Below are 57,671 nucleotides of genomic sequence, written 5' to 3'. Positions count from 1 at the left end.
ATTTGCCGTTGCTCCTAGAAGTATTAACCGAATATTATTCGAACTACGTGAGAGCAACGTTATCACTATTAATGGTGAACAAATTCAGATACTTGATGTACCTCGTTTACAGCAGTATGCAGAACACTAATTAGTCAAAAACTCAGTGCCATTATTTCTTTTTAATGGCCACTTTAATCCAGGTAAATATTATGAACCTTATGCAACCTCATATCCGGCTCAGCCGGGAGATGACGCACGCCCGTTATGCCTTATTACCGGGGGATCCTAAGCGTGTTGAACACGTTGCTCAATTCTTAGAGCGCGTGGAAGACTTTGGTATGCATCGTGAATATAGGGCCTTACGCGGTTGGTTCAAAGGGATTGAAGTATTAGTTCTGTCTACGGGAATGGGCGGGCCTTCAACAGCTATTGCGGTTGAAGAGCTGAATCAAATTGGCGTCACTAATTTGATTCGTATTGGCAGTTGCGGAGCGATGCAAAGCCATATTCACCTGGGGGATTTAGTGATAGTTACTGCAGCCGTTCGTGATGAGGGAACCACTAAGGCTTATATTACCAGTAGCTACCCAGCCTGCGCAGATATGGGACTGACGCACCATCTGGCAAAGCAAGCCAGACAACTCGAGTTCGTCAGTCACTGCGGCTATATCAGAAGTCACGACAGTTTTTATACTGATAAAGAAAACGAAATCAACCAGTACTGGTCCGCAAAAGGCATTCTCGCGGCTGATATGGAAACAGCCGCACTGATGGTTGTCGGGTCGCTACGCAATATGCGTGTTGCATCAGTACTTAATGTTGTTGTTGAGCATGAAGGGAATTTAGAACAAGGCATCAATGATTATCAGCAGCAGGAAGAGTCCAGCCTGCAAGGTGAGTCTGATGAAATCTTACTGGCACTCGAAGCGTTATATCAGGACAGTCTGGAGACCCGGTCATGATGAGTTTTTTTAGTATTGAAAATATAATGGTGACGATTCCGATTGGTGAGGGAGGCTATGCACTTTCCTGGCTGGAAGCGGTAGTTACCTTGACCGGGCTATTATGTATCTGGTTTGCCAGTAAAGAAAAAATCATTAATTATCTGTTTGGCTTAATTACCGTCACGCTGGCATCGGCTATCTTTTTCCAAATACAGCTCTATGCCAGTCTGCTATTACAAATCTTCTTCTTCGCGGCAAATATCTACGGCTGGTACGCCTGGAGTCGCCAGAATGCATCCCATGAAATGGCTCTGAAAATTCGCTGGCTACCACGTAGGAAAGCTCTCTCTCTGGTATTAGTCTGCATGTTTGCTATTGCATTCCTGACCCTGTTTATTGATCCGGTATTTGCCCGACTAACCCGTATTGCGGTCGATATTATGCAAGGAATGGGAATGGCGGTGAAGATGCCGCAACTGGAGCCCGATGCTTTCCCATTATGGGACTCTACAATGGTAGTCTTATCGATTGCCGCCATGGTTCTGATGACCCGGAAATATGTAGAAAACTGGCTGCTATGGGTCGCTATCGATATTATCAGTATCGTACTTTTTACTCTTACAGGCGTCTATGCTTTAGCGCTGGAATATTTACTGCTGACTGCGATTGCGGTGATGGGATCGATGGCCTGGATGGCGAGCGCTAAACTGAATGGTTCAAAGCCACTGAATTAAACATTCGTTGTTTACACTGACATGCTATTTAACGGTCTGGGGGAATAATCCAGACCGTTTTTTAATGGTGCTTATGTGTTAATAGCAGGAAAACCATGGCGTTTTGCCATCAGCACGACGACCAGGCTTATCACCAGCAGCGCGAGCAGGGCGGGTGAAAAGCCGCCAACGCCGAGGTTATTCATGACCAGAGCGCCAACAACACCACCGCCAGCAATCGCAATATTCCAGACGGTAACTAACATTGACTGAGCAATATCGGCACTATCCCCCGCAGCTCTGGCGAGAGCCGTCTGGAATAAGGTGGCGGCACCACCAAAAGCCAGTCCCCAGATGACGGAAGCGATATAAATAACGACGGGTAGCTGGTTTGCGAACGGTAACAAAAGTGCCGCCAGAGCGAACAGCAGGGTACAGACCAGTGTCAGTTTTCGCAGATGGCGGTCTATTAGTAATCCGACCAGCCAGATACTGGGAAACGAGGACAGTCCAAACAGGAGTAGTATCAGATCTGTTCTTTCAGCCATATTCACGCTGGCGAGGAAGGGAACGATATAGGTATAGAGAATATTGTGTGCCAGCACAAACGTCAGTACCACCAGCAGAACCGGGCGTATTCCTGCCAGGGTGAATACTTGAGCAATAGAGTAAGTTTTGTGGGTACTGACCCCGGAAAAGTCAGGCAGTCTATAGTGAACCCAGAACATAAGCAGTATTGCCAGCGCGCTCATAATGGCAAAGCAATAACGCCAGTCCAGATACTGACTCAGAAAAGTCCCTGCCGGAACACCGAGTGATAATGCCAGCGGCGCGCCTATCATCGCTATAGCAATCGCCCGGCCTTTTTGCTGTTCGGGAACCATACGGGCTGCATAACCGGCAACCAGTGCCCACAATAATCCAGCAGAAATTCCCGCCAGAAAACGGGCCACCATTGTCAGGGAATAACTTGTTGATACGGTGGTGACGCTATTGGCAATAACAAAGCCAGCCAGAGCTGTCAGCAGTAGGGGACGGCGACGCAGATTCTGGGTGGTGGCCGTTAAGGGAATCGCGGCTACCAGAGAGCCAATCGCATAGATGGTTATGGTCTGGCCTATCCAGGCCTCTGAAACTTTGAGGCTTTGCGACATTTGTGCCAATAGTCCTGCAGGTAAAGCTTCGGTCAGAATGGTAATAAAGCCCGTCAGAGCGAGGGCTAGCAGAGATAATACGGGCATAGGCGGTGAGGCTGAAGGTATCATAGTGTGACTCAGTAGTAATCAATCATGAGGCTATGATAGAAAGAGATGATTCAGAGAAAAAGTGAGCTATAGTTCCTGTCATAGCGGATATATATGTCCGTAATTGCGAGGCATAATGGAAAGTTTGAACAGTTTTATGGTCTTTGTGCAGGTTGCAGAGTTGCGTAGTTTTGTTGCTGCTGGCCGTACTCTGGGAATATCCGCTTCAGCTGTGGGCAAAAGCATTGCCAGGCTCGAAGAAAAATTGGGTGTCAGACTGTTTCATCGTAGTACCCGCAGTATTACGTTAACCGCAGAAGGGGGGTTATTTCTTGCGCGTAGTCGACGTATTTTAGCGGAAATTGAAGCGGCTGAGCAGGAGTTATCTCAGGCGAGTGAGGCTCCACGCGGACGCCTGCGAATCAGTCTGCCACTCGTCAGTTCCCTGGTTCTACGGATATTAGGTGAGTTTATGAAAACCTACCCTGAGATAGAGCTGGATCTCGATTTTACCGACCGAATGGTCGATGTTATTGAAGAAGGCTTTGATGCAGTGGTGAGGACGGGTGAGCTTAATGACTCTCGTCTGACGGCCCGTAAACTGGGCACATATCGTTCGCTGTTAGTCGCTTCGCCTGCCTACCTGAGTCAGTATGGGCGACCCACAGTACCACATGATTTATTACAACACCGTTGCCTCCATTATCGCTTTGCTCATAGTGGAAAGCTTGAGCCTTGGTGTTTAAATCTTCCCTCAGATGAAACTGAACTTCAGTTACCTGTATCGATGGTCTGCAATAATATAGAAACGCGGGTTTGCTTTTCATTACAAGGTCTTGGGGTGGCTAACCTACCAGATTTTTCTATTCGTGAATTGCTGGCGACGGGCGAGTTACAGTCAGTGCTGGACGACTATGTGACTCGTGAGGGAACCTTTTATATATTATGGCCAGCCAGTAAGCATCCTTCGCCAAAGGTCCGGGTACTGGTTGATTTTTTGTGTGCTCGTATGTTTACTTCCGCATCCTAAAATTAGTAGTTAGGGGATACTGGCATAATTAATAACGGATATAGCTTCCGCCTGCTATGCCTTTATTCTCTGAGGTCAATGTGTTCAAGGGATGTAAATAATTTAACCTGAGAGAACAATTGAAATACTTTATTTAATGCTCTATATATTCGTAGTGGATTGATTTTTTATTTCTGTTTAAAACTTTTTTTGGTAGAAGTCTTTTGTCTGTTTATATATATATAAATAGGTGGTCTTAAATGCTGGAAGGTATATAGAGTTAATATATCCTTCCTGTGATGTATAGATAAATGACAAGGATATCTCTATGACTATTCGTCTTGATTTTGGCAGTTATAATAACTATAGCGTAAGTGATTCACGTATTTCTAAGATAATGGAAGGGGACCGGAAAAGCGCCACGCAAATGAGTTTGTGGGAGCGGTTTAAGGATTTATTCAGAGCAGACAAAAAATGTAATGCCTATAACGAGCTATTCAATATGACTCATGATGGTGAAGGATATGATAAGTTAGATACCTTTAACAAACTAAAAAAATGTGCTAAACCCGAATGTCAGGACCTCTTCAAAAAAGAACTTTTTTGCAACGATATGGTGTTTTGTATTGGTAACGAGCGTATTGGTCAGACGAGCATTCAAAAACTGATTAACGTTTCTGAGCAAACGCCTCTGCCAGCTATGTCTATGTCTGAGCAGCGTTTGTTTTTGGATATGCTGGAAACCTTAAGAGAAAAAGAGTCACAGAATTTAGGTGGCAGGCCAAGCGGTATAAGAAATAGTACTTCCTATGAGCATTGCTACGATCTATTAAATTTATATCGCCCGCAAGAGGCGATTGATGATGCTGGTACCGAGTGGCGAATGGCCGGCTCATTAACAACGGATGAAGAGAATTTACTCAAATGTTTGAATGCAGGAAGCATGGTATCATATAGCCAGTTTTCCTTTATGGGTTATCAAAAAACAGCGACAGGTGTTGAATTTTCAATGGTGAATCCATTAATTAGTTTTTTAAGCGGGACATATATAAGAAATATCAGTGATGGTTTTTCATTTACAGAAATGAACTCTGATTTTTTAAACGTCTTAAGAGAAGGTTATGATGACTATTATAATAACAAAGATAAAATTGATACCATTCTGCAGAAAATATATGACCAGCATGATGGAAAGTTGAATATTTCATATCTTGGTCAAAATAGAAACAGGCTGGTCTCCCCTGTTGACATTGAATACCAGTATGTAATGCAAGATGATGGTTTTTCTGATGGATTAAATAAATCATTTGATGGCATTTTTAATAAATGGACCGATCCTAACCTTCATTTGTCTGAAGGACTATGGCATGCAATAAATGATACTGTTTTCTAATAATTCTACTGACTACTGACTACTGACTACTGACTACTGACTACTGATTAAAATACCATATTTCATCTTTTTTAATTAAAAGACATGTTTTTTTGTATGTAATATATTAATTGTGATGCATGTTATAAAAAACAAAAATGGTAAGGAAGCCTGAATGGATATTAAACTGAGTTTTGACCGTTATAATGATTTTTATTTAGATGACTCACATCTTGCTCATATGGTAAACGGAGATGAAAAAAACGCTTTGAAAATAAGTGTCTGGCAAAAGATTAAAGACTATTTTAGGGCAGATAAACAGAAGGATGCCCATCAGACACTATATAACCTTATTCACGGTGCAGAGGGTAGCGATAAGCTCAATGCATTTAATCAGTTAAAAAGCTTTGCCAGCCCGGAATATCAAGACTTTTTTAAGAAAGAAATTCATTGTAATGATGTATTGTTTCTGATTAAGAATGAAACGATAGGTCAGAGCAGTCTGCAGAGTCTTATGAATATTTCTGAGCAGACTCAGTTACATACTATGCAGGAATCTGAGCAGAAGCTATTCCTGGAAATGCTTGATACTTTGAAAGAAAAAGAATCACAGTACAGTGACTCTTACTCTGGTTTTATCAGGTTAAAAATGTCTGATGAACATTGCTATGAGCTGTTAGATTTATATCGTCCACAAGAAGAAGTTGATTTCCCTGGCATTGAGTTAGTGGATATAGGCTTTCTGACCCCTGAAGAACAGAAATCACTCGGATTTTTAAATAGCAGGGGAGGAGTAAGATTACATAATCAATTTTCTACTATGGGTTATCAAAATACGGCATCAGGTGTTGAGTTCTCTATGCTTCATCCATCAATTAATTATTTGTTAGAGGTATATTCAAAATCCCATAGTAATGGAGAGCCAAGTACGGAATCAAATTCCACGCAACTAAATGATTTAAATGATACTTATCAGCGGTACTGCTTTAATAAAAATGAAACAGACCAGGTGTTAAATAAAATTTATGAAGCCCATGGTGGAACACTGAATATTTCTTTTTATGGGCGTAGTGATAATCGTATGGTGATTTCTCCCCATACTGAAAGAGAGTATTTATTTCAGTCTACTCATAGCCTGCAAGATCTTTCTAATTCCCTGGATGCCATTTTTCATAAGTGGACGACTATGGATAAAATAGCGTCTTAAAAACGATGAAAGGTTCCACGTTATTGATGTCAGACAATCATAGAGTGTATCTCAGCTCATTGATTGTCTGGCTTTTATGGCTATTGGCGGCTCGAGTTATTGCGGAAATCTGTAGTCTTCATCATCAATAATACGCAGTGGATCAATATCACTTTCTTTTTTGATCACTAAGCCTTTTTCTGAACGCACACAGACGCCTCCATAATGTCCTCCAACGGTAAAGGCACACAGCTGAATATAGCGCTCTCCTACTTCAGGCAGGCACCATAGCTGCTGGTAAATATTTTTCTGTGTATCAAATTTACCTGAAGTTTCATCCAGCACCTGGTCATCATGATTAATCAGGCCGATATTGCTGCCACAGCGCCCGGCAATTGGCTTAACAGCATAGCCTGTCTGCTCCAGTTCTTCATTCAGAGCAAAATCAGCATCCAGCAAATAGCGATGGTGTGGGAACAAAGACCATAGTACGGGTAAAATGGCTTTATTACTTGGGATCACTGTCCACAGAGGTTCGAAAACCATGACTTCCGGACGAAGCAGAACATCTATCAGTCGTACGCTATCTTCAGGATGCCCGGTACGGATAGGCACACCAGCATATTCTGCTTCACTTTCTTCCCGAAGCTGATCAAAAGCAGTTTCCCATGCCCAGGTTTTCCAGACGCAATCGACAGGACGCTTATCGCCATCGACTAATTGTCCGGTTGTATCCCAGCGCAGTTCTTCCAGTCCATGAATAATTTTGCTTTCAAAGCCTGCTTGGGTCAGTGCCCGCTGCATAAATTGGGCGTGATAACTCTCCTCTGCATCATTATCCTGGAGTATATGTACAAAGGAACGAGCATCACTGTGTTTCCAGGTACTTGCCAGTAAATCTAATAAATACTTACCTGGATCTTTACCGGGAATATGACCCGCCTGTTTTGCCCATTCACCTAATATCAGCCCTGTTTCGGTATGGCATGAAGCAGAATCTGCATTGTATTCATAAACTTTTAAGCCGCGCTCATCCATGCAGAAATCAATACGGCCGGTAATCATGTGATGGCGACGACGCTGCCATGACAGGCGTAGTCGAGGCCACAGTGCCTCAGGAATATCAAACAACGCCAGTAAGCTATCATCTTTCATCACTTTATCTGTGGCGTGTAAGTACATCAGATGCATTTCATTGGTTGCGTGGATAAGTTCTTGCTCAGCACTGCGCGAAATAGTCAGATAACGGTAAGGATCTTCATTAAATGTGCAGCCCCCATTCGCTGTTATATATGTTTGTTCCAGAGTATCCTGAGTATTGAGCCAGGTACCGTCAAACTGGCCCTGACGGGGGATCTGTATTTCATGGATGGCGAGATAGTGCGCAGGTACTTCTGGTTGAGGTAAGCTATAGCGAGTATCGGCAGTCTGAATCATCCAGCCCAGCAGTTCGGTATCCTGAAAGGTATCCTGAATAAAGTATTTGCCATCTAACTGTTGTAATGGCAGTTCTCTGGTCCACTGTTGCCCTTTCGGGAGCGGATGATGAATGACATTTTGTTCAGCAATACGCACTCTATCATCAAGGACTTGGGTGATAATGGCGACGTGTCCGGTTTCAATAAATTCACCGCCCTCCTGCCAGATAAGCAGAGCTCCCTTTTGAGGGGGACGTTCACTGCCATTCGCAAATGCCTGGAGAGGTAACAGATTATCGTTCACAACCTGTCGCAAATACCGCAGGGAAAAAATTTCATAGGCCATTCTGACATCCGTCAGAATCGTACCGTAATTGAGATAGAGAAAGCGGCGTGCGAATTCAACGCACTGCCACTTGTAACCCATATATTCTTTGTCCAGATAGTGGCGGAATGAAGAGTCATCCAGCCGGTCTGCATTTTCCAGAGAGTCATAATCAGAAGAGTAAATGGCTACACCGCCTGGAGCATAACCTAACAATGTACCGAAGGGAGCATGTTGTACTGTACTTTTCTCACTCATAGCAGAAGCCTTACGCAAATATGACTGTCACTGTAACAGTGGAGATAAAAATTCATCTTAAAATCACTAGCCTTTTCCTGTCGATAACTAACTGATAAGAGAAGGTTAATGGAGGAGTCGTCGAGTGTTGGTATTTAACACCTGACCGTTAAGAGAATAGCATGTTAGCCCGAATAGCTATTTGATCGGCTCGATATCTGATACATCATGGAGCTAACTTATTGATGTGATGCAATTATTTTTTCACTCAACGAGGCTTCATTATCGGATATATTTTGCTGAATTCAGCTGTCTGTTCTGGCTGGCAACAATACTTCAATGGGTATTATTCTCATTACATAGTCTCATTTGTCCTATACTAAAGGATGAATTCGATACTGATAACTTGTTCTGTCAATCCGAGGTATGCGAGATAACATTATGGAATTAAAGGATTATTACGCCATCATGGGTGTGGAACGGACGGATAGTCTGAAGACAATCAAGACTGCCTACCGCCGTCTGGCACGCAAATATCACCCTGATGTCAGTAAAGAAGGGGACGCAGAAGATCGTTTCAAAGAAGTTGCTGAAGCCTGGGAAGTGCTCAGTGATGAACAGCGTCGTGCCGAATATGATGAGCAATGGAAACATCGTAACGATCCGCGTTTTGGCCAGCAGCGTCACCAAAGCCAGGGCTACCATAGCCAGGATGATTTCGGAGATATTTTTTCCTCTATGTTTGGCCGCAGAGGAGCACAGCAGCAGCAACGTACCCGCGGGCATGATTTTGAAATCGAAGTTGCTGTTTTCCTTGAAGATACACTTGAAGCCCATAAGCGTCCTGTCAGCTTTAAATTACCTGTTCATGATATGTTTGGGCGTGTGGTTCAGGAAACGCCAAAAACCCTCAATGTTACGATCCCGGCCGGTGTCGTTGACGGACAACGAATTCGTCTTAAAGGCCAGGGCACTGCGGGGACGAATGGAGGACCTAACGGCGATTTATGGATGATAATCCGTGTCGCTCCGCATCCACTGTTCAATATTCTCGGTCATGACCTGGAAATTGTTCTGCCGCTTGCTCCATGGGAAGCCGCTCTGGGGGCAAAGGTCACTATTCCAACGCTGAAAGACAGTATTCGGTTAACGATACCTGCTGGCAGCCAGGCCGGGCAGCGTTTACGTATTCCGGGCAAGGGATTAGTGAATAAGGAGAAGACTGGCGATTTATATGTTGTGATTAAAATAGTTATGCCGCCTAAGCCAGACGAAAAGACAGCAGAATACTGGCAGAAACTGGCTGAAGCGCACTCATCCTATGATCCACGTGAAAAATGGGGCAAAGCATAATGACTGAGATGACCGTGACGACCCACACCGTAAGTGAATTTTGTTTCTCCACCGGAGTGTCGGAAGAGGACCTGTTGGAGATTGTCGGGCTGGGCGTTGTTGAGCCTCAGCTTACACAAACCGAGCATTGGATCTTTGCTGAAAATGATGTTGTCATTGTACATCGCGCAGCCTGCCTGCGTCGCGAACTGGCTCTGGACTGGTCAGGGATTGCAATAGTGCTTACTTTGCTTGAAAACAACCGTTGTTTACGTAGTGAAAATATTCAACTAGAGCAGCGGCTGGCAAAATTTATCTCAAGTGAGCTGAATTAAGTCTTTTGTGTTGCTCTGTTCGGGCAGTCTGCTGACATTCAGTCTTGCAGACTGCTTTGCCCGGCCGGAGCCTCGTTCGGATATTAAATAGTTTCACCCATAAAAATCTGATAATCGAGAGAGACTGTTTTTGTTGAGAAGTAGGGGGCGGCTATTTTTTTTAACAGCAGTTCCGCGGCAGTGTAACCAATATCATAACGAGGAGTAATCACACTCGCCATTGACGGATACATTTCACGACTGATATCCAACCCATGAAACCCGGCTACTGCAATGCGTTCTGGCACCGGGATTTTTTTACGCAGACACCAGACTAACGCGCCAAGCGCTAAGTCATCATTAGTACAAAAAACGGCATCGAGATCGGGGTAAAGCGTTAACGCATTCTCCATCATTTCCGCACCTAGTTTCTGTGAAGAGACGACCTTCGGGTTAACACGACGCGCTTCAGCCCCTCTTTCACCCATAGCACGGCAATACCCCTGATAACGCGCTTCATCACGTTTGTCATCCCGCGAACCAAAATAGACAATCCGTGTGCGCCCCTTATCAAATAGGGTACGGGTCATATCGTACCCGGCTTTATTATTATTAAACCCTACTTGCATATCCAGGCAACTGCCTTCCGAGTCCATCACTTCTACAATAGGAATACGTGCGGCTCGCAAATATTTTTCAGCCCGCAGAGTATGATTTTTTTCTGTGAGTAAAATGCCATCAATATTGTAAGAAAGTAGATTGATAATCTGCTCTTCTTCGACCAATTTATCGTAATTAAAATTAGCAGTAAGTATTTGATAATTACCTACTTTAGTAGCGGCTTCAATGCCACTTAAAAGGTCAGCAAAAATTTGGTTTTTAAATGAGGGGATTAACACACCTAGAGTATAACTCTTGGCGTTCAGTAACATTTCGGGAGTGCGATTAGGAATGTAATTAATTTCTTCGATGATTTTTGCGATTTTTTCCCCTGTTTCCGGGGCGACTCGCTCAGGTGTTCGCAGATAACGGCTGACGGTCATTTTAGTCACACCGGCCAGCGTGGCGATATCCTGCAACGATATGCGGTGAGATCTCATAGTTATCCTTTGAATAAGAAGCCGTTAGTTTTTGGTCTGAACATATAGTTGAGTCATGATTGTACCGGATTACCTTAAGGCTGCGTAACCCGGCTATCTTGATTGATAAACCCTTATACCGCTACGCGCATTCCACCATCAACGAAGAGTAGATGTCCGTTAACAAAGTTAGAGGCTTTAGCCGAAAGAAAAACGGCAGCGCCAATCAACTCTTCAGGATCTCCCCAGCGTGCAGCTGGAGTCCGTTTACATAGCCAATTTGTGAAGGCTTCATCATCTGCTAGTGCTTGGGTCATTTCCGTTTTAAAGTAACCAGGGGCAATACCATTCACCTGAATATTGTAACGAGCTAGCTCAACACACATCCCTTTAGTGAGCATAGCGACAGCACCCTTTGATGCAGCATAAGGTGTGATAGTGTCGCGTCCGAGCTCGCTTTGCATTGAGCCAATGTTAATAATTTTTCCTTGCATACGACCCGCCATATTACGGGCAACCGCCTGAGCAACAAGGAAGACGGCGGTCTGGTTAACGGAAATGATTTCATTCCATTCCTGTTCCGGGAACTCAAGGAATGGATGACGACGCTGGATCCCGGCATTATTCACCAGAATATCAATCGGACCAATATTCTGTTCGATATGCTCAATCGCCTGATTAACTTCAGCTGACTGGGTGACATTAAAAGCAACAGCATGGGCTTTAAAACCCTGCTTTCTCAGTTCTGTTGCTGCACATTCAGCTCCTTCCTGGGTGGTGGCATTAATAATCACTTCAGCACCCGCTTGTGCTAATCCTTGTGCTATTAGAAAGCCTATTCCCCGGGCTGAGCCGGTTACGAGGGCGCGTTTGTTATCGAGAGAAAAAAGCGTTGTCATTATGGGTCCTCAGAGGTAATTAATACGCAGGCAATTTTTCTCAGAGTATAAAAGCGGGAATTTACTAACAAATATGCGATCTTAATCACTAAAAAAGATGTTACTAAACTCATGTTACGCATAACGTGAGCAAGATTGTTTTTTACAGGGTATAAAACGATCAGATGTGTTCTTATCTATCCCCTTGTTATCGCTAGTATGATTTATTTTTTCTAAAAAATAGAAAAGATAAAGCGACAGAAACTATCATTATGAATTGTTTTTGGTACTAAATGGGTTTTTCAGACATATACATAACTGAGATGTCTGGTTCCTCTTAAACTGATCGGGTATTAAAAAATAACCTGTAATCTGGCGAATCACTCCAGAGCAGTAAGTGAAGTGATACAGAATTATAGAATTCATTTCTTAGGAATGGTGTGAGTTGTTATTTTTCTGCTAAAAATTTAAGAAAATGACTTATAATAAATTCCACACAAAGAGTAAGCCTATTGAATGTGTGATTATTGATAAATATAAACGATGGTTTTTTAACTGAAAAAAGCATCATATGTTAAATTGGTTGGGTAATATCACTTTGTTATCATGTTTTGTTGGTTATTTATGCTTTATGTTAATGTTTTTTTGGTTTTTTAGTTTTTTTATGACGTTTGATTGTTTTGATGTGATTTTGAATGATAAATTTAACGCCATTGAGAAAATGATTTTTAATAACTTAAGATTCTGATTGGCTTTTTACCATTTATAATGGAATGATATGCACGTTTTAATTGATTTACTCATCACTATTTAAAGTCATTGGCACTCTAATAAATAATTTCAGCAATTGAGTAATAAGTAGAAATTCACATTACTCTTTGCTGGACGATTATCATGAGAAAAAGATAAGTGTTTATTACGAGCAGTCTTGGTTCGCAGCAGCACCCTTGGTGAGATTGAACCAGGCTGTCTTTCATCAATCACATTCAGGTAACTTAAATAATGATGAGCATTGATTAATTATTTTGTTTGTAACAACATTTTTTGAAAGTTGATACGATTCTCACAACCGAGTTTTTTCATAAGATTGCGTTTATGGCAATACATAGTTTTATTTGCAATGTTCAATTTTTTTGCTATCTGATCATGACTAAATCCGTTGCGTAATAAAGTGACTATCTCTGTTTCTCGTTTTGTCAGATTTGTGTTTGAGCGATAGATACCTTTTTCGTCTTTCATCATGAAGTAGCTAAGAATATCTTTAAGGCTGCATCTTTTATCTAATACTGGAACTTTGATGAATTTATTGGCATATAAGGATGATAAATCATTAGAAGCGAAACCAATAACCTCTTTATCTCTGCTGGCGATGTCTTGCATATCATTTTCAGATATGTCATCGAGATCTATGATAGTAAAGAAATCATTAACGAGTTCATTACTTAATAAATATTTCAGGCCGAGACTAAAAAAACTGTCATTCGAAATAACGGGGTTGTTGATATTCATAATTGTACTTTTCCATTTTGGAATTAAATTTAAGGCGATAGCATACTTATTACCCATAATGTAGAGGGATAATCTTTGATTTATTGGAACTGTTGTTTTAACTATCGTAGATGTTCTTAATAAGCTCCTGAGTAATGTTTAAGTTATCAAAATATCACTGTCTCGGTTAGCAATGGCTAAGCGACTCCATCATTACTGAACAAGGTCTGATACTGTTTAACCAGTCAACCTTCAGTTACCGTCACTTCTGACACATAGCAGCTGTGGCTCATTTATGTGTCGCAAGCTTTACAGGTATTTCTTAATGACGAACAAATTATATTGAATCAACGTTTTTTTGGCTATTTGTATTGGTTATAACGTAAAAGACAGATTTAAATTCTGATTTATAAACATTTACAATCAATTTACAGGTTTTAGTTCTAACTATTTTGGTTTTAAAATTTTTTATTTTAACTTGATATTGAGTATACTAGGCCTGTCTAGCTACTGGTTCAGCAGCTTCACGCAAGGATCACTGAGTGCATTACATTATTGATAAGACTCTTCGATTTAATTCGGATAACCATACCCTCGAGCAGACTAATGAGCCGCATGCGGTCGTTACTTTGACGATAACAATGTCTCGCCTTTTGTTGTTTTTAATTGAAAAACATGGGGAAAACGTAACTAAAGACGATATTCTCAGCCAGGTCTGGGAAGCTCATGGGCTACGCGCTTCCACAAATAGTCTTAATAAATATATCTCCGATCTGCGTCAGATGTTCAGAACTCTGGGCTTGAACGATGAGATCATTGTGACGATTCCCAGAGTGGGATTCTCTGTGCCTGCGGCCATTATCTCAGCGGCGAATAACTCGGAACCTGAGGGTGATTTAGCTGTGGCTGAGAAAACGGTGGAAGAATCGGGTGACAGTGTGTCTACCTATCAATATATTTTATTGTTTGTAGCCATTTTATTTTTATCCGGACTGCTTTTTTATGTATTTCATTCTGAAAACAATGATGAAGATAGCTTTGTAACATTTCAACAGACCTATCCTATCGGTATGATTGATAATTGCCCGGTTGTTGCGTTAAAGCCAATTGCGGAGAATTTGAAATCTCGAAACATGGATATCACCAGACATATTTTGGGAAAACTTGGCATTAGTTGTGAAGAGGAAAGTCTTTATTATGTCCGTTTTTCTGATGATGTGATTTATCATCAGCCGGGTCGAGTCTTCCTTGCCGATTGCTCTATTAGAGACAGAACGGTAGGTACCTTATCTTCTTGCTTTAACTATTATGGTACCGATTATGCAACGAATAATTAAAAATAAAAAAATAGTATTATTGATTAGTTGTATGATGATCTTGATATCAATTCTTTTACTCTCAATTCCAGAAAGGGAAGTCAGGGGAGGCGTTTATTTTCACTGTTCAACATCATTTCGACTGACACATGATAATCCTCAATTTAATGCCGGGCTGAATATATTTTTACAGTTACAAAAAAATGGCAGTGGCCTTATTGACCTGACAGGTAAAGTTGACACTGCGGCCGGGAGTTTTGATGTAGCCAGAATCTATCATTTTAACTACGAAAAGCAGGGAGACTCGGTTTATCATCTCGCGGATATAACTACCTCACTGCGTAGTTCTGAGACTGTTGATGATACTTTGATGAACAATTTGTTTTTTAGTACCACCCCTAAAGAAGGGCGTTATCTGCGCATGACTAAAATGGAAAATAGTTATGTTATTGATAATCTCCACTCGCCTATTTTTATCTGTATCGTTAATTGAATGTAAAAAATCGCAGACTGCTCTTCATTTCGGCCTGAAAGAGTCTTCTGCGATACTCAGCTCTTCGGTTTTAATCAGCATAATATTTGTCTATACCCGTTATCCGTCTATATGTATATTCTCTACTGAAAGAACCATCCTGAAAGCTTCTATAATAGCAATGGCATTATGTGCCAGATAAGATAATAATTAGCTGTACCAGTCAGTCATTACGAGTGAACGCTATTTTTAAAATCAATGCCATAAGGAGTTCTGCCTGATGTCAAACACTGCTGCCAGTCATCCCCATAGCCATGAACATGATGAACCTTGTTTGTGCCACAGCAAGGCTTTTCAGCGCATTAATACTGTCCTGACTCGGGAAGCGGTCAAGGCACCGCAAATCAGTTCTGCTGCGGTTAAAACCGCCATTCCTGGTGCGATATCAGCAAAAGGCCAGAACACTGAAGCAACGCGTGCGGTTAAAGTCTTTATTAATGTGCGCGTGTTTGATGGCGTCTCCGACAAACTCAGAGATGGCTTACAAGTTATTGTTGATGGTAATAAAATTAGCGCTCTGTTACCTGCTGAAACCACACTACCTGAAGATGCCGAAATCATTGACGGGCAGGGTGGAGTATTAATGCCTGGCCTCATTGATGCCCACTGGCATGCCATCATGGCGCGTCCATCAATGATGACGGCGATGACTGCTGACTTTAACTATATTCAGGCCCTGGCGATTGCTGAAGCACAGTCGACTTTATTGCGTGGATTCACCACAGTCAGAGATATGGGCGGCCCGGTATTTGGCTTGAAACGTGCCATAGATGAACAAGTTGCCGTCGGGCCAAGAATTTATCCTTCAGGTGCTTTTATTTCACAAACTGGCGGTCACGGTGACTTCCGTCTTCTGCACGAAATTCCACGCCCTGCGGGGGCGCTCAGTTATATCGAACAGATTGGTATGACCGCGCTGGCAGATGGTGCAGACAATGTCTTGCTGAAAGCCCGTGAACAGTTGATGAAAGGGGCCTCGCAAATTAAATATATGGCGGGTGGCGGTGTAGCATCTATGTACGACGGAATTGATGTTACCGAAGGCTCAGTCGCCGAAATCCGAGCGGCGGTGACGGCTGCGGAAAACTGGGGCACCTATGTGACTGTTCATGCTTATACACCTCACGCGGTACAAATGGCGATTGAAGGGGGAGTGAAGTGTATTGAGCATGGACAAATGCTGGATGAAGAAACGGTCAAAATTATCGCCGATAAATCTCTGTGGTGGTGTTTACAGCCATTCCTGAATGATGAAGATGCAGTTCCGATGGCGACACCTGCTTCACTGGCCAAACAGCGGGTTATGTCAGATGGTACCGATAAGGCTTATCAACTGGCGAAAAAATATAAGATTAAAACTGCCTGGGGAACAGATACTCTGTTTAATGAGCATCTTGCGACGCGACAGGGAGCGCAGCTGGCGAAACTTAAACGCTGGTACTCACCGCTGGAGATCCTGAAAATGGCGACCAGTGTGAATGCTGAACTTTGTGCTATGTCTGGTCCGCGTAACCCCTATCCCGGTCAACTGGGAGTGATTGCAGAGGGCGCATTTGCTGATATGATTATTGTCGCTGGCGATCCTTTAGAAAATATAGATTTAATTGCCCAACCAGAAGAATCTTTCAAACTGATTATGAAAGAAGGGGCTATTTTTAAATATACCCTGTGATACTCAGTCGCAGACTAAAAATCACAGATATTATTCAGGGAGTTGAAATAATGGAACATAAGATGATGGCATTTCTGAGTCGGTGTTATTCAACACTGACCAGAAATTCGTTGCGTCATCACCCGTTAATCCTGGTGACTATCAGTACATTAGTACTGACAGGATGTGTGCAGGTCGGGGCTCCTGCCTTTACACTCCTTGGATCATTTATCCCTTACTGGATGGTATGTGCGGCAATAGGTCTGGTGGTAGCCATTATCGTACGGGTGATATTTATTAAAACCGGTATTGATGACGTGCTACCCCTGCGTTTGCTGGTTTATCTTTGTCTGATGCTTACGGTGTCATTCATCTCGGCTTTGCTCTTCTTTATGGGCTAAAAAATGGACAATACTCATTCATCAGGGTCGAAATCTAAAATAGCTATCGCTATTGGAGTCATCATCGTTCTCGCCGCTATTATCTCGGGGTGGTACATCCTGAAAGAAAGTTCGCACAATCCGATGTCGGAGGATGCGGTTATCGGCAGTAACGTTGTAAGAGTAAGTAGTGAAGTTCCTGGACGTATAGAGTCCATTCATGTGATGGAAAACAGCCGGGTCAAAAAAGGCGATCTGTTATTTACTATTGACCCTTATGTTTACCGGCTTCAAGTCGAACAGGCTCGTGCCGATTTGAAAATAGCTGAAGCGGCTATGGATACGCAGCATCGCACCGTTATTGCAGAGCAGTCTAATTCGGGTATTACCAACGACCAGATAACCGCTGCTCGAACTAACTTGCAACTGGCGACCCAGACCCTGGCTCGTCTGAAACCGCTTGAAGCAAAAGGCTATGTGACTAAGCAACAGGTTGATGATGCTACCACTATCAAACGTAATGCTGAGGTGATGCTACAGCAAGCGTTAAAGCAGTCGGTAGCTGCTGAAGCGCTGGTCAGTAATACAGACAGTACTCAGGCGCTGGTCAGTGCCCGTCGTGCTGCGCTAGCGATAGCAGAAAGAATGCTGGCTCATACTGAGGTTCGTGCTCCCCATGATGGGCTAGTCGTCGGACTCAGAACCTCTTCGGGTGAGTTTGTGATACCCGATCAGGTAATCTTCACCTTGATTGATACCCAGCAATGGCATGCAGCGGCCTATTACCGGGAAACCGACCTTGGGAATATCAAGATTGGTAACTGTGCCACTGTTTATGTCCTGGCCGATCGCAGCAGAACCATGAAAGGTCGAGTACAGGGTATTGGCTGGGGAGTGATGTCAGATGAGCAACTGAATATTCCTCGTAGTTTACCTTATGTACCTAAATCATTGAATTGGGTGCGTGTGGAGCAACGTTTCCCGGTAAGGATTTTGCTGGATAATCCGCCGCCTGACTTAATGAGAGTCGGGGCAACAGCCGTTACTATTGTGCGAAATGACAATGATTGCTGATAATCTTGGCCACTCTATGTTTCGCCAGGTCAAAGCAGATCTGCGCTATTTTCCTGGCCGCTTTGCAATGGCATGGCGCATCGGTGCCTTAACGGCACTGATGAGCTTTGTCGCAATGTTTTACGGCATTCCAGAGTCTGCTATCAGCTGTTATCTGATTCTGTTCATCATGAAACCAGATGCGGTGACAAGTATGATAATGGCGGTGGCTATTATCATACTTGTCACCATTGTGGTGGGTTTAATTATTCTTGTTCTGCCGATGACCCTGGAATATGGTCCTCTGCGCATGGCAATATTAATCTCCAGCTCCTTTTTCTTTTTATGGCTTGGCTCAGCCAGCCAGTTAGGAGAAGTTGGGAGTATTATCGCACTGGTTATCGCCTTTATTATGGGACTCATTGGTTTTGCTCCCACCGGTGAAATAGCCACCCGGGCTATACTCTATGCCTGGCTGATGACAGCTTCACCCATGTTACTGCTACTTATCTTTAATTATTTGTTTGGCCGTTCACCGGCGATGCTGGTTTATGAAAGCCTGACCGAACGTTTGAAGATTGCGGCAGCGGCGCTACGTGATCCGGATGTTACCCAGATAAGACAAGTACGCTTACAGCTCCTGGATGACCAAAGTGATTTGGCACAACGTGCAGGGTTTGTGAAGGCGTTTCATCTTGGACGAGGCGCTGAAAACAAATGGCTGCCGGCGGCTGTCGTCAACAGCTATCGGGTCTTAATGGCAGTCTCTGAACTAGCCGAAACCTTACCTGAAGCGACACGTCTGAAAATGGCCGACTGGTGTAGCAATGCTGCCCAACAACTGGCGCTTAAACGTATACCTGATTTACCTGAATGGTCGTCTCAGGAAGTGGATAATGAGGTTGCTAATGCCTTGACTGCGCTGGCTACACTCGACGATAAGCCTCTGCCTGCTGGTGTAAAGACGCCTTTCTTCGCCCCCGATGCACTGACCAATCCGGTTCACCGTTATTTTGCTTTAAAAACCACGCTGGCAAGTGTGATCTGTTATCTCACTTACACTTTACTGGACTGGCAAAGCATCCATACGGCTATGATAACCTGCTATGTTGCTGTGCTCGGTACCACCGGAGAAACAGTGCATAAACTGGTGTTGCGTATTACCGGATGCCTGATTGGTGCCACTATGGGCATGTTATCGCTGATTTTTATTGTTCCGGGGATGGATGATATTGGTCAGTTGATGATTTTAGTCTTTATCGCACTGCTTCTTTCAGCCTGGATTTCAACAGGGAATGAACGTATTGCTTACGCCGGAATTCAGGTAGGACTGGCTTTTCTGCTGACTGTATTACATGGGTTTGCACCCAGCGATGATTTAGATGTTGCGACCGGACGTATCCTCGGTGTCCTGCTGGGGAATGTGGTTATTTATGTTATTTTCACCCACCTGTGGCCAGTCGGTATTGTTGATTCAGTGCGTTCCAGCATTCGTAATAACTTAAAAGATTTATCAATTCTTTCTGAATTACCGCAGCAGGCCAGAATGCAGGTGACCTTGCAGGCGGCTCGTATCGAACAGTCGATTGCAAAAACGATAGAGTCACTCCGGTTAGTTCCTTTTGAACCTAAACACTTACGTCCTTCAACCGAGGAATATCAACGGTTGACGAAAATATTGCTGGAAATAGACGTAGCTTGTCGAGTGCTATTCTTACCGATGGCAAGAGATGCAGCCGATAAAGAAAGGCTAAAAGCTTTGTGTAGCAGTCAGTCGGTCTCACCAGAACAAACCGATAAAACTGAAGTGACTGATGCTGAATTTCCGCCTGAACCTGTGGCTGCACAAGATGCCCTGAGACGTAGTTTAACCAGACTTGAGGGACTTCTAAAATGAAGGGGCCCATGGTGCATATGGATAAAAAAATAGCCACAAAGATGCTTCTGGCAATCACCATTGCTTCACTACTCAGTGCTTGTGTGACTGACTCAGTAAAACGTGCGCCAGCATCGCCTTCAACGCCATGGCAGCCTTCAGGGCAAACAAGCCAGGCAGTGACTGATTCGTTTTCAGTACCTGAAAACAGACAGATTCTGGATACACCGCTCGTGCCAAAAATTGAGCAAAACCATGCTTACTCGCTGCCAGAGCTGATTAATATTGCTCAGTTAGAAAATCCGGATACGCGAATAGCCTGGCAGCAAGCGCGTCAGGCTGCTTTAGCTGTGGGTTTGAGTGAGACACTATTTTTGCCGATGATTTCAGCCAATGTGATAGGTGGGTATCAGCACACGCGTACACCGCTACCGGCGAATATTCTCGGGCAGAAAAACCTGGAAACCAACTCTCATGCCGTGATCCCGGCGCTGGTACTCCAGTGGCTGGTGTTTGATTTTGGTCAGCGCAGAGCGTTAGTCAACGCTGCAGAGCATGTCTCATTTGCGGCCAATATTGGCTTCAACGGCATACATCAAAAAATTATTTATGATGTGACGCGGACTTACTATCAATATGGTGCTGCTCAGGCACGCTACAAAAAAACTGAAGAAATGCTGCAGAACAGTAAAAAAATTCTCGCAGCCGCCGAAGCAAAAAGGCAGCAAGGGGTTGGCACTTCACTGGAAGTCGCCCAGGTTACACAGCTGGTAGCCCAGGCTGAGCTTAACCGTGTCGTTGCCCAGGGCATGCAGCGGGATGCTAAACAGGCATTACTTGCCTCGACCGGCTTGCCCGCTAATTCCAAACTCGACGTCGATGCTCCTGAATATAAAGCGCCATCATTGAAGGTGATTCAGCCGAGTCAGAAGATGATAGAGCAAGCACTTGCTCGTCGTCCGGACGTGCTGGCCAGCTATGCTCTGGCTCAGGCCGCTAAAGAAGGGATCACCGCCGCAGAAGCCAGCTATATGCCGAAAATTGTTATGGCCGGTGGGCTGGCTCACGCGCGTACCAGTTTTGATATTCAGGGACTCCCCAGCATCGGACCGCAAACCTCAGCATCAAATATTCTGCTAGGTATCAGCCTGCCTTTATATGACGGTGGAATGCGTGCGATACGGGTACAGGAAGCGCAGTCTCGTGCAGCCAGTGCTCACGAAACCTTTGAGAAAACCCGGGAGATGGCGGCTCGCGAGATCGTAGTTTCTGGTGATGTGCTGGAATCAGCAATCGCCTCTAATACCGCTTCAGTAAACCTGGTTAAAACGGCTTTGATCACCTATGACGCGGCTTTTGATGCCTATAAGCATGGCGTGGGTACTATCACGGTCGCCAATGAAGCGGCGAATAACTTGCTGCTGGCGCAGCAGCTTGAGATAGATGCCCGCACATCGGTGCTGGTTGCCGTCGCTAACCTGGCGTTTGTGATGGGAGAGATGACTCAGAGCGTTCGTTAAAAAATACCTGGCTGAATGCTGCTTGCTGAAACACATCGTTCAGCCAGGTTATCATCTGTTACTTCTAACTTATTGATAAACTAATATTTCCCGCATTACTTTGAGACCATCTCACCCCTGAGCATCGGCGATTTTCCCTGCCCGCTATGCCGGGCATAAATATTAAAACATAAACAAATCAATAAAAATGAAACGATGTTTTATATTTAATTGAAATAATATTTTAAAACTCATATCATCCAACTATATTGATCGCGATTTGTTATTTTCTTGTTAAGGAAATAGAGCGATACACGGTTTTTTTTACCTTATAGATAAGGCCTTAAACAGAGGCCCAACAAAGGAAACTCTTATGATTCTGGATTCATTTTCTTTAGCGGGTAAGGTCGCAGTGGTTTCAGGCTGTAATACGGGGTTAGGCCAGGATATGGCTATTGGACTGGCAGAGGCGGGGTGCGATATTGTCGGTCTGAATCGATCGGAACCGACAGAAACCATCGAGCGAGTGACTGCTCTGGGCCGCCGTTTTCTGAGCCTGAAAGCCGATCTGGGCAGTATCGATGGTATTCCGGAGTTACTGGATACCGCGGTCGCAGAATTTGGACATATCGATATTCTGGTGAACAATGCCGGGCTTATCCGCCGCCAGGATGCGCTTGAATTCAGTGAGCAAGACTGGGATGACGTGATGAATGTTAATATCAAATCCGTCTTTTTTATGTCTCAGGCCGCGGCAAAACATTTTATTGCCCAAGGGACGGGCGGAAAAATTATTAATATCGCTTCTATGCTCTCTTTCCAGGGCGGTGTTCGTGTTCCTTCTTATACGGCGTCTAAGAGTGCCGTGATGGGCGTTACGCGTTTGCTGGCAAATGAGTGGGCTAAACACGGTATCAATGTGAACGCGATTGCTCCGGGCTATATTGCTACCAATAATACTCAGCAACTGCGCGACGATGAGCAGCGTAGTGGCGAAATTCTCGATCGTATCCCGGCCGGACGCTGGGGAAAACCATCAGACTTTAAAGGGCCGGTGGTCTTTCTCGCTTCTGCGGCTTCAGACTATGTTAATGGTTATACCGTGGCGGTTGACGGTGGCTGGTTGTCTCGCTAAGACCGCTGTATCCCTGGATGAAAAAAACTCTTGTGATAATCGAGTCAAGATAATTGCAGACCGGAAAATGCTTTGCTAGCCTCTTCATTTTGATAGAAACCGCGTCACAATAAAGGTGGATATGATGAAAACAATTGGACTGTTAGGCGGTATGAGCTGGGAATCAACAATTCCGTATTATCGCCTCATCAATCAAGGGATTAATAACCATTTAGGTGGACTGCACTCTGCTAAGATTTTACTGCATAGCGTTGATTTCTATGAAATAGAGGCTTGTCAGGCCGCGGGTACATGGGATAAAGCGGGTGAGATACTGGCGGATGCGGCCTCAGGGCTGGAAAAAGCTGGGGCTGATGGCATTATGCTCTGTACTAATACCATGCATAAAGTCGTGCCACAGATTGAAGCTCGTTGCTCACTACCTATTCTGCATATTGCCGATGCAACTGGTCAGGTGATTCGTAATGCCGGATTAAGGCAAATTGCGTTACTGGGGACCCGCTACACCATGGAACAGGATTTCTATCGCGGGCGACTAAAAGACTCATTTGGTATTACCTCGCTTATTCCCGATGAAACTCAGCGAATGAAAATTAATCAGGTTATTTTTGATGAACTTTGCCATGGGGTTATTCATCCGGCATCAAAACGTTATTACCAGCAAATTATCAATGAATTACAAGAGCTAGGGGCCGAGGGTGTTATTTTCGGTTGTACTGAAATAGGCATGTTGCTTGATCAGAATGACTGTTCAATACCGGTTTTTGATACCACAGCCATTCATGCTCAGGCAGCGGTTGACTTTATGCTGAGCAAGTAGTTATCCCGGCCATCGGTTTCCCCAGCAATACGACTTGTGTTATAAACCTGTGAATGAGATCACGTTTTAGCTACATTTTGCCACCGGCTATGCAGGGCTGCAGAATGGCTAAGCAAAACATGCAGACCTTAATCCAGGCGGGCAGGCATAAGACTACCGCTTTTTCGTTGACTGAAATTGGGGGCGTTTTATGCCTGTTTCTTTACTGGCGCTGGCAATCAGCGCCTTTGCCATTGGTACCACTGAGTTTGTGATTATGGGCTTATTGCCCGAAGTGGCCGAAAGCCTGACGATTTCGATTCCGACAGCCGGCTGGTTAATCAGTGGATACGCATTGGGGGTAGCGATTGGTGCTCCAATTATGGCGTTACTCACCGCACGCCTCCCGCGTAAGTTGTCATTATCGCTACTGATGATTATTTTTATTGTCGGTAATGCATTATGTGCAATTGCCCTGAATTACGAGTTCCTGATGCTGGCACGGATTATTACCGCGCTTTGTCATGGTGCCTTCTTTGGTATTGGTGCTGTGGTTGCCGCAAGCCTGGTGCCGGAGGGGCGTAAAGCTTCAGCCGTGGCGTTGATGTTTACCGGCCTGACGCTAGCTAATGTGCTAGGTGTACCTTTAGGTACGGCGTTTGGTCAGCTTTATGGCTGGCGAGCGACTTTCTGGGGCGTTTCTGTCATCGGTATTCTGGCTTTTATCTGCCTGATTATCAGCCTGCCGACACAAAAAAATGCTGAAGCCACCGACATTAAAGCGGAAGTCAAAGCGCTGGCTAATGGCAAGTTATGGCTATCTCTGAGCATGACGGTCTTTTTTGCCGCGGCGATGTTCGCCTTATTTAGCTACATCGCACCAATGCTATTAGACATTACCGGTATCACACCTGAAGGCGTGAGCTGGACACTGTTTCTGATTGGTGGCGGTCTGACTATCGGTAATATTCTCGGCGGCCGGCTGGCTGACTGGCGGGTTTCATTCAGTTTGTTACTGAGCTTTAGCCTGATAGCGCTATTTTCACTGCTGTTCCGCTGGACCAGCCATGATACCTGGCTTGCTGAAATCACGTTATTTTTATGGGCTATCGCAACTTTTGCCACTGTACCAGCCTTACAAATTAATGTGCTGGCTCACGGTAAAAATGCACCTAACCTGGTCTCTACCTTGAATATTGCTGCCTTTAACGTTGGCAATGCGCTTGGGGCTTGGGTAGGCGGCGTGGTTATTGGTGGCGGTTTTGGCCTCACGGTCGTGCCTGTCGCCGCAGCCGGCCTGGCGGTCATCGGTTTGATTATCTGCCTGATTACCTTTAAGGGTGCAACGCCTCAGAGGCAGCTAGTTACCGAGTCGTAAATTAGTTATTTAGCAGAGCATTAAGTGAGTCACTATATTGATGGCTGTGCCGCTGCAAATGCTCACTAAATGCGTTAACCAGGGCTGAGGTGGGGCGGTGTAAGGGACGAATTAAGCTTACCGTGAAAGGAACTGATTCACTGAACCGCTTTACCACCAGCCCCTGTCCCTGATAGTCCAGCGCCGTCAGTGGATTTACGATTGATATCCCCACACCCGCTTTGACCATGGCACATACAGAGGCGGCGCTGTGGGTTTCAACCACCATACGTCGTTTAATATTAAATTCCTGAAATAACGCGTCCAGTAACTGACGGTAGCTGTCCGTTGGCGACAGGCTAATATAATTTTCGCCAGTAAAATCCTGCGGTGTCAGTACCTTTTTCGTCGCTAATCTATGCCCGGCAGGAAGGACGCAGACTTCGTTGAGGGTCAGCAACGTCAGGCGTTCTGTTCCTGCCGGAGTCAGACTATTTTCCGTTAAGCCTAAATCATGACGCTGGGCCGAAAGCCATTCTTCAAGCAACGGCGACTCCTGGGGAATAATATTCAGACTCAGGTCGGGATAACGCGCCAGAAAAGGTTGCAGTAAACGAGGCAAAAAAGACTGAGAAAACACCGGTAAACAGGCAACAGAAAGTTCGCCCTGACGAAACTCACGCAGGCTTTCAGCGGCATTCAAAATACGGTCGAGACCGTACCAGGAACGCTGTACCTCTTCAAATAACCGCAATCCTTGCACCGTGGGGTGTAAACGCCCGCGGCTTCGCTCAAATAGCTGTAAATCTATGAGTTTTTCAAACCGAGCCAGCTCCCGGCTAATGGTTGGCTGGGAGGTATGCAGCAAGGCCGCTGCCTCGGTCAAATTACCCGCAGTGATGACGGCCCGAAATATTTCAATATGACGTAGCGTGATGGCTGGCATAGTTGTCTCCTTTTTCCCATATCATATTTGAATAGACTGGCGAGAAAACGATATTTTTTATCTGATATGAATTATGGCGTAATACTGAAAATAATTATTTGTCGGAGTTCACTATGCCTCGCCTGTTAACGGATACCACAACTGCACTGAATACCCAGAATTTACTGGCCCTGGCGACCGAATATGGCTGCCCGATCTGGGCTTATGATGCGGATATTATCCGTCATCAAATTGAGCAGTTACGTCAGTTTGATGTGATTCGTTTTGCGCAGAAAGCCTGCTCGAATATTCATATCCTTAAACTGATGCGTGAGCAGGGCGTCAAAGTCGACTCTGTTTCTCAGGGGGAAATCGAACGCGCTCTGGCCGCAGGCTATCAGCCGTCAGAAAATCCGGACGATATCGTTTTTACTGCTGATGTGATTGACGATGCAACGCTTGCGCTGGTTGCCGAGCATAAAATTGCCGTGAATATTGGTTCTGTCGATATGCTGCATCAGCTTGGCGCGGCATCGCCGGGTCACCGTGTCTGGTTGCGTATTAACCCAGGTTTTGGTCATGGTCATAGTCAGAAAACCAATACGGGTGGAGAGAACAGCAAGCACGGCATCTGGCATACTGACCTGCCGCAGGCTTTAGAAGTGATGCAGCGTTACCAGTTGCAGTTAGTCGGTATGCATATGCATATCGGTTCCGGGGTTGATTATGGTCATCTGGAGCAGGTCTGTGGGGCGATGGTAAGCCAGGTCATTGATTTTGGTCAGGATCTGGAGGCTATCTCTGCGGGCGGTGGTCTATCTATTCCTTACCACATTGGTGATGAAACTATTGATACCCAACACTATTTTGGCCTGTGGAATGCCGCTCGGGAAGTGATTGCCTCTCATTTGGGCCACCCGGTCAAACTGGAAATTGAACCAGGACGCTTCCTGGTCGCCGAAGCAGGTGTGCTGGTCGCTCAGGTTCGCGCAGTCAAAGAGATGGGGTCACGTCACTTTGTGCTGATTGACGCCGGATTTAATGACTTAATGCGTCCGTCAATGTATGGCAGCTATCACCATATTTCCGCTCTGCCACATGACGGTCGCTCACTGGAATCTACAGGACTTGTGGAAACCGTGGTGGCGGGCCCGCTCTGTGAATCAGGCGATGTATTTACCCAGCAAGAAGGCGGTAAAGTAGAAACGCGTCTGCTACCTGCGGTTGAAGTGGGTGATTACTTAGTGCTGCATGATACCGGGGCTTATGGTGCGTCGATGTCTTCTAACTACAATACCCGTCCATTACTGCCTGAAGTCTTGTTTGATAACGGTCAGGCACGCTTGATTCGTCGTCGTCAGACTATTGCCGAGCTCCTGGCGCTAGAGATTCTGTAATCTGACTGAATAACCGCTACACTTCAGCTATCTGACTGGTGAAGATGTCTTTGCCAGTCGCTATTTGAGGTCTCTATGCAGATTATCCCGTTATATCAGGCTCCACATCACGCTAAACAAGTCACTGACTGGATATGGCAGGAGTTTGGTAGTTCCGATAGCCGGGATTTTTTTGCCTCTGTTATTAACTCCAGCCAGCAAGAAGGCGCACTTCCTTTGACGTTTATTGCTGTGGAGGGGGAAAGATTGCTCGGCACTGTGGGGTTATGGCGCTGCGATCTGATTAGCCGTCAGGATCTCTGGCCCTGGCTGGCGGCGCTCTATATTGACGAAAGTCAGCGGGGTAAAGGCCTGGGTGGGAAACTACAAAGTCATGTTATTCACTATGCGCGTGAATGTGGTTTTGAAACGCTCTACCTCTATTCCGCCTGTAAAGACTATTACGAGCGGTTTGGCTGGCATTATATCGGCGATGGGCTGGATTATCCGGCGACTAGCGTCCATCTCTACCAACGGCCAACTAACGTTTTTGCCGATTGTTCATCAGTACCGAGTGGCGACGTACCAGGGTTGGCGTAAACATATGGGTCACTTCCGGCAGTGGCGTATTTTCGGCTAACGCCAGTGCCAGTTCAGCGGCCTGTGTTGCCATATTGACTATCGGATATCGGACGGTGGTCAGGCGCGGACGTGTATAACGAGAAATCAAGATATCATCAAAACCTATCAGCGAAATCGCATTCGGCACATCCTGACCATTATCACTTAATACACCCATGGCACCGGCAGCCATCGAATCGTTATAACAGGCTATCGCGGTGAAATTTTTGCCGTGGCTTAACAGTTCGGTCATCGCCTGTTCACCGCCACTCTCATCCGGCTCACCAAAGGTTATCAACCGCTCATCGGCAACGATATTATGCTCATGCAGAGCATCAAGGTATCCCTGCAATCGTTCTTCGGCATCAGAAATTTTATGATTAGAACAGAGATAACCTATCTGGCTATGCCCCTGCTGAATGAGATGACGTGTGGCAAGCCAGGCGCCATAACGATTATCAAGCGCGATACAACGCTGTTCAAATCCAGGCAGGATACGGTTAATCAACACCATACCAGGTATTTGTTCCATTAAGGGAATAAGCCGGGAGTCAGGCGTTTTCTTGGCATGAACCACCAGAGCCGCACAGCGATGGCGCATCAGTTGTTCAATCGCCTGAGTCTCTTTTTTTTCATTATGATAACCATTGCCAATCAGCAAGAAATTACCGCTGTGATAGGAGACCTGCTCTACCGCTTTCACCATTGCGCCAAAAAAGGGATCTGAGACATCACCGACCACCAGACCAATCGTTTTGGTATTTTGCTGGGCCAGGGCGCGGGCGTTAGCGTTGGGATGATAGTTCAAGGACTTCATCGCATTATTAACAGCCTCACGTGAAGCGGCACTGGCTTTCGGTGAGTGATTAATCACGCGGGAAACCGTGGCGACCGAGACTCCGGCGAGCTGTGCTACATCCTTAATTGTCGCCATGAATGACCTTTTTACCCGTGATATGTTTCATGAGGCTCAGTGTTGCGGAAATTGCCACTTACTTCAAGGAACTCCCCCCCATGCTGCTTGATAATTCACAGTATTAAGATGAAAAATAAAAGTTAGTTCAATAATTAGTCGTCTATTGTTCGTTTTTTAGCTTCTCGTCAAGAATATATTGCAGGGCAAACCTTTGCTTACATTTTGCAGTCTGCTGTTGCTATTTACCCATAGATGAAGTGAGCACCCCGCTGCTACAGTTTAAATCCCAGAGGTATTGATTGGTGAGAATTCTTGATACTCAGCTGAGTACAGTTCATTTGCACCAGCCTGCGCAGATGCGCAGGCTTTTTTTTGCCTGAATTCTTAATCGTTCCGGGTCTACTACTCTTCTCTCATTTCTGCCTGACCTGCGCTGCCGCTCCCAATGTGCCACCTATCCCACTAACGGGACCCGAGTGATAATATTCTTCTTATTTTTATGTACCCCTTTTTCGGGGGCGTAAAAACTGGTGTACTCTGTGGAATGAATGCTGTTACTGCTTAGAGCCTATCCCATTAGGCTATTTTATTTGCCATTTTGGCCCTGGGCCTGCTCAAAATTCTCACGGACGAAGTGTACGCTCCGGTTTTTCCGCGCTGTCCGTGCCCAAACTGACTGCAACAATGTACGCCTAATGGGATAGGCTCTTAATGATAATAAAGGGAGTCTTCATGTTCTTTACGTTTTTGCGCACTGTATTTCGTGTACTTTTTCGGGTACGCCTTTATGGCGACACGCAAAGTCTTAAACAGTCACGCGTACTGATTGTACCGAACCATGTTTCATTTATTGATGGCATTCTGCTGGCACTCTTTTTACCGGTACGTCCGGTCTTTGCGGTGTACTCCTCGATTACTGAAAAGTGGTATATGCGTTGGTTAAAATCGATTATCGATTTTGTCCCACTCGATCCGACTCGCCCTCTGGCTATCAAACATTTGGTACGCCTGGTAGAGCAAGGCCGCCCGGTGGTTATTTTCCCTGAAGGTCGTATTTCGGTGAGTGGCTCACTGATGAAAATCTATGATGGGGCTGGTTTTGTTGCCGCTAAATCAAAAGCCGTCGTTGTTCCCATCAGAATTGACGGCGCTGAACTGACCTTTTTTAGTCGCCTGAAAGGGCTGGTTAAACAGCGTCTTTTCCCAAAAATCACTTTGCATATTTTACCTCCGACCTCGCTTGAGATGCCTGTGGCAAGACGTCCTCGTGACAGGCGAAAAATTGCCGGAGAAATGCTGCATCAGATAATGATGGAAGCGCGTATGGCGGTACGGCCGCGGGAAACATTATTTGAGGCACTGCTGGCGGCAAAATATCGTTATGGTGCGGGCAAACACTGTATTGAGGATATTAATTTCAAACCCGATAGCTACCGCTCTTTGCTGAAAAAGATCCTGTCTGTCGGACGAATTCTGGATAAATACAGCGCACCCGGGGAAAGTATCGGGCTGATGCTTCCAAACGCCGCTATCAGCGCGGCGGTTATTTTTGGGGCTTCACTGCGCGGCCGTGTCCCAGCGATGATGAACTATAGCGCTGGTGTTAAAGGCCTGACGAGTGCGATTACTGCGGCACAAATTAAGACCGTGTTTACCTCACGGCAGTTTCTCGATAAGGGTAAGTTGTGGCACTTGCCTGAACAATTAACCCAGGTTCGCTGGATTTTCTTGGAAGATTTAAAATCTACCGTAACCACGGGTGATAAGCTCTGGATCCTGGCTCATCTGTTAGTGCCACGGCTGGCACAAGTCAAACAGCAGCCGGAACAAGCCGCTATTATTCTGTTTACCTCGGGCTCCGAAGGTCATCCGAAAGGCGTGGTGCATAGCCATAAAAGTATCCTGGCGAATGTCGAACAAATTCGTACCATTGCAGATTTTACCGCTGACGACCGTTTTATGTCCGCTTTACCTCTGTTCCATTCATTTGGCCTGACTGTCGGGCTATTTACTCCACTGTTTACCGGAGCACAAGTTTTCCTTTATCCGAGTCCGCTGCACTATCGTGTGGTGCCTGAGCTGATTTATGACCGAAACTGTACCGTGATGTTTGGTACCTCGACTTTCCTTGGTCACTACGCTCGCTTTGCCAGTCCGTATGATTTCTACCGTATTCGCTATGTCGTCGCCGGAGCCGAGAAATTACAGGAAAGTACTCGCCAGCTGTGGCAGGAAAAATTCGGCTTACGCGTTCTTGAGGGATACGGGGTGACGGAATGTGCGCCAGTAGTTTCTATTAATGTGCCAATGGCATGCAAAACGGGAACTGTTGGCCGCATTCTTCCGGCGATGGATGCCCGTTTGATGGCGGTGCCCGGTATTGAAGAGGGTGGACGACTGCAGCTAAAAGGGCCGAACATTATGAACGGCTATCTTAGGTTCGAAAATCCAGGAATACTGGAAGTCCCCGTTGCGGAAAATGCAGATGGAGAGTTAGAAAACGGCTGGTATGACACCGGGGATATCGTCACTTTTGATTCACAAGGCTACTGTATTATTCAGGGGCGCGCCAAGCGTTTTGCGAAAATTGCAGGTGAGATGGTGTCACTGGAAATGGTTGAACAGATGGCAATAGGTGTATCACCTGAAAAACTCCATGCTACAGTAGTGCGTCAGGATGCGGCAAAAGGGGAGGCTTTGGTGCTCTTTACCAGCGATGCTGAGTTAAAACGCGATAGTTTACTGAGTTATGCCCGGGAGCATGGTATTCCTGAGCTTGCCGTGCCGCGCGATATTCGCTTTTTGAAACAGCTCCCGGTATTAGGCAGTGGTAAACCTGATTTTATGACCCTGAAAGCACAACTTGATGAGGCAGAGAAGGCAAATGGCTGAATCGACAGTTAAGGATACTTCGCTTTGTTCTCGCGGCATGATGGCGGTAACGGGGGCACAGTTTCTCTCGGCATTTGGTGATAATGCGCTACTTTTTGTTACCCTGGCGGTGCTGAAGCAACAATTTTATCCTGACTGGAGTCAGCCGATATTACAGATGGTATTTGTCGGAGCCTATATTGTATTTGCTCCGTTTGTTGGTCAAGTTGCTGACAGTTTCTCTAAAGGACGAGTAATGATGATGGCTAACAGCCTGAAATTACTCGGCGCAGCCTGCATCTGTTTTGGTCTTGACCCCTTTATTGGCTACACTCTGGTTGGCGTAGGTGCAGCCACTTATTCCCCTGCGAAATACGGTATTCTCGGTGAGCTGACGACCGGTCCTAATCTGGTGAAAGCAAATGGACTGATGGAAGCTTCGACGATTGTCGCGATTCTTTTAGGATCTGTCGCAGGCGGTATCCTGGCGGATTTAAATCTGTTCGCGGCTTTACTGGTTTGTGTCGTGGTTTACGCCGCGGCGGTGGTCGCCAATCTGTTTATTCCTAAACTTGCCCCGGCACGTCCCGGTGAGTCCTGGCATTTTCTTGCTATGTTCCGCCATTTTGTCGGAGCCTGTCGTACGTTGTGGCAGAACCCTGAAACACGTCTTACCCTTGTCGGAACCAGTATGTTCTGGGGTGCGGGCGTGACTCTGCGCTTTTTACTGGTGCTGTGGGTACCTGTCGCGCTCGGTATTACCGATAACGCTACGCCGACCTATCTTAACGCCATGGTTGCCGTTGGCATTGTAGTGGGTGCCGGCCTTGCGGCAAAACTCGTGACGCTTAAGAGCGTTGCTCGCTGTATGCCTGCGGGTATCCTGCTTGGAATTGGCGTTCTTTTCTTTGCAATACAGCAGTCATTACTTCCCGCTTATCTGCTACTGACCTTGATTGGGGTATGTGGTGGATTCTTTGTCGTGCCACTTAATGCACTGTTGCAAGAAAAAGGGAAAGAAACCGTCGGAGCTGGCCATGCTATTGCCGTTCAGAACCTGGGGGAAAATACCGCCATGTTACTGATGCTGGGGCTCTATTCACTGGCAGTGAAAGTCGGTTTACCGGTGGTTGGCATCGGCGTTGGCTTTGGTTCTATCTTTGCAATCGCTATTACGGTGTTATGGATCTGGCAGCATAATCAGAAAAAACGCGCGCTCCACTTATGATAGCCTTACAGACTACCCGCTAAACGGGTAGTCTGTTTGCTAAAATTCAAGGTGCGGGATAGGTATACACCCGGTGTACCGCTTCAAGTTCTTTCAGCACATCCTCACTCAATTCAAGATGCAAACTGCCAATATTGCTTTTCAGTTGCTCAAGCGTGGTTGCTCCCAGCAGGGTACTGGCAACAAAGGGTTGGCGACGAACAAAAGCAAGCGCCATTTGCGCCGGATCAAGATTATGGCGTCTGGCGATATCAACATAAGCGGCGACTGCTTTTTGTGATTGTTCACCATTGTAACGGGTGAAGCGACTGAATAATGTGTGGCGTGCGCCAGCGGGCTGGGCACCATTAAGATACTTACCGCTGAGTGTTCCAAATGCCAGACAAGAATAGGCCAGTAGCTCGACACCTTCATGCTGAGTTATTTCAGATAATCCCACTTCAAAGCTTCTGTTCAGCAAACTGTATGGATTCTGGATGGTGACAATGCGTGGTAAATCGTGTTTTTCTGCCAGTTTCAGGTAGCGCATCACACCAAATGGCGTCTCGTTGGAGACACCAATATAGCGAATTTTTCCTGCTCGCTGTAATTCTGTCAGTGCTTCCAGCGTTTCCAGAATTGTCACTGGAAAGGTCGTGGTATCGGTCCAGGTATAACCAAGTTGTCCAAAACAGTTGGTCGGCCTTTGAGGCCAGTGAACCTGATAGAGATCGAGATAGTCAGTTTGTAAACGTTTCAGGCTGGCATCGAGTGCCTGACGAATATTTTTACGATCAAGTACCTGATGAGGGCGGATCCCTGAGTCAGTATTTCGTGGCGGGCCGCTGACTTTTGAAGCAATAACCAGTTTTTCTCTGTTACCGCGCGCTTTGAGCCAGTTACCGACGTAAGTTTCAGTGAGCCCCTGGGTTTCTGGCCGAGGGGGAACCGGGTACATCTCTGCGACATCAATTAAATTAATACCCTGGCTGACGGCATAGTCGAGTTGTTCATGGGCATCAGCTTCGCTGTTCTGCTCGCCAAATGTCATGGTGCCTAATCCCAAAGTACTTATTTCAAGTGAGCTCCAGGGAATACGATGATAATGCATAGTGAGCTTCCTTAACGGTTGTACAGTCGGGAAAAATCCCTAACCAAGAGCTATAACATGGCAGAGGTGAACACAAAGAAAAAGGGGGAAAGGGCAGAAAACGTTGAGATCGTTATAAAAAAGGAGTTTTATCGGAACTCTCGTTCAAGTCGTCCGGGGATGAACGTTGTGGAACTCGCCGAATCGCACGGGGTATCTGTGTTCATCGACGTCTTTGAGCGTAATTCGAAAAGGATTAACGTTTGATTATCTGCGAAATTTCCTGGCGATTGATTTGAATTTCGTTACCTTCAGCATCATGATAACTCACCAGCCCGGTCTCATCATCGACCTTAGGTTTACCTTCAGTCAGGATCATACGGCCATCTTTAGTTGCCATCACATAATCACTGCTACAGCCTGAAACGGCAAATACCAGACCAATGGCTGAGATTGCTACTGCCCATTTTGTCATTTTTAAGCCTCTTTCTGGAATTAACTGTCTATGACTTTAGTAGTAATAGAATTCAACGAGTAAGAAAAGCAGTTAATTCTGATTAAGACGATAAGGTAACCTTTTTTCTTGCAGAGCGAGGAAAAAATAGCGCTAACGTCTTAATAACAGAAATGCCTGGCGAGCAAAGCGGCGGTAAAGTTTTTCTTCAGATAAAAGCCACGAGGCAGAGTCAGAATAGAAGCACCGTCAATACCAATAGCTTCAGTCAGCGCACGACTGTTTGCTGCCTTAGGGCGTAGTTGTAACACCTCACCATGTCGAGCCGTTATGCGCTCCACATGCCCGAGTACAATCAAATCCATCAGCTCTTCGAAGTCCTGGCGGAGTTGTTCTTCTTCATCGGCGTCAGGGCTCCATAATAGCGGTGAACCCACATGACGTTCAGCAAGCGGGATCTGGCGTTCACCTTCAACAGGTATCCATAAGACGCGTTTCAGTTTGTGCTTCACATGGCTGGTTTCCCAGGTTACACCACTATTACCAGTCAGCGGGGCGACGCAGACAAAAGTCGTTTCCAGCGGGCGACCAAGGGCATCAACCGGAATAGTTTTAAGCTCAATACCTAAGGCTGCAAAATCTTGTTCAGGTTTACTACCCGCACTGGCTCCCAGCCATAATTCCAGTAATCCCCCTACCCAGCCTTTATCACGCTTAAGATTATCAGGGATAGTTATGCAAGCTTTAGCCGCCAGTTCTCCCAGGGTATAACCTGCAATAGATTGGGCCTGGTTAAGCAGGGCTGCTTCACTTTCTGGTGGTGAGGTAAAAGGTTGTATTGATAACATTTAGAGATAACACTTCTGGTCAAAAAATGAGCGCAAGTTATTCACAATAGACTGACTATAAAACACTGTTTACAGATAAATGACAACATAATGATTTATAGAATTTTTTTTATCATTTTTACAGGATATTCTGAGAAGAAAAAAACCTTTTCCCAATCTGGTCACTGGCAATGAACAGGATCTTACCCCCAGTTATCCACAGAAAAATGGGATAACTGGCAAAATGGCAGACTACTGGTTCTATTTACAGCCTTGACGGGGGGGTAAAATACAATACTTCAGCAGTTTTTGACTAACTTGTTTGCACAAACTGTGGATAAAAACGACGTTGTACGATCTTTCATCAGTAGCCATTGACGCTATGTGATCAATGTCACTATATCGGTTTTTTTATGTCATATTGAATTTTTATCATAATGATTTTAATGTATTTATTTTTTATTTAACCCGCTGTGATTTTAAGCTTATTTAAAGTTGTCCCTATGTAATTCTAGGGTTCTGCACAGTTATATCCACAGAAAAAGTGAATAAAACCGGGTGTGACAGCTTACCCCTGTTTATAACCCTGCGTTTTTTTGTGAGTTATTCAAATGTTATTCTATTTACAGCATGTTTATAGAGTGGTTTACCGCCTGACACTTGTATGAAACAATCATCGTAATCTAAGTTTGTTTTGGGGTAGTCCGGTGATCGATGATGATGGCTACCGCCCAAACGTTGGGATCGTAATATGTAATCGGCAAGGACAGGTGATGTGGGCTCGTCGTTTTGGTCAGCACTCCTGGCAATTTCCGCAGGGTGGCATTAATCCTGGCGAGTCAGCTGAACAGGCAATGTACAGGGAGCTTTTCGAAGAGGTCGGTTTACAGCGAAAAGATGTGCGTATTCTTGCTTCGACCCGAAATTGGTTGCGTTACAAATTACCCAAACGTCTGGTGCGTTGGGACACAAAGCCGGTTTGTATCGGCCAGAAACAAAAATGGTTTCTTTTGCAGTTGGTGGGCAATGACTCCGCTATTAATATGCAAACCAGCAGTACGCCTGAGTTTGACGGGTGGCGCTGGGTCAGTTATTGGTATCCGGTAAGGCAAGTTGTTTCATTTAAACGCGATGTTTATCGGCGGGTAATGAAGGAGTTTTCCAGCTTTGTTATGCCACTGCAGGAAGTGACTCCACCACGTAATAATACGCCAGTATGGCGACGTAAAAGAGGTTAAGTCACGCCAAAGATGCTGACTCGTTTGCGAGAAATTGTCGAAAAAGTTGCCAGTGCGCCGCGCCTCAATGAGGCGCTGGATATTCTGGTAACCGAAATCTGTGAAGCGATGGATACAGAAGTGTGTTCCGTCTACTTAGCCGATAACGACAGACACTGTTTTTATTTGATGGCCACACGTGGTTTAAAAAAACCACGTGGCCGTTCAGTGACGCTGGCATTTGATGAAGGCATTGTTGGTCTGGTCGGGCGTCTTGCTGAGCCTATTAACCTGGCTGATGCACAAAAGCATCCTAGTTTTAAATATATTCCTTCCGTCAAAGAAGAGCATTTTCGGGCTTTTCTTGGGGTTCCGGTTATCCAGCGTCGGCAGTTGCTGGGTGTCCTGGTGGTACAGCAACGCGAACTACGCCAGTATGATGAAAGTGAAGAGTCATTTCTGGTTACGCTTGCGACTCAAGTCGCCGCTATTTTATCCCAATCTCAGCTGACAGCTCTGTTCAGACAGTACAGACACACGCGTATTCGTGCGCTGCCTGCCTCACCGGGTGTGGCAATTGCTGAAGGCTGGGTTGATGCCACGCTGCCTCTGATGGAACAGGTATCAGAAGCCTCGACGCTGGATATTGTCTCTGAGCGTGAACGTCTGATGACGGCGTTAGAAGAGTCAGCGGCCGAATTCCGGCGTTACAGTAAGCGCTTCTCGGCTGGAGCGCAGAAAGAAACGGCTGCTATCTTTGACTTATATTCTCATTTACTCAGTGACACCCGGTTACGGCGAGAACTGTTCGCAGAAGTCGACAACGGTTCTGTCGCCGAATGGGCGGTGAAAAAGGTCATTGAAAAGTTTGCTGCTCAGTTTGCCAGTCTGACTGACAGTTACTTAAAAGAACGTTCCGGTGATTTAAGAGCTTTGGGACAAAGGGTCCTGTTTCATCTCGATGATAGCATTCAAAGCCCCAGCACCTGGCCTGAGCGTTTTATTCTGGTTGCTGATGAACTCTCCGCGGCAACGCTTGCTGAACTACCGCAAAACCGCCTTGCTGGAATAGTGGTACGCGATGGTGCAGTGAATTCCCATGCTGCGATCATGGTACGGGCATTAGGTATTCCTACTGTCACCGGGGCGGATATTCAGCCTTCGTTCTTACATCGCCGTACGCTGATTGTTGATGGTTATCGCGGTGAGTTACTGGTTGAGCCAGAACGTGTACTGCTAAAAGAGTATCAGCGTCTGGTGAGTGAGGAAAATGAACTCAGTCGCCTGGTCGAAGATAAAGTTGATGAGCCGGGGCAGTTGAAAAGTGGCGAACGGGTTCAGGTGATGCTCAATGCGGGGTTAAGCCCTGAACATGAAGCTAAACTGGGGAAACGTATCGACGGTATTGGGCTGTATCGTACTGAAATTCCCTTTATGTTACAGAGCGGTTTCCCGTCAGAGGAAGAGCAAATTGCTCAGTATCAGGGAATGTTGCAGCTGTTTAATGATAAACCTGTGACCTTACGCACCCTCGATGTCGGGGCTGATAAAGCACTGCCTTACATGCCTATCATCGAGGAGAACCCCTCTCTTGGCTGGCGTGGAATTCGTATCACTCTCGATCAGCCTGAGATCTTTTTAATTCAAGTACGTGCCATGCTGCGTGCTAATGCAGCGACCAGTAATCTCAGTATTCTACTACCGATGATAACCAGCATCGAAGAGTTAGATGAAGCATGCAAGCTGATTCAGCGGGCAGAGCATGAAGTTGAAGCTTCTCTGGGCTATGAATTGCCTGAATTCCGTTTAGGGGTGATGGTCGAAGTTCCTTCTATGCTGTTTATGTTTAAGCATCTGGCTACCCGGGTTGATTTTATCTCAGTTGGCACTAATGACTTGACCCAATATTTACTGGCGGTAGATAGAAATAACACCCGAGTGGCAAGTCTCTACGATAGCCTGCATCCGGCGGTGTTACAGGCATTAGATATGATAGCGAAGGAAACCCGGCGCTACGGTATCGGCCTCGCGTTATGTGGCGAAATGGCGGGCGATCCGCGCTGTGTTGCTCTGCTAGTGGGCTTGGGGTATCGGCATTTATCCATGAATGGCCGCTCGGTTGCGCGTGTTAAATATTTGCTGCGCCACATTGAAAGAGAAGACGCTGAAGCGTTGGCCCAGGCTAGCATTGGCGCTCAGACAGCTGCCGAAGTTCGTCAGCAGGTAACTGAATTCATGGAAAAAAGAGGGATGGGCGGTCTGATTCGTGGTGGTCGTTAACTGTTGGCATCCGGCTGATATGAAAAATAGCATTACACATCTTTTACAACTTCGTTAATCAATCACTTCCCGCCTTTATGCTATGATGCGCTGCTTTCGGAGCGCATTCCTGGTAATGCGTATTTGTAATTCCACCATCCACTTATGGTGGTGTAACAATGGCTTGTGGTGACAGATGAACAGTGGCTATCTGCGTTTCCCTGAATTTGACCCGGTGCTTTTTTCTATCGGGCCTATTTCTTTGCACTGGTACGGCATGATGTACCTTATCGGCTTTATATTTGCGATGTGGCTTGCCGGCCGCCGTGCTAACCGTCCGGGTAGCGGATGGACAAAAAATGAAGTTGAAAACCTGCTTTATGCTGGCTTTGTTGGCGTATTCGTTGGTGGACGACTGGGGTATGTATTTTTCTACAATTTCCCTGTGTTCCTTGCCGACCCGCTCTATTTATTCAAAGTCTGGGATGGCGGAATGTCCTTCCATGGCGGGCTTATCGGCGTCATCTGCGTCTTGATTATCTACGCGCGTCGAACCAAACGCTCATTTTTCCAGGTGTCTGACTTTATTGCTCCGCTGATCCCTTTCGGACTGGGTGCTGGGCGTCTGGGCAATTTTATTAATGGTGAACTCTGGGGGCGTGTTGACCCAAGTTTTAAATGGGCAATGCTATTCCCTGAATCACGGCGGGAAGATATCGGCCTGCTGGCCAGTCATCCGGAATGGCAATCCTTATTTAATCAATACGGTAGCCTGCCACGTCATCCTTCACAGCTGTATCAGCTATTACTGGAAGGCGTTGTTCTGTTCATCATTCTGAATGTGTTTGTACGTAAGTCTCGCCCTGTGGGCGCGGTATCCGGCTTGTTCTTAATCGGTTACGGCATCTTCCGTATTATTTCTGAATTCTTCCGTCAGCCTGATGCTCAGTTTACCGGTGAGTGGGTACAATACATCAGCATGGGTCAAATCCTCTCGATTCCAATGGTTATCGCGGGTGTTATCATGATGGTTTGGGCCTACCGCCGTCGCCCACAACCGCAATTATCCTGAGGTGATATGAAACAGTATCTTGATTTGATGAAGATGGTGCTTGAAGAGGGCACACCCAAAGATGATCGTACCGGAACCGGGACTTTATCTATTTTTGGCCATCAGATGCGCTTTAATCTGCAGGAAGGTTTTCCTTTAGTCACTACTAAAAAATGTCATTTGCGCTCGATTATTCACGAGCTGCTGTGGTTTTTACAAGGGGACACCAATGTCGCTTATCTGCATGAAAATAATGTGAAGATATGGGATGAATGGGCGGATGAAAACGGTGATTTAGGTCCGGTATACGGTAAGCAGTGGCGTTCATGGACAGCACCAGATGGTAGCCATATTGACCAGATAACAAAGGTCATTCAGCAACTGAAAAGCGATCCGGATTCCAGACGTATTATTGTATCCGCATGGAATGTCGGTGAGCTGGATCAGATGGCGCTGGCACCTTGCCATGCTTTTTTCCAGTTCTATGTTGCTAATGGCAAGCTGTCTTGTCAGCTTTATCAGCGTTCGTGCGATATCTTCCTCGGTCTGCCGTTTAACATCGCCAGCTATGCGTTGCTGGTGCATATGATGGCACAGCAGTGCGACCTGGAAGTGGGTGACTTTGTCTGGACTGGAGGAGATACGCACTTATACCTCAACCATCTCGAACAGGCTCGTCTGCAGCTTACTCGTGAGCCGCGTCCTCTGCCGCAACTGGTTATCAAACGTAAACCCGAATCGTTGTTTGATTATCGTTTTGAAGACTTTGAAATCACGGGCTATGACCCGCATCCTGCGATTAAAGCACCGGTAGCGATTTAACTCTAAGCATACTCCTATCTCTAAAACCCATGCGCATACCTCTGCTCATGGGTTTTTTTTCGAGAATAATTACAGCTGCTATGAAATTTTCTGCAACGATATCGAGTGATTTCGAGGACGCTCGGCGTCTGTTATTTCGCTGATAGCCAGCTAGCTGATAACGGGCATACTGATGCCATGAACAAGACAATACAGGGCTTTAGCCTGATAGAAATGATGATTGTTATGCTAGTGATTGCCATCCTGAGTTCTGGTGCTATTTATGGCTTTCAGCAATGGCAGCACCATCAGCGGCTCTGGCAAACCGCCCATCAGCTTAGTCAGTTTCTGCACCATTTACGGAGTGATGCTAACGGATTTAATCGTGACCATATACTGACCCTATGGCAGCAACAGGGTAGCTGGTGCCTCACAACAGAGCGGTATGTCGGTAAGCCTTGTGTAACCCCAAGTCAGTGGCAATTTATTCCGCGCTTTCAAGAGGTATCATTAAGTGAAATGACCCCAGAACTGGGTTTTTATGGCGTAATGAATACCGCAAAGCCCGGGCATATTATTTTAAACAATGCCGCAGGGCAGCGAAAAATCATTATTTCTGTCTGGGGACGCATCCGCACTCTCGCCATGGCGGAGAAAACATAATGCGATTAAGCCAGCAGGGTTTTACGCTGATTGAAGTTCTGGTGGCATTGGCTCTCAGCGGCGTACTGCTGTTGGGTTCGATGCGCCTTTTTCCCACGCTGCAAAGAAGTATTCTGCGTGACTATCAGTCTGCCTGCGTGCGTGAATCAGTCTGGCAGCTGGCATACCGTATCGGTAAGCATCTTCAGCGTGCAGGATACTGTCGCGGCGTCTGTAAAACTCCAGCCTTGCAAATCGAACAAGGCGGAAGTCGGGTAATGATTCAGTGGCAAGCGCCTGACCGGCAGAGTTCTACTGACGGTGAGTACGTGCAGACAGGCTATCGGTTACATCAAGGAACGCTGCAAATTCTGAAAGGGACGAAAGAAGATACCGGCGAGTTATGGGAAAAAATCTCGGATCCTGAATTGATGATGCTGACTCATTTTTCTGTCACACAGCTGTTACGTAAAGCCAGCCCACCGCTGCTGGAAATTAATCTGACTGCAAGACAAAAACAGACTTCATCACTCATCAAAGTACGGCATATCGTCAGAGGAGAAAATTTATGAGCCTATCCCGTGAAGCCGGGCATAGTACCCTACTGATGGTAATGATGTTGTTACTATTAGGATTAATGATGATGGCAGGGCTGTCATCCTATCTTGCCGCCCAGCGGCAGTGGGGAATGAAAGAGGTCAGAACAATAGTCCGTTATGCCGGAGCACAATCAGCGCTGGCATGGGGGGCAGAACAGCAGTGGTCGCCGCAACAACGCTGGCAATGTCAGACTGAGGCATTATCCGGGCTACATGCTTGTTTATATCAACTGAAGAGTAATGAAGTATTACTGGCAGGAACCTTAGTTGATGGCAATTTGTCTGAAAATTTGGTTTTTTGGCGCTGGGGTGAGGTGAAAAAAGGTAAATTTATAGCCAGTAATCATGGATGGCTGGATTATTGTCCTTTAAGCGATAAAACACGCTGTAATCTGGCATCATAATCGTGCGGCAACGAGGTTTTAGTTTACCTGAAACATTATGTGCACTGGTGCTATTTGCTGCGGTCATTATTTTGCTATTGAATTATCATCGCGGGTTACAACAAGAGGCTGAAGCACAATGGCAGACCCGGCAGCTCTGGCGTTATGCGCTTGAGCAGACGGAACCCGAATCGCCTTCTTTACCGGACGGGTGGTCAGTACAAAAGCAGCAGATATCCTGCGGGGATTGTCTCTGTATCAGTGTCACGATAACCAGCCCCCAGGGACGTCTCGGGCAGTTATCAAAACGGATTCGTCCGTTCCCTAAATCTAATCAGGAGTAGCGATTTCATGTTACGTGTCTACCATTCTAACCGCCTTGATGTGCTTGAAGAAATTATGGAGTTCATTGTTGAACGCCAGCCTCTGGCAGATGTGCTGGAGCCAGAAGTCGTACTGGTGCAAAGCACGGGAATGGCGCAATGGTTACAAATGACGCTGGCACAAAAATTTGGTATCGCTGCCAATATCCAGTTCCCACTACCGGCGAGCTTTATCTGGGAAATGTTCAGCTGTGTCTTGCCGGGTATTCCTGAGCAGAGTGCTTTCAACAAACAGAGTATGAGCTGGAAGCTGATGGCTCTTATCCCGGACATGCTCAGTGAAGCCCCCTTTGCTCAGCTCAAACACTATCTCCAGGAAGATGATAATAACCGTAAGCTTTTCCAGCTCGCCTCACGCATTGCGGATCTCTACGACCAATATTTGGTGTATCGTCCCGGCTGGTTAAGTCGCTGGGAAAAGGGAGAGTGGATAGATAATGCAGGGGAAGCACAGCAGTGGCAGGCACCGCTGTGGGCGGCCTTAGTTCGTTATACGGCCGATTTGGGTCACCCCCAATGGCATCGAGCTAACCTTTACCAGCGTTTTATCAAGGTACTTGAAGAGAGTGACACCTGTCCTCCCGGGTTGCCTTCACGTATTTTTCTTTGTGGTATATCTGCACTCCCGCCAGTTTATCTTCAGGCGCTACAGGCATTAGGAAGGCATATTGATATTCATGTCTTATTTACTAATCCTTGTCGTTACTACTGGGGTGATATTAAAGACTCTGCGTTTCTGGCACGCCTGACCCAGCGTCGTCGTCGCCGTCATTTAGCTGACAATGAGCATGGGTTATTTAAAAATAATGACAGCGCAGCAGCGCTCTTTAATACACTGGGGGAACAGGACACGGCTAACCCACTGCTAGCCTCATGGGGAAAGCTGGGGCGGGATTATGTTTATCTGCTCTCAGAGCTGGAACAATTTGAAGAGATTGATGTTTTTGTCGATATTGAGCCAGACAACCTGTTGCACAAGCTGCAATACGATCTGCTGGAGTTAAAAAATAGTGCCGTGCTGGGGCTGACTGAGGAAGAGTTTAACCGCAGCGATAATAAGCAACAACTGGACCCGGATGATAGCTCTGTGACCTTCCATGAGTGCCATAGCCCACAGCGCGAAGTTGAAATCCTGCATGATAAGCTACTGGCGATGTTGCAGGACGATCCGAACTTAAAACCGCGCGATATTATTGTCATGGTTGCAGATATCGACAGTTACAGCCCCTTTATTCAGGCTGTTTTTGGTAATGCTCGTGACGACCGCTGGTTACCTTTTACCCTTTCGGACCGTCGTGCCAGCCACGCTCACCCTGCACTACAAGCCTTTATCAGTTTACTTTCGTTACCAGAAAGTCGCTTCTTAGCCGAAGATGTGCTGGCGCTGCTGGAAGTTTCATCCCTGGCCAGTCGTTTCTCCATCGATGAGGAAGGTTTACGTTATTTGCGTCAATGGGTCAGCGAGTCTGGTATCCGCTGGGGGCTGGATGACGACAACGTACGTCAGCAAGAATTACCTGCTACGGGGCAACATACCTGGCGTTTTGGTCTGACACGCATGTTGCTGGGTTATGCCATGGAAAGTGAGGCTGGAGTCTGGGACTCAGTTCTTCCTTTTGACGAGTCGAGCGGTTTAATTGCAAAGCTTGTAGGGCAACTGGCTGAGTTATTAATGCGTCTTAATCAGTGGCGACAAGTTCTCGCTGAACCGAGATCGCTGGAAGAGTGGCTGCCGTTATGCAAAGAGATGCTGGCCTGCTTTTTCCAGGCCGATGACGAATCTGAAGAGGCTTTAGCCCTAATCGAATCTCAGTGGCAGGAGATGATTGAGCAGGGCGTTCAGGCCGCGTATAACCAGCCCGTATCTCTGGTCCTGCTGCGCAGTGCATTATCTCAACGCCTTGATAATCAAAGAATGAGTCAGCGTTTTCTGGCAGGTCAGGTTAACTTCTGTACCCTGATGCCGATGCGTGCTATTCCGTTTAAAGTGGTTTGTCTGCTTGGCATGAACGATGGCGTTTATCCTCGAACTCTTGCCCCATTAGGCTTTGACTTAATCAGCCAGAATCCACAGCGTGGCGACAGAAGCCGGCGTGACGATGACCGCTATCTGTTTCTTGAAGCCTTGAGTTCCGCAGAGCGGCGTTTATATATCAGTTATATTGGTCGTTCGATTCAGGATAACAGTCGCCGCTATCCTTCGGTATTAGTGGAAGAGTTACTGGACTACATCGTTAATAGTCACTATTTACCGGGTGATGAGCAGCTGGATATTGATGCCAGTAGTGAGCGAGTTAAGCGACATTTGATTGTGCAGCATTCCCGTACACCCTTTGCCAGTGACAATTACCTGCCTGAAGATGCTGCCCAAAGCTTTGCTGAGGAATGGCTCTCAGCAGCAAATCAACAAGGAGAAGCGCATGCTCCTTTTATTGTTGAGCCGTTACCCGTTATCCCGTTTGATGAAATATCTCTGGAACAGTTACAGCGTTTCTGGCGTCATCCTGTACGCGCATTTTTCCAGACCAGGCTAGGCGTCAATTTCCGCCTTGATGAGACGGAATTACCCGATAGTGAGCCTTTTACGCTTGATTCGCTTGAAAGTTTCTTACTGAATCAAAAAGTTCTGAATACCTTAATAGAACAGGACGACCCCCAGCAACTCTTCACCCGTTATCGGGCCGCAGGCGAGCTACCCTATGGGGCATTTGGCGAAATTATCTGGGAAAAGCAGCAGGCAGAAATGCAAATTCTTGCAGAAAAAATCATTGCTGCACGCCAGCCGACAGAAAACTGGGAAGTGGACTTATCTATTGCTGGCGTTCGTTTTACTGGCTGGCTTTCTGATGTTCAGCCGCAAGGTTTATTACGCTGGCGACCTTCGATTTTAACGGTCGGTCACGGCTTACAATTATGGCTTGAGCATCTTGTCTGGTCTGCGTCCGGGGGAAGGGGCGAAAGCTGTATGTATGGGCGTAAAGATTCGGAGTGGCGCTTTCCGCTAATGGAGAAAGATCAGGCGTATCATTACCTGGAACAGCTCATTGAAGGTTATAAAAAAGGGGTTAATCAGCCACTGATTCTATTGCCGCAAAGTGGTGGGGTATGGCTAAAGGCTTGTTTTGACCCACAACAAGATGCCATTCTATGGGATGAGCAGACTCAGCTAAAAGCCAGAAGTAAGCTCGTTTCTTCGTGGGAAGGAAATACCCTGGTTGAGGGTGAAGGTGCCGATATCTGGTTACAACGCTTGCATCGCTCATTGGATGAGAGTTACTACAAAGCGATTATCAGTGAGGCTGAAAACTATCTGTTACCGGTTTTCCGTTTCAACCAAAGTTAAACAGAAGCGAGTCATGATAATTTAGTGCTAGTAGCTCATCTATGATGCATTTTGATACTTCGTGTCTATGTCAGGTAGTCAAAATTTCAGTCGGCTGACTCGACAAAATTTGAGAATAAATAGGTACGTAAGACGAGGTTTTTTTATGCCGAAAAGCATCAAGAGATTTACTGTTATTTGTTTGTCTATTTTTGCCCTTTGGGCGCCAGGTTCTTATGCCGGGAGCGGATGGCAGGTACTTCCTGAGACCATTCGAAAAAGTGAAAAAGATCCTCGTGAGTACCAGGCTATTCGTTTAGATAATGGTATGACAGTACTGCTGGTATCGGACCCGCAGGCCGTTAAATCACTTTCAGCCCTTGTGGTTCCGATAGGATCGCTCGCCGATCCTGATGAGCATCCCGGTCTTGCGCATTATCTTGAACATATGACGTTAATGGGTTCTAAAAAATACCCGGATCCGGATAGCCTGGCGGAATATCTCAAGAAACATGGCGGTAGCCATAATGCCAGCACTGCACCTTATCGTACCGCGTATTATCTGGAAGTTGAAAATGATGCTTTGGCGGGAGCGGTTCAACGCCTTGCTGATGCCATTGCAGAACCGACGCTGGATCAAAAATATGCGGAGCGTGAACGCAATGCGGTTAATTCAGAATTAACCATGGCCCGTTCTCGTGACGGAATGCGTATGGCTCAGGTGAGTGCTGAAACCCTGAACCCCGCACATCCTGGCTCACGTTTTTCTGGTGGGAATCTTGAAACGCTCAGCGATAAACCGAACAGCTTGCTACGGGATGCGTTATTAGCTTTCCGGGATAAATACTACTCTGCAAACCTGATGCGCGCTGTTATCTATAGCAATAAACCCTTACCAGAACTGGCAACAATTGCCGCAAACACTTACGGGTTGGTGGAGAATAAAAATATTGAGCAGCCTGTGATTAATGTACCTGTAGTCACTGATGCTCAAAAAGGGATTTTTATTCACTATGTACCCGCGGTGCCACGTAAAGCAATACGGGTCGAATTTCGTATAGACAATAATAGCGATAAATTTCGCAGCAAAACCGATGAGTTAATTGGTTATCTGATAGGAAATCGTAGCCATAATACGCTTTCTGACTGGCTACAACAGCAGGGGCTTGCAGACAGTATTAGCGCGAGCGCTGATCCTATGGCGACTGGAAATAGCGGTGTATTTTCTATCACTGTTTCTCTTACCGACAAAGGGCAGGCGAATCGTGACGAAGTCGTGGCGGCGATTTTCTCATACATTAATACGTTAAAAACAGAGGGCATTGATAAACGTTATTTTAACGAGCTTGCTCATGTTCTGGATTTGGATTTCCGCTATCCCTCTATCACCCGCGATATGGGCTATGTTGAGTGGCTGGGCGATACTATGTTACGCGTTCCGGTATCTCACACACTTGATGCCGTGAACATTGCAGATAAATTCGATCCTGAGTCAATCCGTTCCCGTCTGGAGGAAATGACGCCGCAGAACGCACGTATCTGGTATATCAGCCCGGAAGAGCCACATGATAAAACCGCTTACTTTGTTGATGCTCCCTATAAAGTCGATAAAATCTCGAACCAGACCATAGATACATGGCAAGAAAAAGCACAAGCTCTGAAGCTCGAGTTACCGGCACTGAATCCCTATATTCCGGATAATTTCACCGTCTATACTCCAGAGAAGCAGTACTCACGCCCTGAAATGTTGTTGAACGAAGATAATGTCAGGGTGATGTATATGCCAAGCCAGCACTTTGCCAGTGAACCTAAAGTGGATGTCACCATGATATTGCGTAATCCCAATGCCATGGACACTATGAAACATCAGGTTCTGTTTGCTCTGAATGACTATCTGGCAGGTTTAGCTCTGGATGAACTGAGTCAGCGTGCTTCTGTGGGAGGAATTGGTTTTTCTTCCCATGCCAATAGCGGGTTAATGATTACCGCTAATGGTTATACGCAACAGCTGCCTAAGCTGTTTGAGGAGCTGGTTAGCGGGTATTTTTCTTATACTCCTACAGAAGAACAGTTTATCCAGGCCAAGTCCTGGTATGAGCAAATACTGAGCGCTGCGGATAAAGGCAAAGCTTATGAGCAAGCCTTGCTTCCTGCCCAGGTTATCTCTCAGTTACCCTACTTTCAGCGTAAAGATCGCAAGGAATTATTACCGACATTAACGTTGAAAGACCTGCTTGAATATCGTGAAAATTTAAAAAGTCACTCACGTGCGGAGTTCCTGATAGTCGGCAATATGACGCCAGAACAGGCAAAATCGCTGGCACATAATGTCAGGGATGCACTGCAACTAAAGGGTGATGAATGGACGCGTAACAGAACTCTCCTGATCGATAAAAAGAATCAGGTTATTTTTCAGCAGCCTGGCACCAGTAGCGATTCTGCCCTGTCCGCAGTCTATGTTCCTGCGGGCTATGATGAAGCGACCAGTGAAGCCTACAGCTTAATGATTGGTCAGATTATCCAGCCATGGTTCTATAACCAGCTCAGAACTCAGGAGCAGCTGGGTTATGTGGCCTCTGCTTTTCCTGTTGCCATAGGACAGCAGTGGGGAGTGGGGTTTGTACTTCAAAGTAGCGATAAACAGCCTGCCTATCTCTACCAGCGCTTTACCGCGTTTTATCCGGTGATTGAACAACGATTACGTGATATCAGTCCGGAGGACTTCGCACAAATTAAGCAAGGCGTGACAGGTCTGATTCAACAGGCACCGCAGACCCTGGCGGAAGAGGCCTCGCAGCTCAGTAAAGATTTTGACAGACGCAACAGTGCTTATGACTCCCGTGAAAAAATTGTCGAACAAATTAACACCTTAACGCCACAAAAACTGGCTGATTTTTTCCATACTGCCGTGATAGCCCCGCAAGGTATGGCGATGTTATCGCAAGTTTCTGGTAGTGAAGGTGGCGTAGTCGATTATGCGAAGCCTGAAGGCTGGAAAGTGTGGGATACAGTTACCGGGTTACAACAAACTTTACCTGAGGCAAGAGAAAAATAATGTCCGATACCACCGTTCAGTCACTTGATCCCTTAGTCTTGCCACTGCACGGTGAACGGTTAATTGAAGCCTCTGCGGGGACGGGGAAGACATTTACCATTGCGGCACTCTATCTGCGGCTCGTTCTCGGTTTAGGAGGCGCTCAGGCTTTTCCGCGTCCGCTCTCGGTGGAAGAGCTGCTGGTGGTAACTTTTACTGAGGCTGCAACCGAAGAGCTACGCGGCCGTATTCGCGCAAATATTCATGAACTGCGTATTGCCTGCATTCGTAACCATACTCGCAACCCGTTACTGGCTAACCTGCTGACACAGATTCAAGATAAACCCTTGGCTGCGAGAACGCTGTTACTAGCAGAGCAGCAGATGGATGAGGCGGCAATTTTTACTATTCACGGTTTTTGTCAGCGTATGCTGAGCCTGAATGCTTTCGAGTCAGGCATGCTGTTTGAGCAGCAACTGCTGGAGGATGAAGCCTCGTTACGTCGTCAGGCTTGTGCTGATTTCTGGCGTCGTCATTGCTATCCGTTACCAAAAGCTGTGGCTCTTGCCGTCAGTGAGGAATGGTCCGGGCCTGACGCTTTATTACGGGATATCAGCCACTGGCTGCAGGGTGAGAAACCGAATCTGAGACAGAGACTGGCAGATGATGAAACCCTGATAAGCCTGCATAATAAAATTATTACCAGCATTGATACGCTTAAGCAGCAGTGGCTTGCCGCCGAAGGTGAGCTACAGGCGGTAATTGAAACCTCGGGCGTGGATAAGCGTAGTTACAGCAGTAAACATTTGCCTAACTGGCTGGTAATCAATGGTGAGTGGGCGCGGAGTGAAACCCTGAGTTATCAGCTCCCGGATTCGCTGGCTAAATTTTCCCAGACGACTTTGGCTGAAAAAACTAAAAAAGGTGAAGTCCCCAGCCATCCTCTGTTCGTGGCTGTCGAAACCTTACTGGCTCAACCTTTGACGCTACGTAATCTGGTGATTACGCGCGCGCTAGTCGAGATCCGTGACCAGGTACAAGCTGAGAAGGCACGGCGGGGAGAATTAGGCTTTGACGATATGCTAAGCCGCCTTGATAACGCTTTGCATCAGCCCGGGGGGGAAAATCTGGCTGTCTCTATTCGGCAGCGTTTCCCTGTAGCGATGATTGATGAGTTTCAGGATACCGATCCCCAGCAGTATCGTATTTTTCGTTCTCTGTATCTGCAACAGCCGCAGACCGCCATGTTACTGATTGGCGACCCAAAACAGGCTATCTATGCCTTCCGCGGTGCGGATATTTTTACCTATATCAAAGCCCGGAATGAAATCAGCGCGCATTACACGCTGGAAACTAACTGGCGCTCGTCGCCGGCGATGATATCGGCAGTCAATCGGCTATTTCAGCAGGTAGAATCCCCTTTTCTGTTTAACCAGATCCCTTTTTTACCTGTTTTGTCGGCAAAGAAGAATGAGAAGGCGCGGTTTACTCTGAAAGGCGAAACCCAGCATGCACTTAAACTCTGGCTCCAGCCAGGTGAAGGCGTCGGGGTGAATGACTATCAGCAAGCGATGGCCATGCAGTGTGCCAGACAAATTCGTGACTGGCTGACTGCAGGTCAGCAGGGTGAGGCGCTGTTGTGGCAGGGTGATACCGCCGTTGCCGTTGCTGCCTCCGATATCACGGTACTGGTACGTAGCCGCCATGAGGCAACGATTGTCCGCGATGCCTTAAGTAGCCTGAATATCCCCTCGGTCTATCTTTCCAGCCGTGACTCGGTATTTGCCACCCCGGAAGCGCGTGAGTTGTTATGGATTTTACAGGCGGTACTGGCCCCGGAAGTGGAGTCCACGTTGCGCAGTGCCATGGCAACCGGAATGCTCGGGCTCGATGCCCGCGCGTTGGATGAACTGAATCAGAATGAGGCAGACTGGGACAGGCTGGTTGAAGAGTTTTTATCTTACCGTCAGCTCTGGAATCAGCGGGGCGTAATGCCGATGTTACGGGCCTTAATTAAGAAGCGAAAGATTGCCGAAGATTTACTGGCGACTCCAGCCGGAGAACGGCGTTTAACCGATATCCTGCATATCAGTGAATTGCTGCAGGAAGCATGGTTAGATCTCGAAAGTGAGCATGCCCTGGTACGCTGGCTGGGGCAGTATATCGCCGAGCCTGACAGCAATGCATCCAGCCAGCAGCTGCGCCTCGAAAGTGATAAACATCTGGTACAGGTGGTAACGATACATAAGTCAAAAGGCCTTGAGTATTCACTGGTCTGGCTACCTTTTGTCACGAATTACCGCCAGCAGCAAAGTGGTATTTACCACGATCGTAGCACGTATGATTCGCAGCTGGACTTAAGCGATGATGAAGAAAGCCAGCGCCTGGTGGAAGAAGAGCGGCTGGCAGAAGATTTACGTTTACTCTATGTTGCACTGACCCGTTCAGTCTGGCACTGCAGCATTGGGGTTGCTCCTCTGTTTCGTGGCTCTCGTTCTAAAAAAGGGCTGACTGATGTTCATCTCAGCGCTCTGGGATATTTACTGCAACAGGGTACGGCGATGGACTCTTCAGGGCTTGCGGGTCAGTTACAGCTGCTGGAAGATGACGCTATTAGCGTTGAACTCTTATCCTCTCAGGACAATACCCCCTGGCAACCGATTGTCACTGTGCAGCCTGAACTGGCTGTACGTTATTTGACCCGGCCCGTCGCTGATAACTGGCGCGTCACCAGTTATTCCGGACTCCAGCAGCGTGGCGGACATGCCCTGCTGGAATTAATGCCTCGTCTTGATGTTGATGCAGCAGGAGATGCTGTTACTGAGGATTCCCTGTCGCTGACTGTACATACTTTTCCGCGCGGAGCCTCACCCGGTACTTTTTTACATAGCCTGTTTGAAAATATTGATTTTAACCAGCCGGTTGACGGTGAATGGGTTGCCGAACAGCTACGTAATCAGGGAATAAGTGATGAATGGCAGCCGATGATGACGCAGTGGCTGACGTCGATACTTGAGGCTCCATTAAATGACACCGGGGTGAGTCTGCGGCAGTTAACCGCCCGGCAGCGACACGCTGAACTTGAGTTTTATCTGCCTATTGCCAGCGAGCTAAAGGCAGAGAAACTCGATCGCCTGATAAAGTATTATGATCCTTTGTCTGCGGATTGCCCGGCACTGGATTTTCGCGAGGTGAAGGGCATGCTGAAAGGCTTTATTGACCTTGTTTTCTGCTGGCAGGGTAAATATTACCTGCTGGACTATAAATCTAACTGGTTAGGTGAAGAGGGAAGCGCCTATAGCACGCAGGCAATGGAACAGGCCATGAAATCCCATCGCTATGACTTGCAATATCAGCTCTATAGCCTGGCTTTGCATCGTTATTTACGTCATCGCCTTAAGGGGTATGACTATCAGCAGCATTTTGGCGGTGTGATTTATTTGTTCCTGCGAGGCGTCGAGCAAGACAAACCGGGACAAGGTATTTTTACTGCCTGTCCGGATCGGGAACTTATCGAAGCCATGGATCATTTATTTGCCGGTAACAGGGAAGAGGTCGCATAAATGAGTCTGTCACAATTACTCAATCAGGCTGTAGATCTCAAACTGCTGAGTGCCTTAGACGCGCAGTTTTCCATGATGGTTGCCAGTGACGAGCAGCCTGCGGTTATGCTAGCTGCTGCGCTGTTAAGTTATGATGCGGGTGAGGGGCATGTCTGTCTGCCACTGTCTCGCCTTAGCCCTGAATACCTGTTTTCCGGACGCGCACCTGAATTTGCTGCCCGGCTATTTGCCGAAGCGGGAAACCCTCAGCATTGGACGCCACTGCTGCTGGCTTCCCATGCCGTGAGTGATGATGAGAGTGCGACACCGATTAAGCTCGTTAATGACCGTTTATATCTGCACCGGATGTGGCGTAATGAACAGCGAGTGGCCGATTTTTTCGGCACGCATAATCGTAGTGTTCTGTGGGATGAATCCCGGGTACGGGCTGTGCTGGATTCACTGTTTGGTATTAGCGACCAAACCGACTGGCAGAAAGTTGCAGCGGCCGTTGCATTAACCCGAAGAATTTCTGTTATTTCTGGCGGGCCAGGTACAGGTAAAACCACCACTGTCGCTAAGTTGCTGGTAGCCCTGGTACAGCTCTCCGTTGATAAACCATTACGCATTCAACTGGCAGCGCCGACAGGCAAAGCCGCCGCGCGATTAACCGAATCATTAGGCTCTTCACTGCGTCAGTTACCGCTTCATGATAAACAGAAAAACCAGCTGCCGGGGGATGCCTGTACCTTACACCGGCTACTGGGGGCGCAGCGTCAAAGTCAGAGGTTTCGCTATCATGCCGATAATCCACTGCACCTGGATGTACTGGTGGTGGATGAGGCCTCAATGGTTGACTTACCGATGATGGCACGTTTGATTGCTGCCTTACCGCAACATGCCCAGGTTATTTTTTTGGGTGACCGCGATCAGCTGGCATCAGTAGAAGCGGGGGCAGTACTTGGCGATATTTGCCATTATGTGAACGAAGGTTATTCAGCCGGGCGAGCCGGGCAGCTACAGCGTCTGACGGGCTGTGAAGTGCCATCAGGAAAAAACCTGCCTGAAGGTGCACTCCAGGACTGTCTGTGTCTGTTGCGTAAGAGTTATCGTTTTGGTGATGATTCAGGTATTGGTCAGTTAGCTCTGGCCGTTAATAATAGTGATTTGCCTCGTGTCGCCGCTGTTTTTTCCGCAGGGTTTAAGGATATCTCTCATCAAATTCTGCTGGAAACCGAGGACTATGCCGGGATGATAGCGGATGTTGTCGAGGGCTATCGTGGCTATCTGCAACTTGTTAAAGCCCGGGCTGAACCGGCTGCTATCCTTGAGGCTTTTAGTCGTTATCAGCTACTCTGTGCATTGCGTGAAGGCCCCTTTGGTGTCAGTGGATTGAATGAACGTATTGAACTGGCATTAATGCGCGAGCGCTTGATTTATCTGCCAGTAAAATCTACCAGCCGCTGGTATAGCGGTCGCCCGGTGATGATTGCCCGCAATGAAAGTACTCTCGGATTATTTAATGGTGATATCGGCATCGCTCTGGAAAGCGATGAAGGTCTACGTGTCTGGTTCCCGATGCCGGATGGCTCAGTGAAATCAGTACAGCCCAGCCGTCTGCCACAGCACGATACGGCCTGGGTAATGACGGTTCATAAATCGCAGGGCTCTGAATTTGACCACGCAGCGCTGGTGCTGCCGAACCAGTTTATTCCCGTAGTCACCCGCGAACTGGTCTATACCGCCATCACTCGGGCTAAAAAACGTCTGTCACTGTATGCGGATAAAAAGGTTCTGAATAAGGCAGTGATGACGGGAACGGAACGACGCAGTGGGCTGATGGCCATTTTTTCTGCGGGTTGAGAGGGAACAGAGTTCCCTCTCCTAATCATTAACCCAAATGATTTCTCAGGTTAAATCAGCCATCAATACTTTTGATTTACGCTGATAGTTGTACATCTCTTTTTTGCTGGCTGGGAGCTGGTCAACGTCAACCGGCATAAAGCCTCGCTCCTGGAACCAGTGAATACTGCGTGTGGTGAGCACAAACAGCTTGCTAAGACCCATCTGGCGCGCCTGCATTGCCACTCGCTGAAGTAACTCCTCACCGCGCGACGAACTTCGATAGTCAGGATGTACTGCAACACAGGCCATTTCACCGATGCTTTCCTCCGGAAACGGATAGAGTGCAGCGCAGGCAATAGTCAGATTATCTCGCTGAATAATGGTGAACTTATCAATTTCCATTTCCAACTGCTCGCGAGAACGGCGGACCAAAATACCCTGTTGTTCCAGCGGGCTGATTAAATCCAGAATACCGCCAATATCATTGATGGTGGCACGGCGAATTTGTTCCGCACTTTCCATTACGATTTGGGTACCGATACCATCGCGGGAGAACAACTCCTGCAGCAGCGTGCCGTCTTCCTGGTAGCTAATCAGATGGCAACGACGAACCCCACTACGACAGGCCTTTACTGCTCCACGCAGAAAACGAACCGTACCGGAGTGATAATCTCCGGTACTTTCGATAGTCTTGATACGCGCCTCGGCATCGGCCGGAAACAGTTCAGATATTACATTGCCCAGTTCGTCAGTGACCCCTTGAGATGAACAGAAACCAATCATCTTTTCTGCCTTGAGTTTAATGGCCAGCTGAGTGGCAATTTCTTCTGAGGTCAGATTAAAACTTTCGCCAGTGACTGAAACGGCGACTGGGCCCATCAGGACAATAGCGCTGTTGTCTAGCTGGCGATGAATAGCCTCTTCATCAATACGACGAACGCGACCACTGTGGCAGTAATCAACCCCGTCATCGACGCCCAGTGGCTGAGCAATGATAAAGTTTCCGCTGACGACATTGATATGGGCACCGTGCAATGGGGTATTACCGAGGCTCATAGAGAGCCTGGCGGTAATATCGAGCTGCAATAAGCCGGCGGCTTGTTTTACCAGTTCCAGCGTTTTTGCGTCAGTAACACGTGTCTGCTTATGGTAAATCGGTTCATGATGATGGTCGGCAAGATTGGCATCAATCTGCGGACGAGCGCCATACACCACCACCAGGCGTATTCCTAAGCTATGCAACAGACCAATATCATTCACGATACTGGAGAAGTTTTCATGTTCAATGGCCTCGCCCCCTAGCATAATGACAAAGGTTTTACCTCTGTGGGCATTAATATAGGGAACAGAATGGCGAAAACCCTGGACTAGCTCGGTTCTACGTTCCTTTACCACAACACAACCTCACTGCATGAATATTCGTATTTAGTGTATTTTTATTCTATTGTGTCCTCGGGTGCAAGCAGCAATTTCCCTGAAAGCGTAAATTTCTATTTATTATCCATGCAGATCCTTTTCTGAATGTTTACCCTTTTATAGATGACAGTAATACCGTGTTTCGTTAAAGTTTTCGGCTAAAAAAATTATTATTAGAAACCCAGCCTTATTCAGGGGAGCCATGTCAGATTCCAGTTCATTCGTTAGTCGTCGCCGTTTTCTTCAGGGCGCAGGTGCCGTATGGCTATTGAGTGTCAGCAAAGTGGGCTTTGCTGCTTCAAGCCAGGTGGTGGCTGTGCGCGTCTGGCCAGCCTCAACTTACACACGAGTCACTCTGGAATCGACTCAGCTACTTAAATATCGCCAGTTTGCACTCAGTAATCCTGAACGTGTGGTGGTGGATATCGAAGGCGTGAATCTGAACTCAGTATTAAAAGGGTTAGGCGGCCAGATCAGAGGTGATGATCCTTTTATTAAGTCGGCCAGAGTCGGACAATTCGATCCTAAGACGGTGCGCATGGTGTTTGAATTGAAACAAAATGTAACACCGCAGGTCTTTGCTCTGGCACCGGTAGCTGAATTTAAAGAGCGACTGGTCATGGATCTTTATCCTGCCAATATGAATAACCAGCAAGATCCGCTGTTAGCGTTGCTGGAAGATTACAATAGTGGTCAGCTAGAGAAAAAAATGCCAGCGCAGCAAGGACCGCAGCCGGGTAAAGCAGGGCGAGACAGGCCGATTGTTATCATGCTCGATCCCGGTCATGGTGGTGAGGACCCGGGAGCCATTGGCCCGAATAAGACCCGGGAAAAAGACATTGTTCTCAGTATCGCACGCAGGTTAAAAGCGCTGATTGATAAAGAGGGCAATATGAAAGCCTATATGACGCGTAATGAAGATATCTTTATTCCGTTAAAAGTCCGTGTAGCCAAGGCCCAGAAGCAACGTGCTGACCTGTTTATCTCTATCCATGCTGATGCCTTTACTTCTCAAGCGGCGCGAGGATCATCGGTATTTGCTCTTTCCACTAAAGGGGCCACCAGTACCGCAGCAAAATTCCTGGCACAGACCCAGAACGCCGCTGACTTAATTGGTGGGGTAAGTAAAAGTGGCGATCGCTATCTTGACCACACCATGTTCGATATGGTGCAGTCTCTTACCATTAACGACAGTCTAAAGTTTGGTAAAGAAGTCTTACAGCGCATGGGACGCGTCAATAAACTGCATAAAAATACTGTCGATCAGGCGGGCTTTGCCGTTCTTAAAGCACCTGATATTCCTTCTATTCTGGTTGAAACGGCTTTTCTCAGTAACCGTGAAGAAGAGCGTAAACTGCGTACGGCTAAATTCCAGCAGGAAGTGGCAGAGTCGATTCTGGCGGGGATTAAGGCCTATTTTGCTGATCGAACCACACTGGCACGACGCGGATAGACTAACCAGAAAATATTGGAAGGGAATTTCAGTAGCCGGAAACGGCTACATATTAATCAATGATAAATTTCAGGCAAAAAAAAACACCTTTCGGTGTCTTAATTTAGTATTGGTTGCGGAGGCCGGATTTGAACCGACGACCTTCGGGTTATGAGCCCGACGAGCTACCAGGCTGCTCCACCCCGCGTCCGTCTACTACGATTACTGCTGTTTTCACTAATTTTTTATGCCGTGGCATAAATTGGTTGCGGAGGCCGGATTTGAACCGACGACCTTCGGGTTATGAGCCCGACGAGCTACCAGGCTGCTCCACCCCGC

General features: G+C 46.6%; 46 protein-coding genes, 1 tRNA gene and 1 pseudogene (1 of these 48 running past the window's edge). 35 read left to right on the top strand and 13 right to left on the bottom strand.

From position 1 onward, the window contains the following. The 3 genes from M2387_RS07505 to pnuC all read left to right on the top strand — a co-directional run. Window positions 1-130, top strand: the end of a protein-coding gene (locus M2387_RS07505) for a Crp/Fnr family transcriptional regulator (protein ID WP_259048450.1). 578 nt of this gene lie to the left of the window's left edge; only the last 130 of its 708 coding nucleotides appear in the window; its start codon lies beyond the left edge, outside the window; its stop codon occupies window positions 128-130. 61 nt (window positions 131-191) lie between these two features. After that, on the top strand, window positions 192-944 hold the full coding sequence (locus tag M2387_RS07500) for a nucleoside phosphorylase (RefSeq protein ID WP_259048448.1): 753 nt from the start codon (window positions 192-194) through the stop codon (window positions 942-944). Beyond that, a complete protein-coding gene (gene pnuC, locus M2387_RS07495; RefSeq protein ID WP_259049014.1) occupies window positions 944-1,660 on the top strand; it encodes a nicotinamide riboside transporter PnuC in 717 nt (238 codons plus the stop codon). The genes M2387_RS07500 and pnuC overlap by 1 nt, the downstream gene beginning before the upstream one ends. 71 nt (window positions 1,661-1,731) lie before the next feature. Here pnuC and M2387_RS07490 read toward each other — a convergent pair whose 3' ends face one another. After that, entirely contained in the window at window positions 1,732-2,904 is a 1,173-nt protein-coding gene (locus tag M2387_RS07490) for an MFS transporter (protein WP_259048446.1), read from the bottom strand. Between the two features lie 115 nt (window positions 2,905-3,019). On the opposite strand from M2387_RS07490, the gene M2387_RS07485 reads away from it, so the two are divergent. From M2387_RS07485 to M2387_RS07475, 3 genes are all read left to right on the top strand, one after another. Continuing rightward, the gene (locus M2387_RS07485) at window positions 3,020-3,913 is read left to right on the top strand and encodes a LysR family transcriptional regulator (RefSeq protein WP_259048444.1); all 894 of its coding nucleotides are present in this window, start codon (window positions 3,020-3,022) and stop codon (window positions 3,911-3,913) included. A gap of 307 nt (window positions 3,914-4,220) precedes the next feature. Beyond that, a complete protein-coding gene (locus M2387_RS07480; protein WP_259048443.1) occupies window positions 4,221-5,285 on the top strand; it encodes a hypothetical protein in 1,065 nt (354 codons plus the stop codon). Between the two features lie 154 nt (window positions 5,286-5,439). Beyond that, complete coding sequence (locus M2387_RS07475; RefSeq protein WP_259048441.1) at window positions 5,440-6,471, top strand: hypothetical protein; 1,032 nt, start codon at window positions 5,440-5,442, stop codon at window positions 6,469-6,471. A gap of 96 nt (window positions 6,472-6,567) precedes the next feature. Here the strand turns inward: M2387_RS07475 and gss are convergent, their stop codons facing one another. Further along, a complete protein-coding gene (gene gss, locus M2387_RS07470; protein ID WP_259048439.1) occupies window positions 6,568-8,451 on the bottom strand; it encodes a bifunctional glutathionylspermidine amidase/synthase in 1,884 nt (627 codons plus the stop codon). 420 nt (window positions 8,452-8,871) lie between these two features. Here gss and cbpA point away from each other — a divergent pair, with 420 nt between their 5' ends. Continuing rightward, complete coding sequence (gene cbpA, locus M2387_RS07465; protein WP_259048437.1) at window positions 8,872-9,783, top strand: curved DNA-binding protein; 912 nt, start codon at window positions 8,872-8,874, stop codon at window positions 9,781-9,783. After that, a complete protein-coding gene (locus M2387_RS07460; RefSeq protein WP_259048435.1) occupies window positions 9,783-10,097 on the top strand; it encodes a chaperone modulator CbpM in 315 nt (104 codons plus the stop codon). The genes cbpA and M2387_RS07460 overlap by 1 nt, the downstream gene beginning before the upstream one ends. A gap of 83 nt (window positions 10,098-10,180) precedes the next feature. Here the strand turns inward: M2387_RS07460 and idnR are convergent, their stop codons facing one another. The 3 genes from idnR to M2387_RS07445 all read right to left on the bottom strand — a co-directional run bounded on the left by idnR (window position 10,181) and on the right by M2387_RS07445 (window position 13,542). After that, on the bottom strand, window positions 10,181-11,176 hold the full coding sequence (gene idnR / locus M2387_RS07455; protein ID WP_259048433.1) for a DNA-binding transcriptional regulator IdnR: 996 nt from the start codon (window positions 11,174-11,176) through the stop codon (window positions 10,181-10,183). Between the two features lie 113 nt (window positions 11,177-11,289). Further along, entirely contained in the window at window positions 11,290-12,054 is a 765-nt protein-coding gene (idnO, locus tag M2387_RS07450) for a gluconate 5-dehydrogenase (protein WP_259048431.1), read from the bottom strand. Between the two features lie 999 nt (window positions 12,055-13,053). Continuing rightward, entirely contained in the window at window positions 13,054-13,542 is a 489-nt protein-coding gene (locus M2387_RS07445; RefSeq protein WP_259048430.1) for a response regulator transcription factor, read from the bottom strand. A gap of 521 nt (window positions 13,543-14,063) precedes the next feature. Between M2387_RS07445 and M2387_RS07440 the strand changes: the two genes are divergently transcribed. From M2387_RS07440 to M2387_RS07395, 10 genes are all read left to right on the top strand, one after another. Further along, a complete protein-coding gene (locus tag M2387_RS07440; RefSeq protein WP_259048428.1) occupies window positions 14,064-14,858 on the top strand; it encodes a winged helix-turn-helix domain-containing protein in 795 nt (264 codons plus the stop codon). Window positions 14,859-14,889: 31 nt separating this feature from the next. Beyond that, the gene (locus tag M2387_RS07435) at window positions 14,890-15,330 is read left to right on the top strand and encodes a hypothetical protein (RefSeq protein WP_259048426.1); all 441 of its coding nucleotides are present in this window, start codon (window positions 14,890-14,892) and stop codon (window positions 15,328-15,330) included. 259 nt (window positions 15,331-15,589) lie between these two features. Continuing rightward, the gene (locus tag M2387_RS07430) at window positions 15,590-17,041 is read left to right on the top strand and encodes a metal-dependent hydrolase family protein (protein WP_259048424.1); all 1,452 of its coding nucleotides are present in this window, start codon (window positions 15,590-15,592) and stop codon (window positions 17,039-17,041) included. A gap of 50 nt (window positions 17,042-17,091) precedes the next feature. Continuing rightward, window positions 17,092-17,421, top strand: a complete 330-nt coding sequence (locus tag M2387_RS07425; protein ID WP_259048421.1) for a YtcA family lipoprotein — start codon at window positions 17,092-17,094, stop codon at window positions 17,419-17,421. A 3-nt stretch (window positions 17,422-17,424) separates the two neighbouring features. Further along, a complete protein-coding gene (gene mdtN, locus M2387_RS07420) occupies window positions 17,425-18,474 on the top strand; it encodes a multidrug transporter subunit MdtN (RefSeq protein ID WP_259048419.1) in 1,050 nt (349 codons plus the stop codon). Then, window positions 18,458-20,350, top strand: a complete 1,893-nt coding sequence (locus tag M2387_RS07415) for an FUSC family protein (RefSeq protein WP_409039559.1) — start codon at window positions 18,458-18,460, stop codon at window positions 20,348-20,350. The genes mdtN and M2387_RS07415 overlap by 17 nt, the downstream gene beginning before the upstream one ends. Further along, complete coding sequence (locus tag M2387_RS07410) at window positions 20,347-21,849, top strand: TolC family protein (protein ID WP_259048415.1); 1,503 nt, start codon at window positions 20,347-20,349, stop codon at window positions 21,847-21,849. Before M2387_RS07415 ends, M2387_RS07410 begins: the two co-directional genes overlap by 4 nt. Before the next feature lie 352 nt (window positions 21,850-22,201). Next, window positions 22,202-22,963 (top strand): 2-dehydro-3-deoxy-D-gluconate 5-dehydrogenase KduD, encoded by a 762-nt coding sequence (kduD, locus tag M2387_RS07405; protein ID WP_259048412.1) that lies wholly within the window; start codon window positions 22,202-22,204, stop codon window positions 22,961-22,963. Window positions 22,964-23,087: 124 nt separating this feature from the next. Continuing rightward, complete coding sequence (locus M2387_RS07400) at window positions 23,088-23,783, top strand: amino acid racemase (RefSeq protein ID WP_259049013.1); 696 nt, start codon at window positions 23,088-23,090, stop codon at window positions 23,781-23,783. 190 nt (window positions 23,784-23,973) lie between these two features. Next, window positions 23,974-25,140, top strand: coding sequence for an MFS transporter (locus M2387_RS07395; protein WP_259048411.1), 1,167 nt, complete (start codon window positions 23,974-23,976; stop codon window positions 25,138-25,140). Window position 25,141: 1 nt separating this feature from the next. Here the strand turns inward: M2387_RS07395 and M2387_RS07390 are convergent, their stop codons facing one another. Then, window positions 25,142-26,065, bottom strand: coding sequence for a LysR family transcriptional regulator (locus tag M2387_RS07390; RefSeq protein WP_259048409.1), 924 nt, complete (start codon window positions 26,063-26,065; stop codon window positions 25,142-25,144). A 113-nt stretch (window positions 26,066-26,178) separates the two neighbouring features. On the opposite strand from M2387_RS07390, the gene lysA reads away from it, so the two are divergent. Both lysA and M2387_RS07380 read left to right on the top strand, forming a co-directional pair. Beyond that, entirely contained in the window at window positions 26,179-27,441 is a 1,263-nt protein-coding gene (lysA, locus tag M2387_RS07385; protein WP_259048407.1) for a diaminopimelate decarboxylase, read from the top strand. Window positions 27,442-27,516: 75 nt separating this feature from the next. Next, window positions 27,517-28,020, top strand: a complete 504-nt coding sequence (locus M2387_RS07380; protein ID WP_259048406.1) for a GNAT family N-acetyltransferase — start codon at window positions 27,517-27,519, stop codon at window positions 28,018-28,020. Here M2387_RS07380 and galR read toward each other — a convergent pair. Continuing rightward, on the bottom strand, window positions 27,962-28,975 hold the full coding sequence (gene galR / locus M2387_RS07375; protein WP_259048404.1) for an HTH-type transcriptional regulator GalR: 1,014 nt from the start codon (window positions 28,973-28,975) through the stop codon (window positions 27,962-27,964). The two genes, M2387_RS07380 and galR, sit on opposite strands and share 59 nt — an antisense overlap. Before the next feature lie 714 nt (window positions 28,976-29,689). Here galR and aas point away from each other — a divergent pair. Beyond that, complete coding sequence (gene aas / locus M2387_RS07370; RefSeq protein WP_259048402.1) at window positions 29,690-31,849, top strand: bifunctional acyl-ACP--phospholipid O-acyltransferase/long-chain-fatty-acid--ACP ligase; 2,160 nt, start codon at window positions 29,690-29,692, stop codon at window positions 31,847-31,849. Then, window positions 31,842-33,056, top strand: coding sequence for a lysophospholipid transporter LplT (lplT, locus tag M2387_RS07365; protein ID WP_259048400.1), 1,215 nt, complete (start codon window positions 31,842-31,844; stop codon window positions 33,054-33,056). Before aas ends, lplT begins: the two co-directional genes overlap by 8 nt. Window positions 33,057-33,102: 46 nt before the next feature. Here the strand turns inward: lplT and M2387_RS07360 are convergent, their stop codons facing one another. From M2387_RS07360 to M2387_RS25890, 4 genes and pseudogenes are all read right to left on the bottom strand, one after another. Then, complete coding sequence (locus M2387_RS07360; protein ID WP_259048398.1) at window positions 33,103-34,146, bottom strand: NADP(H)-dependent aldo-keto reductase; 1,044 nt, start codon at window positions 34,144-34,146, stop codon at window positions 33,103-33,105. 235 nt (window positions 34,147-34,381) lie between these two features. Then, a complete protein-coding gene (locus tag M2387_RS07355; RefSeq protein WP_259048396.1) occupies window positions 34,382-34,600 on the bottom strand; it encodes a YgdI/YgdR family lipoprotein in 219 nt (72 codons plus the stop codon). A gap of 140 nt (window positions 34,601-34,740) precedes the next feature. Next, window positions 34,741-35,427, bottom strand: coding sequence for a DNA mismatch repair endonuclease MutH (mutH, locus tag M2387_RS07350; RefSeq protein WP_259048394.1), 687 nt, complete (start codon window positions 35,425-35,427; stop codon window positions 34,741-34,743). Between the two features lie 148 nt (window positions 35,428-35,575). After that, window positions 35,576-35,671: pseudogene (locus M2387_RS25890) on the bottom strand (hypothetical protein); the annotation flags it as partial. A 442-nt stretch (window positions 35,672-36,113) separates the two neighbouring features. Between M2387_RS25890 and rppH the strand changes: the two are divergent. The 12 genes from rppH to recD all read left to right on the top strand — a co-directional run bounded on the left by rppH (window position 36,114) and on the right by recD (window position 54,502). Beyond that, window positions 36,114-36,644, top strand: coding sequence for an RNA pyrophosphohydrolase (rppH, locus tag M2387_RS07345; protein ID WP_259048392.1), 531 nt, complete (start codon window positions 36,114-36,116; stop codon window positions 36,642-36,644). Between the two features lie 12 nt (window positions 36,645-36,656). Continuing rightward, on the top strand, window positions 36,657-38,903 hold the full coding sequence (gene ptsP, locus M2387_RS07340; RefSeq protein ID WP_259048389.1) for a phosphoenolpyruvate--protein phosphotransferase: 2,247 nt from the start codon (window positions 36,657-36,659) through the stop codon (window positions 38,901-38,903). Between the two features lie 175 nt (window positions 38,904-39,078). Beyond that, the gene (lgt, locus tag M2387_RS07335; protein WP_259048388.1) at window positions 39,079-39,954 is read left to right on the top strand and encodes a prolipoprotein diacylglyceryl transferase; all 876 of its coding nucleotides are present in this window, start codon (window positions 39,079-39,081) and stop codon (window positions 39,952-39,954) included. 6 nt (window positions 39,955-39,960) lie between these two features. Then, window positions 39,961-40,755: a thymidylate synthase gene (thyA, locus tag M2387_RS07330; protein WP_259048387.1), complete on the top strand. Its 795-nt coding sequence runs from the start codon at window positions 39,961-39,963 to the stop codon at window positions 40,753-40,755. A 105-nt stretch (window positions 40,756-40,860) separates the two neighbouring features. Continuing rightward, the gene (locus tag M2387_RS07325; protein ID WP_310572762.1) at window positions 40,861-41,397 is read left to right on the top strand and encodes a prepilin peptidase-dependent protein; all 537 of its coding nucleotides are present in this window, start codon (window positions 40,861-40,863) and stop codon (window positions 41,395-41,397) included. Then, complete coding sequence (locus tag M2387_RS07320; protein WP_259048384.1) at window positions 41,397-41,948, top strand: prepilin peptidase-dependent protein; 552 nt, start codon at window positions 41,397-41,399, stop codon at window positions 41,946-41,948. The genes M2387_RS07325 and M2387_RS07320 overlap by 1 nt, the downstream gene beginning before the upstream one ends. After that, complete coding sequence (locus M2387_RS07315; protein WP_259048382.1) at window positions 41,945-42,379, top strand: YgdB family protein; 435 nt, start codon at window positions 41,945-41,947, stop codon at window positions 42,377-42,379. Before M2387_RS07320 ends, M2387_RS07315 begins: the two co-directional genes overlap by 4 nt. 2 nt (window positions 42,380-42,381) lie before the next feature. Next, window positions 42,382-42,702, top strand: coding sequence for a prepilin-type N-terminal cleavage/methylation domain-containing protein (locus M2387_RS07310; RefSeq protein WP_259048380.1), 321 nt, complete (start codon window positions 42,382-42,384; stop codon window positions 42,700-42,702). A gap of 7 nt (window positions 42,703-42,709) precedes the next feature. Further along, a complete protein-coding gene (recC, locus tag M2387_RS07305; protein ID WP_259048378.1) occupies window positions 42,710-46,084 on the top strand; it encodes an exodeoxyribonuclease V subunit gamma in 3,375 nt (1,124 codons plus the stop codon). Between the two features lie 145 nt (window positions 46,085-46,229). Further along, window positions 46,230-49,118: a pitrilysin gene (gene ptrA, locus M2387_RS07300; RefSeq protein ID WP_259048376.1), complete on the top strand. Its 2,889-nt coding sequence runs from the start codon at window positions 46,230-46,232 to the stop codon at window positions 49,116-49,118. Beyond that, window positions 49,118-52,660, top strand: a complete 3,543-nt coding sequence (recB, locus tag M2387_RS07295) for an exodeoxyribonuclease V subunit beta (protein ID WP_259048374.1) — start codon at window positions 49,118-49,120, stop codon at window positions 52,658-52,660. The genes ptrA and recB overlap by 1 nt, the downstream gene beginning before the upstream one ends. Next, window positions 52,661-54,502, top strand: a complete 1,842-nt coding sequence (gene recD, locus M2387_RS07290) for an exodeoxyribonuclease V subunit alpha (protein WP_259048372.1) — start codon at window positions 52,661-52,663, stop codon at window positions 54,500-54,502. A gap of 45 nt (window positions 54,503-54,547) precedes the next feature. Here the strand turns inward: recD and argA are convergent, their stop codons facing one another. Continuing rightward, window positions 54,548-55,879: an amino-acid N-acetyltransferase gene (gene argA / locus M2387_RS07285; RefSeq protein WP_259048370.1), complete on the bottom strand. Its 1,332-nt coding sequence runs from the start codon at window positions 55,877-55,879 to the stop codon at window positions 54,548-54,550. A 223-nt stretch (window positions 55,880-56,102) separates the two neighbouring features. On the opposite strand from argA, the gene amiC reads away from it, so the two are divergent. Beyond that, complete coding sequence (gene amiC / locus M2387_RS07280) at window positions 56,103-57,353, top strand: N-acetylmuramoyl-L-alanine amidase AmiC (RefSeq protein ID WP_259048368.1); 1,251 nt, start codon at window positions 56,103-56,105, stop codon at window positions 57,351-57,353. Between the two features lie 110 nt (window positions 57,354-57,463). Here the strand turns inward: amiC and M2387_RS07275 are convergent. After that, a tRNA-Met gene (locus M2387_RS07275) sits at window positions 57,464-57,540 on the bottom strand. Between the last annotated feature and the right edge of the window lie 131 nt (window positions 57,541-57,671).

Origin of the sequence: Klebsiella sp. BIGb0407 (genome assembly GCF_024807845.1) — a bacterium.
GTDB lineage: Bacteria > Pseudomonadota > Gammaproteobacteria > Enterobacterales > Enterobacteriaceae > JGM124.
The sequence above is the reverse complement of the archived record's forward strand: the minus strand, read 5'-3'. Positions and strand labels throughout refer to the sequence as shown.

Excerpts from the sequence above, each read along its gene's own strand:
- M2387_RS07500 (WP_259048448.1), top strand. The coding sequence starts at position 192 with ATGAACCTTATGCAACCTCATATCCGGCTCAGCCGGGAGATGACGCAC.
- pnuC (WP_259049014.1), top strand. The coding sequence starts at position 944 with ATGAGTTTTTTTAGTATTGAAAATATAATGGTGACGATTCCGATTGGT.
- M2387_RS07490 (WP_259048446.1), bottom strand. The coding sequence starts at position 2,904 with ATGATACCTTCAGCCTCACCGCCTATGCCCGTATTATCTCTGCTAGCC.
- M2387_RS07485 (WP_259048444.1), top strand. The coding sequence starts at position 3,020 with ATGGAAAGTTTGAACAGTTTTATGGTCTTTGTGCAGGTTGCAGAGTTG.
- M2387_RS07480 (WP_259048443.1), top strand. The coding sequence starts at position 4,221 with ATGACTATTCGTCTTGATTTTGGCAGTTATAATAACTATAGCGTAAGT.
- M2387_RS07475 (WP_259048441.1), top strand. The coding sequence starts at position 5,440 with ATGGATATTAAACTGAGTTTTGACCGTTATAATGATTTTTATTTAGAT.
- gss (WP_259048439.1), bottom strand. The coding sequence starts at position 8,451 with ATGAGTGAGAAAAGTACAGTACAACATGCTCCCTTCGGTACATTGTTA.
- cbpA (WP_259048437.1), top strand. The coding sequence starts at position 8,872 with ATGGAATTAAAGGATTATTACGCCATCATGGGTGTGGAACGGACGGAT.
- M2387_RS07460 (WP_259048435.1), top strand. The coding sequence starts at position 9,783 with ATGACTGAGATGACCGTGACGACCCACACCGTAAGTGAATTTTGTTTC.
- idnR (WP_259048433.1), bottom strand. The coding sequence starts at position 11,176 with ATGAGATCTCACCGCATATCGTTGCAGGATATCGCCACGCTGGCCGGT.
- idnO (WP_259048431.1), bottom strand. The coding sequence starts at position 12,054 with ATGACAACGCTTTTTTCTCTCGATAACAAACGCGCCCTCGTAACCGGC.
- M2387_RS07445 (WP_259048430.1), bottom strand. The coding sequence starts at position 13,542 with ATGAATATCAACAACCCCGTTATTTCGAATGACAGTTTTTTTAGTCTC.
- M2387_RS07435 (WP_259048426.1), top strand. The coding sequence starts at position 14,890 with ATGATGATCTTGATATCAATTCTTTTACTCTCAATTCCAGAAAGGGAA.
- M2387_RS07430 (WP_259048424.1), top strand. The coding sequence starts at position 15,590 with ATGTCAAACACTGCTGCCAGTCATCCCCATAGCCATGAACATGATGAA.
- M2387_RS07425 (WP_259048421.1), top strand. The coding sequence starts at position 17,092 with ATGGAACATAAGATGATGGCATTTCTGAGTCGGTGTTATTCAACACTG.
- mdtN (WP_259048419.1), top strand. The coding sequence starts at position 17,425 with ATGGACAATACTCATTCATCAGGGTCGAAATCTAAAATAGCTATCGCT.
- M2387_RS07415 (WP_409039559.1), top strand. The coding sequence starts at position 18,458 with ATGACAATGATTGCTGATAATCTTGGCCACTCTATGTTTCGCCAGGTC.
- M2387_RS07410 (WP_259048415.1), top strand. The coding sequence starts at position 20,347 with ATGAAGGGGCCCATGGTGCATATGGATAAAAAAATAGCCACAAAGATG.
- kduD (WP_259048412.1), top strand. The coding sequence starts at position 22,202 with ATGATTCTGGATTCATTTTCTTTAGCGGGTAAGGTCGCAGTGGTTTCA.
- M2387_RS07400 (WP_259049013.1), top strand. The coding sequence starts at position 23,088 with ATGAAAACAATTGGACTGTTAGGCGGTATGAGCTGGGAATCAACAATT.
- M2387_RS07395 (WP_259048411.1), top strand. The coding sequence starts at position 23,974 with ATGCCTGTTTCTTTACTGGCGCTGGCAATCAGCGCCTTTGCCATTGGT.
- M2387_RS07390 (WP_259048409.1), bottom strand. The coding sequence starts at position 26,065 with ATGCCAGCCATCACGCTACGTCATATTGAAATATTTCGGGCCGTCATC.
- lysA (WP_259048407.1), top strand. The coding sequence starts at position 26,179 with ATGCCTCGCCTGTTAACGGATACCACAACTGCACTGAATACCCAGAAT.
- M2387_RS07380 (WP_259048406.1), top strand. The coding sequence starts at position 27,517 with ATGCAGATTATCCCGTTATATCAGGCTCCACATCACGCTAAACAAGTC.
- galR (WP_259048404.1), bottom strand. The coding sequence starts at position 28,975 with ATGGCGACAATTAAGGATGTAGCACAGCTCGCCGGAGTCTCGGTCGCC.
- aas (WP_259048402.1), top strand. The coding sequence starts at position 29,690 with ATGTTCTTTACGTTTTTGCGCACTGTATTTCGTGTACTTTTTCGGGTA.
- lplT (WP_259048400.1), top strand. The coding sequence starts at position 31,842 with ATGGCTGAATCGACAGTTAAGGATACTTCGCTTTGTTCTCGCGGCATG.
- M2387_RS07360 (WP_259048398.1), bottom strand. The coding sequence starts at position 34,146 with ATGCATTATCATCGTATTCCCTGGAGCTCACTTGAAATAAGTACTTTG.
- M2387_RS07355 (WP_259048396.1), bottom strand. The coding sequence starts at position 34,600 with ATGACAAAATGGGCAGTAGCAATCTCAGCCATTGGTCTGGTATTTGCC.
- mutH (WP_259048394.1), bottom strand. The coding sequence starts at position 35,427 with ATGTTATCAATACAACCTTTTACCTCACCACCAGAAAGTGAAGCAGCC.
- ptsP (WP_259048389.1), top strand. The coding sequence starts at position 36,657 with ATGCTGACTCGTTTGCGAGAAATTGTCGAAAAAGTTGCCAGTGCGCCG.
- lgt (WP_259048388.1), top strand. The coding sequence starts at position 39,079 with ATGAACAGTGGCTATCTGCGTTTCCCTGAATTTGACCCGGTGCTTTTT.
- thyA (WP_259048387.1), top strand. The coding sequence starts at position 39,961 with ATGAAACAGTATCTTGATTTGATGAAGATGGTGCTTGAAGAGGGCACA.
- M2387_RS07320 (WP_259048384.1), top strand. The coding sequence starts at position 41,397 with ATGCGATTAAGCCAGCAGGGTTTTACGCTGATTGAAGTTCTGGTGGCA.
- M2387_RS07315 (WP_259048382.1), top strand. The coding sequence starts at position 41,945 with ATGAGCCTATCCCGTGAAGCCGGGCATAGTACCCTACTGATGGTAATG.
- recC (WP_259048378.1), top strand. The coding sequence starts at position 42,710 with ATGTTACGTGTCTACCATTCTAACCGCCTTGATGTGCTTGAAGAAATT.
- ptrA (WP_259048376.1), top strand. The coding sequence starts at position 46,230 with ATGCCGAAAAGCATCAAGAGATTTACTGTTATTTGTTTGTCTATTTTT.
- recB (WP_259048374.1), top strand. The coding sequence starts at position 49,118 with ATGTCCGATACCACCGTTCAGTCACTTGATCCCTTAGTCTTGCCACTG.
- recD (WP_259048372.1), top strand. The coding sequence starts at position 52,661 with ATGAGTCTGTCACAATTACTCAATCAGGCTGTAGATCTCAAACTGCTG.
- amiC (WP_259048368.1), top strand. The coding sequence starts at position 56,103 with ATGTCAGATTCCAGTTCATTCGTTAGTCGTCGCCGTTTTCTTCAGGGC.